The sequence below is a fragment of the Accumulibacter sp. genome (assembly GCF_036625195.1).
Taxonomy (GTDB): domain Bacteria; phylum Pseudomonadota; class Gammaproteobacteria; order Burkholderiales; family Rhodocyclaceae; genus Accumulibacter.
The window spans coordinates 1,721,380-1,779,050 of record NZ_JAZKUG010000001.1 but is presented as its reverse complement, the minus strand read 5'-3'; the positions used below and the strand labels follow the sequence as shown (position 1 = coordinate 1,779,050).

The 57,671-nt window shown below is 62.9% G+C and carries 46 protein-coding genes and 1 pseudogene (2 of these 47 only partly in view); 26 read left to right on the top strand and 21 right to left on the bottom strand.

The window, feature by feature from the left end; genetic code table 11:
• The 4 genes from V5B60_RS07625 to V5B60_RS07610 all read left to right on the top strand — a co-directional run.
• Window positions 1-1,339 carry the 3' portion of an ATP-binding protein gene (locus V5B60_RS07625; protein ID WP_332346463.1) on the top strand. It extends 71 nt beyond the left edge of the window, so only the last 1,339 of its 1,410 coding nucleotides appear in the window; its start codon lies off the left edge, out of view; the stop codon is at window positions 1,337-1,339.
• 19 nt (window positions 1,340-1,358) lie between these two features.
• Window positions 1,359-3,479, top strand: a complete 2,121-nt coding sequence (locus tag V5B60_RS07620; RefSeq protein WP_332346462.1) for a UvrD-helicase domain-containing protein — start codon at window positions 1,359-1,361, stop codon at window positions 3,477-3,479.
• Between the two features lie 87 nt (window positions 3,480-3,566).
• Window positions 3,567-7,094 (top strand): STY4851/ECs_5259 family protein, encoded by a 3,528-nt coding sequence (locus V5B60_RS07615; protein ID WP_332346461.1) that lies wholly within the window; start codon window positions 3,567-3,569, stop codon window positions 7,092-7,094.
• Entirely contained in the window at window positions 7,045-13,305 is a 6,261-nt protein-coding gene (locus V5B60_RS07610; protein ID WP_332346460.1) for a DEAD/DEAH box helicase, read from the top strand. Before V5B60_RS07615 ends, V5B60_RS07610 begins: the two co-directional genes overlap by 50 nt.
• A gap of 486 nt (window positions 13,306-13,791) precedes the next feature.
• Here the strand turns inward: V5B60_RS07610 and V5B60_RS07605 are convergent, their stop codons facing one another.
• Window positions 13,792-15,048, bottom strand: coding sequence for a tyrosine-type recombinase/integrase (locus tag V5B60_RS07605; RefSeq protein ID WP_332346459.1), 1,257 nt, complete (start codon window positions 15,046-15,048; stop codon window positions 13,792-13,794).
• Between the two features lie 317 nt (window positions 15,049-15,365).
• On the opposite strand from V5B60_RS07605, the gene V5B60_RS07600 reads away from it, so the two are divergent.
• Both V5B60_RS07600 and V5B60_RS07595 read left to right on the top strand, forming a co-directional pair.
• A protein-coding gene (locus V5B60_RS07600) for an IS3 family transposase (protein WP_332346458.1) occupies window positions 15,366-16,501 on the top strand; the annotation gives its coding sequence in 2 pieces (ribosomal slippage) (window positions 15,366-15,618 and window positions 15,618-16,501; 1,137 coding nt in all).
• A 313-nt stretch (window positions 16,502-16,814) separates the two neighbouring features.
• The gene (locus V5B60_RS07595; protein WP_332346457.1) at window positions 16,815-17,543 is read left to right on the top strand and encodes a UPF0149 family protein; all 729 of its coding nucleotides are present in this window, start codon (window positions 16,815-16,817) and stop codon (window positions 17,541-17,543) included.
• A 599-nt stretch (window positions 17,544-18,142) separates the two neighbouring features.
• Here the strand turns inward: V5B60_RS07595 and V5B60_RS07590 are convergent.
• Window positions 18,143-18,394, bottom strand: a complete 252-nt coding sequence (locus tag V5B60_RS07590) for a hypothetical protein (RefSeq protein WP_332346456.1) — start codon at window positions 18,392-18,394, stop codon at window positions 18,143-18,145.
• A 208-nt stretch (window positions 18,395-18,602) separates the two neighbouring features.
• Between V5B60_RS07590 and istA the strand changes: the two genes are divergently transcribed.
• From istA to V5B60_RS07565, 5 genes and pseudogenes are all read left to right on the top strand, one after another.
• Window positions 18,603-20,102 carry an IS21 family transposase gene (gene istA / locus V5B60_RS07585; protein WP_332346455.1) on the top strand — a complete coding sequence of 500 codons (1,500 nt, stop codon included), beginning with the start codon at window positions 18,603-18,605 and terminating at the stop codon, window positions 20,100-20,102.
• Window positions 20,089-20,556: an ATP-binding protein gene (locus V5B60_RS07580; protein WP_332346454.1), complete on the top strand. Its 468-nt coding sequence runs from the start codon at window positions 20,089-20,091 to the stop codon at window positions 20,554-20,556. Before istA ends, V5B60_RS07580 begins: the two co-directional genes overlap by 14 nt.
• A gap of 59 nt (window positions 20,557-20,615) precedes the next feature.
• Window positions 20,616-22,295, top strand: coding sequence for an IS1634 family transposase (locus V5B60_RS07575; protein ID WP_332346453.1), 1,680 nt, complete (start codon window positions 20,616-20,618; stop codon window positions 22,293-22,295).
• A gap of 58 nt (window positions 22,296-22,353) precedes the next feature.
• Window positions 22,354-22,755 (top strand): annotated as a pseudogene (locus tag V5B60_RS07570) (ATP-binding protein); the annotation flags it as partial.
• Complete coding sequence (locus tag V5B60_RS07565; RefSeq protein WP_332346452.1) at window positions 22,752-22,994, top strand: hypothetical protein; 243 nt, start codon at window positions 22,752-22,754, stop codon at window positions 22,992-22,994. The pseudogene V5B60_RS07570 and the gene V5B60_RS07565, both read left to right, overlap by 4 nt.
• Before the next feature lie 31 nt (window positions 22,995-23,025).
• Here V5B60_RS07565 and V5B60_RS07560 read toward each other — a convergent pair whose 3' ends face one another.
• The 3 genes from V5B60_RS07560 to V5B60_RS07550 form a co-directional block, all read right to left on the bottom strand.
• A complete protein-coding gene (locus V5B60_RS07560; protein ID WP_332346451.1) occupies window positions 23,026-24,636 on the bottom strand; it encodes a response regulator in 1,611 nt (536 codons plus the stop codon).
• Window positions 24,633-25,622: an IS630 family transposase gene (locus V5B60_RS07555; protein ID WP_332350382.1), complete on the bottom strand. Its 990-nt coding sequence runs from the start codon at window positions 25,620-25,622 to the stop codon at window positions 24,633-24,635. The genes V5B60_RS07560 and V5B60_RS07555 overlap by 4 nt, the downstream gene beginning before the upstream one ends.
• Window positions 25,623-25,727: 105 nt before the next feature.
• Window positions 25,728-27,149 (bottom strand): PAS domain S-box protein, encoded by a 1,422-nt coding sequence (locus tag V5B60_RS07550; RefSeq protein WP_332346450.1) that lies wholly within the window; start codon window positions 27,147-27,149, stop codon window positions 25,728-25,730.
• Window positions 27,150-27,535: 386 nt separating this feature from the next.
• On the opposite strand from V5B60_RS07550, the gene V5B60_RS07545 reads away from it, so the two are divergent.
• The 11 genes from V5B60_RS07545 (at window position 27,536) to hemF (ending at window position 37,564) form a co-directional block, all read left to right on the top strand.
• A complete protein-coding gene (locus V5B60_RS07545) occupies window positions 27,536-27,718 on the top strand; it encodes a hypothetical protein (protein ID WP_332346449.1) in 183 nt (60 codons plus the stop codon).
• A gap of 27 nt (window positions 27,719-27,745) precedes the next feature.
• Window positions 27,746-28,925 (top strand): IS3 family transposase gene (locus tag V5B60_RS07540; protein WP_332346448.1). Its coding sequence is split into 2 segments (ribosomal slippage): window positions 27,746-28,627 and window positions 28,629-28,925, totalling 1,179 coding nucleotides; the frame shifts between segments, so codons are not numbered across the junction.
• A 141-nt stretch (window positions 28,926-29,066) separates the two neighbouring features.
• Entirely contained in the window at window positions 29,067-29,375 is a 309-nt protein-coding gene (locus V5B60_RS07535) for a (2Fe-2S) ferredoxin domain-containing protein (protein ID WP_332346447.1), read from the top strand.
• Window positions 29,376-29,644: 269 nt separating this feature from the next.
• The gene (locus V5B60_RS07530) at window positions 29,645-30,712 is read left to right on the top strand and encodes an alpha/beta hydrolase family protein (protein WP_332346446.1); all 1,068 of its coding nucleotides are present in this window, start codon (window positions 29,645-29,647) and stop codon (window positions 30,710-30,712) included.
• A gap of 104 nt (window positions 30,713-30,816) precedes the next feature.
• A complete protein-coding gene (locus V5B60_RS07525) occupies window positions 30,817-31,455 on the top strand; it encodes an alpha/beta hydrolase (RefSeq protein WP_332346445.1) in 639 nt (212 codons plus the stop codon).
• Between the two features lie 10 nt (window positions 31,456-31,465).
• Window positions 31,466-31,849, top strand: a complete 384-nt coding sequence (locus V5B60_RS07520; protein ID WP_332346444.1) for a hypothetical protein — start codon at window positions 31,466-31,468, stop codon at window positions 31,847-31,849.
• A 464-nt stretch (window positions 31,850-32,313) separates the two neighbouring features.
• On the top strand, window positions 32,314-33,357 hold the full coding sequence (gene dusB, locus V5B60_RS07515) for a tRNA dihydrouridine synthase DusB (RefSeq protein WP_332346443.1): 1,044 nt from the start codon (window positions 32,314-32,316) through the stop codon (window positions 33,355-33,357).
• Window positions 33,354-33,605: a helix-turn-helix domain-containing protein gene (locus V5B60_RS07510; RefSeq protein ID WP_332346442.1), complete on the top strand. Its 252-nt coding sequence runs from the start codon at window positions 33,354-33,356 to the stop codon at window positions 33,603-33,605. Before dusB ends, V5B60_RS07510 begins: the two co-directional genes overlap by 4 nt.
• A 59-nt stretch (window positions 33,606-33,664) precedes the next feature.
• Window positions 33,665-35,230 carry a bifunctional phosphoribosylaminoimidazolecarboxamide formyltransferase/IMP cyclohydrolase gene (gene purH / locus V5B60_RS07505; protein ID WP_332346441.1) on the top strand — a complete coding sequence of 522 codons (1,566 nt, stop codon included), beginning with the start codon at window positions 33,665-33,667 and terminating at the stop codon, window positions 35,228-35,230.
• A gap of 83 nt (window positions 35,231-35,313) precedes the next feature.
• Window positions 35,314-36,594 (top strand): phosphoribosylamine--glycine ligase, encoded by a 1,281-nt coding sequence (purD, locus tag V5B60_RS07500; protein WP_332346440.1) that lies wholly within the window; start codon window positions 35,314-35,316, stop codon window positions 36,592-36,594.
• A gap of 52 nt (window positions 36,595-36,646) precedes the next feature.
• Window positions 36,647-37,564 carry an oxygen-dependent coproporphyrinogen oxidase gene (hemF, locus tag V5B60_RS07495; protein ID WP_332350465.1) on the top strand — a complete coding sequence of 306 codons (918 nt, stop codon included), beginning with the start codon at window positions 36,647-36,649 and terminating at the stop codon, window positions 37,562-37,564.
• An 81-nt stretch (window positions 37,565-37,645) separates the two neighbouring features.
• Here hemF and V5B60_RS07490 read toward each other — a convergent pair whose 3' ends face one another.
• A complete protein-coding gene (locus V5B60_RS07490) occupies window positions 37,646-38,422 on the bottom strand; it encodes a uroporphyrinogen-III synthase (RefSeq protein ID WP_332346439.1) in 777 nt (258 codons plus the stop codon).
• A complete protein-coding gene (gene hemC / locus V5B60_RS07485; protein ID WP_332346438.1) occupies window positions 38,422-39,363 on the bottom strand; it encodes a hydroxymethylbilane synthase in 942 nt (313 codons plus the stop codon). Before hemC ends, V5B60_RS07490 begins: the two co-directional genes overlap by 1 nt.
• Window positions 39,364-39,473: 110 nt before the next feature.
• Between hemC and V5B60_RS07480 the strand changes: the two genes are divergently transcribed.
• Window positions 39,474-40,112, top strand: coding sequence for a methyltransferase domain-containing protein (locus V5B60_RS07480; RefSeq protein WP_332346437.1), 639 nt, complete (start codon window positions 39,474-39,476; stop codon window positions 40,110-40,112).
• A gap of 3 nt (window positions 40,113-40,115) precedes the next feature.
• Here V5B60_RS07480 and V5B60_RS07475 read toward each other — a convergent pair whose 3' ends face one another.
• From V5B60_RS07475 to V5B60_RS07465, 3 genes are all read right to left on the bottom strand, one after another.
• On the bottom strand, window positions 40,116-40,790 hold the full coding sequence (locus V5B60_RS07475; RefSeq protein ID WP_332346436.1) for a c-type cytochrome: 675 nt from the start codon (window positions 40,788-40,790) through the stop codon (window positions 40,116-40,118).
• Window positions 40,791-40,882: 92 nt separating this feature from the next.
• Window positions 40,883-41,671 carry a LytR/AlgR family response regulator transcription factor gene (locus tag V5B60_RS07470; protein WP_332346435.1) on the bottom strand — a complete coding sequence of 263 codons (789 nt, stop codon included), beginning with the start codon at window positions 41,669-41,671 and terminating at the stop codon, window positions 40,883-40,885.
• Window positions 41,668-42,705, bottom strand: coding sequence for a sensor histidine kinase (locus V5B60_RS07465; protein WP_332346434.1), 1,038 nt, complete (start codon window positions 42,703-42,705; stop codon window positions 41,668-41,670). Before V5B60_RS07465 ends, V5B60_RS07470 begins: the two co-directional genes overlap by 4 nt.
• A 61-nt stretch (window positions 42,706-42,766) precedes the next feature.
• Here V5B60_RS07465 and argH point away from each other — a divergent pair, with 61 nt between their 5' ends.
• On the top strand, window positions 42,767-44,155 hold the full coding sequence (gene argH, locus V5B60_RS07460) for an argininosuccinate lyase (protein WP_332346433.1): 1,389 nt from the start codon (window positions 42,767-42,769) through the stop codon (window positions 44,153-44,155).
• Between the two features lie 15 nt (window positions 44,156-44,170).
• Window positions 44,171-45,457 (top strand): serine/threonine-protein kinase, encoded by a 1,287-nt coding sequence (locus V5B60_RS07455; RefSeq protein WP_332346432.1) that lies wholly within the window; start codon window positions 44,171-44,173, stop codon window positions 45,455-45,457.
• Window positions 45,458-45,516: 59 nt separating this feature from the next.
• Here V5B60_RS07455 and V5B60_RS07450 read toward each other — a convergent pair whose 3' ends face one another.
• From V5B60_RS07450 to V5B60_RS07425, 6 genes are all read right to left on the bottom strand, one after another.
• Window positions 45,517-46,050, bottom strand: a complete 534-nt coding sequence (locus tag V5B60_RS07450; RefSeq protein ID WP_332346431.1) for a hypothetical protein — start codon at window positions 46,048-46,050, stop codon at window positions 45,517-45,519.
• Between the two features lie 132 nt (window positions 46,051-46,182).
• On the bottom strand, window positions 46,183-46,506 hold the full coding sequence (gene grxD / locus V5B60_RS07445) for a Grx4 family monothiol glutaredoxin (RefSeq protein WP_332346430.1): 324 nt from the start codon (window positions 46,504-46,506) through the stop codon (window positions 46,183-46,185).
• A gap of 9 nt (window positions 46,507-46,515) precedes the next feature.
• Window positions 46,516-47,430 (bottom strand): peptide chain release factor N(5)-glutamine methyltransferase, encoded by a 915-nt coding sequence (gene prmC, locus V5B60_RS07440; protein ID WP_332346429.1) that lies wholly within the window; start codon window positions 47,428-47,430, stop codon window positions 46,516-46,518.
• Window positions 47,420-48,502, bottom strand: a complete 1,083-nt coding sequence (gene prfA, locus V5B60_RS07435) for a peptide chain release factor 1 (protein WP_332346428.1) — start codon at window positions 48,500-48,502, stop codon at window positions 47,420-47,422. Before prfA ends, prmC begins: the two co-directional genes overlap by 11 nt.
• 72 nt (window positions 48,503-48,574) lie before the next feature.
• Window positions 48,575-49,837, bottom strand: coding sequence for a glutamyl-tRNA reductase (hemA, locus tag V5B60_RS07430; RefSeq protein ID WP_332346427.1), 1,263 nt, complete (start codon window positions 49,835-49,837; stop codon window positions 48,575-48,577).
• 99 nt (window positions 49,838-49,936) lie between these two features.
• The gene (locus V5B60_RS07425) at window positions 49,937-51,181 is read right to left on the bottom strand and encodes a putative bifunctional diguanylate cyclase/phosphodiesterase (RefSeq protein ID WP_332346426.1); all 1,245 of its coding nucleotides are present in this window, start codon (window positions 51,179-51,181) and stop codon (window positions 49,937-49,939) included.
• A 160-nt stretch (window positions 51,182-51,341) separates the two neighbouring features.
• Here V5B60_RS07425 and V5B60_RS07420 point away from each other — a divergent pair, with 160 nt between their 5' ends.
• Complete coding sequence (locus V5B60_RS07420) at window positions 51,342-52,562, top strand: IS110 family transposase (protein ID WP_332346425.1); 1,221 nt, start codon at window positions 51,342-51,344, stop codon at window positions 52,560-52,562.
• Window positions 52,563-52,632: 70 nt separating this feature from the next.
• Here the strand turns inward: V5B60_RS07420 and V5B60_RS07415 are convergent, their stop codons facing one another.
• The 5 genes from V5B60_RS07415 to cysW all read right to left on the bottom strand — a co-directional run.
• Window positions 52,633-54,345, bottom strand: a complete 1,713-nt coding sequence (locus V5B60_RS07415) for a cache domain-containing protein (protein ID WP_332346424.1) — start codon at window positions 54,343-54,345, stop codon at window positions 52,633-52,635.
• Between the two features lie 9 nt (window positions 54,346-54,354).
• A complete protein-coding gene (locus V5B60_RS07410; protein ID WP_332346423.1) occupies window positions 54,355-55,524 on the bottom strand; it encodes a hypothetical protein in 1,170 nt (389 codons plus the stop codon).
• A 16-nt stretch (window positions 55,525-55,540) separates the two neighbouring features.
• Window positions 55,541-56,008, bottom strand: a complete 468-nt coding sequence (locus V5B60_RS07405; protein WP_332346422.1) for a hypothetical protein — start codon at window positions 56,006-56,008, stop codon at window positions 55,541-55,543.
• A gap of 101 nt (window positions 56,009-56,109) precedes the next feature.
• Window positions 56,110-57,180 carry a sulfate/molybdate ABC transporter ATP-binding protein gene (locus V5B60_RS07400; protein ID WP_332346421.1) on the bottom strand — a complete coding sequence of 357 codons (1,071 nt, stop codon included), beginning with the start codon at window positions 57,178-57,180 and terminating at the stop codon, window positions 56,110-56,112.
• 87 nt (window positions 57,181-57,267) lie between these two features.
• Window positions 57,268-57,671, bottom strand: the final stretch of a protein-coding gene (gene cysW, locus V5B60_RS07395) for a sulfate ABC transporter permease subunit CysW (protein ID WP_332346420.1). Its footprint extends 475 nt past the window's final position; 404 of the gene's 879 nt are visible here — the last part of the coding sequence; its start codon lies beyond the right edge, outside the window; its stop codon occupies window positions 57,268-57,270.

Below are 57,671 nucleotides of genomic sequence, written 5' to 3'. Positions count from 1 at the left end.
CGCGCTGATCCAGGAGGCGCTGCGCGACGCCGGCATCGACAAGACCCTCTACATCCAGATCCCGGATTCCGACCCCGCCGGCGTCGTGGCCGCCTGCAACGGCTATCTGGAAACCTTCGGCATCGATGCGCGGGTCTCCAGCCTGGGCGAGCTGGCACAACTGATCGGCCGGCTGGCAAGCGCCGGCTACGTCGTCGCCCTCGACGAGTTTCAGTATTTCCATCGCAAGCAACTGGCTGACTTCTGCTCGCTGCTGCAGGCCGAAGTCGATCGTCTCGCTGCGCGTGCAGCGGAGGTCGCCGGCGGCTTGATCGTCCTCGGCTCGCTGCATGCGGAAATGACGGCGGTGCTCGAGGACCGGGATGCCCCGTTGTTCAACCGCACCACAGACACGATCGAACTGGGACATCTCGATATCGCCTCGGTGCTGGAGATTCTGCGCGTCCATGCCGACGACGATCCGGCACGGTTGCTTTTTCTCTGGAATCTGTTCGAGGGGGTGCCGAAGTTTTACCGCGATGCCTACGAGCAGGGTGTGCTGAATGCGGAGCGCCGGCCTTTGCTGCGCAGCCTGTTCTTCTCCAGTTCGTCGCCCTTGCGTAACGAAGCCGACAACTGGTTTCTGCGCGAACTGCGCGGGCGTTACGACATGGTGCTGCAGTACCTGGCCCGACATCCGGGCTGCACCAACGCCGATATCGAAGCCACCATGGTCGAGCTTTCCGGTCCCGGCGAGGTACGCCAGGTGGGCGGCTATCTGAAAATCCTGTCCGAACGCTACCGCATGATCGAGCGGCGCTTGCCGATCTTCTCGCCCGCGCGGGCCCGCAGCGGCCGCTATTACATCCGTGACAATTTCCTGCGTGCCTGGCTGTCGGCGTTGCAGCGGCCTGTCTCAGCAGTCGCCTTCAGGCCGGTCGAGGTGCTGATCGACCAGGCCGATGGACGTTTGGCCGACGTCGAGGGATATGCCCTGGAAGATCTGGCGGGCCAACTCTACGCCGAGCGCAGCCGTCTGGAAATTGGCGACTTCGCGCTCAGCGAGCGGATTCGCGGCTACTGGGATCGCTCCGATGTCGAGATTGATCTGGTGGCAGTCAATGAAGACGAGAAGCGAATTCGCTTCGGCACCTGCAAGCGTAATCCTGACCGGCTGCCTGGCGCTGCCGATGCGCTGAAGCGTAGTGCCGGGCGGTTCCTCGATGCGCATGCGAAGTTCAAAGGGTGGACGAGCGAGTATGTGGCCATCGCACCCGCCATTGGCGAGAACGTCAGGACGGCACTGCACGAGCGTGACGTCTTGCCGCAGAGCCTTGTCGACCTGACGGCCGGGCTGTAATCCCTGCACGGGACAACCGATGGAATTCCGCATCGCCGACACCTTCACCGATAGCTTGGCGCATCTGACCGGCGACGAGCAGCGAGCGGCAAAGACCACCGCCTTCGACCTGCAGCTCAACCCGGCCAACCCCGGCATGAGCCTGCACAGGCTGGACAGGGCGAGGGACCGGAATTTCTGGTCGGTGCGGGTCAGCAGCGACATTCGCCTGATCGTGCACAAAAGCGATGCGAGCTTCCTTCTCTGCTACGTCGACCACCATGACCGGGCCTATGACTGGGCGGAACGGCGCAAGCTGGAGACGCACCCGACCACCGGCGCCGCGCAGTGGGTCGAAATCCGCGAGACCGTGCAGCAGGTGTTCGTTCCGGTGTATGTGCAGGCGGAACTGCCGCTCGCCCCGCCAGCCGCCCCGGTGCTGAAGCCGCTGTTCGCCGGGCGGAGTGACGACGAACTGCTGGCCTACGGCGTGCCCGTCGAGTGGCTGGACGACGTCAGGCAGGCGACCGAGGACACGCTGCTGGCCTTGTCCGACCATCTGCCTGCCGAGGCGGCCGAGGCCCTGCTGGAACTGGCGACGGGCGGCAAACCGCGGGTGCCGACACTGCAGCCGGCGACAACCAACCCCTTCGACCATCCGGACGCGCAACGCCGCTTCCGCGTCATGACCAACGTCGAGGAACTGCAGCGTGCACTCGATTACCCGTGGGAAAAGTGGACGATCTTTCTGCACCCCGAACAGCGGCAGTGGGTCGAGCGCGACTACGCCGGTCCGGCTCGGGTTTCCGGCTCGGCGGGCACGGGCAAGACGATCGTCGCGCTGCATCGGGCGGCATTTCTCGCGCGCACGCATGCCGATGCGCGGGTGCTGCTGACGACCTTCTCCGACGCGCTGGCCAGTGCCTTGCGCACTAAGCTGCGGCGACTGCTCGATCATGAGCCACGCCTTGCCGAACGTATCGACGTTCATTCGCTCAACACCATCGGCCTTCGTCTCTACAAGGCGCACATCGGGCCGGCGGCGATTGCCAGCCGCGAAATCGTCCGCGAAGCGTTGAAGGAGGCGGCGCGTGCCGTAGCCAACCACAAGTTCGGCCAGCACTTCCTGCTGACGGAATGGGAACAGGTGGTCGATGCGTGGCAGTTGTCGACCTGGGAGGACTACCGCGATGTGGCCCGGTTGGGCAGGAAGACCCGGCTGCCGGAGGCGCAACGCGCGCTGCTGTGGTCGATCTTCGAGCGCGTTCGTTCGGCCTTGCACGAACGCAGGCTGGTGACGCACGCCGAGCTGTTCACCGCGCTGGCCGCCGTGCTCTCGACGAGCCCGCATGCGGTATTCGACTTCGCGGTCGTCGATGAGGCGCAAGACATCGGTGTCGCACACCTGCGATTTCTGGCTGCACTCGGCGGTCACCGGGCCAACGCGCTGTTCTTCGCTGGCGACCTCGGGCAGCGCATCTTCCAGCAGCCCTTTTCCTGGAAGTCGCAGGGGGTGGACATCCGCGGCCGGTCGCGCACCCTGCGCGTCAACTACCGGACTTCGCACCAGATTCGCACGCAGGCCGACCGCCTGCTGGCATCGACCGTCGCCGACTGCGATGGCAACACCGAGGACCGCAGCGATACGGTTTCGGTATTCAACGGACCGCCACCAGCGATCCAGACTTTCCGGGATGAAGGCGAGGAAGCGCGCGCCGTCGGCGCCTGGATCGCCGAGCGTGCCAGGGCTGGCGTGCTGCCGCATGAGTTCGGCGTGTTTGTCCGCTCGGCAGCGCAGTTAGAGCGTGCCGAGGCAGCGGTCCAGCTATCAGGGCTGGTCTACAGGATTCTCGATGAACACGTCGAGATGGTCACCGGGCACGTGTCGATCAGCAGTATGCATCTCGCGAAGGGCCTGGAGTTCCGCGCCGTGGTGGTGATGGCCTGCGACGACGAGGTCATCCCGCTGCAGGAGCGCATCGAGACGGTCGGTGACGACGCCGACCTGCAGGAGATCTATGACACCGAACGCCACCTGCTGTACGTTGCCTGCACCCGCGCGCGGGATCATCTGCTGGTGACGAGTCTGGCCCCTGGGTCGGAGTTTCTTGAAGACATGCGGATGGATGGGGATTCGCGAGTCCGGAAGGTCGGAGGCTAGATTTCTGGCAAGTAATCGCGGGGCAACAAGCATCAGGAGACTGCATCAAGAGTTGCTTTGACGAATGACCGTTTGGGAGTGTGCGACGTGCATCCAATTCACCAGTGGCAGGGCAGTTTCCTGAATCGACGAGGATTTCATCACCCGACCGGCCGGCCGCTGTACACCTACCGGGTCGAAGATCAGGAGTTTTCGGATCTCGAGACGGTGATGCGAGAATGCGTCGGCGTTTGGCTGAGGAGCGTTACGCTCGGCGACGTGGCGCGCAAAGTCGCCTGCTTCCCACCCCTGTTCGTTCTTTATGCAGCGGAATGGTGGCGTCGCAACTATGACGGAACGGGATTCGCGTGGGAACCGATTGTCAGTGCTATCGGCGCTTCCGCTGACGCGTGGAATCCGACCGAGCGCAGTGAATGTGTTGAAAAAGGCCTACAAGGCTGGCGGCTGCGATTGTCGAACGCGCACGGTTTGCGCTACCTGGGAAGTATCGCTTTCCAGGGCGGCCTGCCGATGCGACTGCTGGCAAGCGCGCAGGGCCCTATCGGCGGCATACTGAAGCGGGCGCTCAAGCTTGCGGGCGGTGGCGGAACGGACGCTGCGGAGATCCTTGAATGGATCAAGAGCCTTGCCCATTTCTTGCCGAATTCCTATCGGCAGAACGAAGTCTTCGTGCTGCTCACCGAGGTTGTCCTCACGATTCTGCGTCTGAAGCAACAGGCCAATCTGACCATTGGCGCGGATGTGGTCGCCGAACTTGACCAGGCCGCCCAGGGATGGAGAGACGAGTTTCCGCTGAAGATCGATGGCCATCAGGCGATCGAGCTGTTCAAGCTGGCTATCGGTGTCCCGCCAGGCGAGCAAGACCATCGCAACCAGGCAATCCTCGTCGAGCGATGGCTGGACACCGCGGATCAAGACTGTTTTCAGCTCCGATCGGAAATCGTGCTGCCACAGTTCCTGGACTCGGCACCACTGGCGCGGCTTTTTGGAATCGAGCCTGAGAAGCTGAGCCGCACCCTGACCTTGCGGTTTCCGCGTGGCGAGCAAACGGTGGATGTCTCCCTGCGCAGGCTGGCCGGCCAGGATCGCTACCGTGTCGAACGGCGCACTCTGGAAAGGCGCGGAGATCTCGCAACCGCCGAACATACGATGTTGCTCCTGATCGCAACCGGGGAGGCGCCCCACAAGGAAATTGCCCGCGGCGAAGCGCTCGATCCCGAGTTGCCCTGGATGTTCGAGCAGGGCGATGATCCGGCGAACCCTTGTCGACTGATTCGCCAAGGTTCCGGGGCAATCGCCGGTTTTGAGGGAATCCTGTGCACTCCGCAGGATTGGGATCTGCGGCCCGACGACGGCGCATCCGTGGATTGCAAGGGCCAGCTATCGGGAGGCACCCGAAGGGTATGGACGATCCGCGGTGGCATTCGGATCGATGCTTGCGACGGGCTGCACTACCGGGTGAGGTGCGGGCAGGCTGCGGCGACCGAGGATCGGTTTGAACTTCGCGGGCAGCGGTACTGGGATCTGTTTGATCACCCCGCAGTTGCGTTTCGTGGCGTGCCAGAGCTGTACGAGGTGTCCGAGAACGGTCTGGAAAGATTGGCGCAAGGTACGCTCGCCTGGCGAGTGCCGGGGGGACGGCTGACTCAGCGCCCGGACGAAATCGCCGGTCCAGTGAGTGCAATCTGGCCGGCGCAAGGGGCAACCAAATGGCGGGCGCACGTCGTCCTCCTGCCTGCGCAGGCGAGCATGACGGTCGAGCCCGGTGCTGATCCGTTGAGCGGCGCACTGCGATTCGCCAACTGGGATCTGGTGACGGTGAATTGCGACACGCCGGGCGTCTCGTCGCACACGCGCATCGACGGCGCGAGCGTCGTGCTTGATCTGAGGTGCCAGGGCGAAGGCCATCCACCCGAGTGGTGCTCGGTCAACGCCGTGTGGCGTGGCAACCCGCATATCGTCCGACTGAGGGTGCCATTCCCGGCCAAGGGGGTGCGTACCATCGCCGCCAATGGCACGCAACTCGAGGATGGCGCCCTGCTCGCCGTCGGCCGGGTATGCGGCACCCGAATGACGGGTTTTCTCGGACCTGGAGCCCACCAGGCGACGCTGAGGCTTGGACTTCATCGCGGCAATCACGCTCATCCGGTCAGCATAGTGGAGCACACGATCAGGGCCAATGTCGGAGGGAGTCGCGTCGAGATTCGCCTGGTCGACTATGTGAACGATATCCAGAGAATGCTCGCCGACGCAGACACCCTCGATGCCCATGTGAGCGTCAGATTGGGCCTGCCCGGTGGCGAAGCGTCGACGCTGCGAGTGGCCCGTTACGAGTTCGAACTCGAACGACTGGCAATGGTGTCGCAGCTTGGTTTGCCGCAGGAACATCTACATCGCTTCTCGGCGGAGGATATCGCCGGATGGCCGGTGGTCGCACTTCGGATCGACGCCCCCGGGGATGAGCCCATTCGCTTGGCTCCTGTTCTTTCCGAGGGTGTGTCGACCGGAAACTGGATGTTCCCGTCTGCCGATCTTTCACCCGGAGCCTGGCTGATCCATCCGGGCAGCGGTTCCCAAGTGGCTTTCCGCCCGATGTTATGGCCGGTCCTGGCGCGTAATGAAGCCCTGCCAGCGCGGCAAGACGCAGAGGAAGCCCCTGGCCTTGAAATCACGCTGACTACGGCGCTTGGCATTCCGACAGAACGACAGCGTCTGGATGCCCTTGATGCTGTGATCGCCGCGTTGGCGCAGGACTTCATCAGCGACGATTGGCGCCTGGTTGAGCAGCTTGCGGTACAACTGGGCCACCTGCCCCTGTCGACTCTCGATCTGTGGCGTTGCTTCGCCCAGTCCAGGGCGGGCCAGGCTGCACTTGCGGTGCGTATGGGTGGCCTGCCCGCTGGGTTTGCCGAGCGATTCCCCATCGAGCTGCCTACGGTCTGGGAAATGATTCCCTTGACCGCATGGGTTCAGGCAATGCGCGCACTCATTACGCAGGGCACGTCCTGGTACGGACATGAGGCTGGCGCCCTCGTTGTTTCGGAATACCTTGATCGGCGAGTTCAGGCACTGGCATCCGCCTGCCCATCACTTCGCGTGTTGCTGGAAGTGGCGCGCGGGAAGGCGACCGGGAAAATCAACCAGGACCTGAGGGCAGCCCAAGACCCGCGAATGGACGGCGTCTTTGCCGGGCAGCTATTCAACGGTGAAAACTCAAGGGTTCAGCACCTGCTGCGCAACAACGCCGACCGGCAGTGGCCCAGTGGATTCGCTGCGGAAGTTGCCGTCGCCAGGCAGCACGGAGCTGGGCCGTATTTCTGTCCGGTCAACCACGGATTTCATGACTCGGTAATCAATCTGCCCATGCTGTTGGCACTCAATACGACGATGGACCTGCACGTTGATTGGAGCCAACACTCACACCTCATCAGGAAGGTACGAGAAGTTCAGTCCTTCGATCCGGAATGGTTCGCCGAGGCTTTTGATCTGACCGTAGCCCGTTGTCTCGCCACTGGCCGAGTTGACCTTCCTCCACCTGATGTTCCTCGATTGACACCACGATTGGATGATGATGGAAGAAGAGTATTTCGGAGAGCTCCTCGCGGCCCTCGCTAGTCGCGCGAGTCTTGGAACGGTTGGCTGGCTGGGATTCGCCAACGCGCCCTTGCGTCGGCACCTGATGGAGGTCTTTGCGCGTCCGTTCGGCGATACCGGAAGTTTTCTCGCGGATCCCAGCTTCGAAGCGGTATTTGGCTGGGCGCCGAGTGGCAGTCGGATGCGCGATCTGGCGGGCAACCTGCTCACACCATCGCTGGTAAACGCGATGGATTCGCCGCCACCCGAGTTGGCCGACGAATATCGCTTTGCCAAGGAGCGGGCACCCTACGCCCACCAGTTGCATGCGTGGCAGATTCTGGCGCAGCAACCCGCCAGGTCGCTCATCGTGACCAGCGGCACCGGATCAGGCAAGACCGAGTGCTTCATGGTACCGATTCTGGATCGACTGGCGCGCGAGCAGTTGGAGTTGGGTGGCCAGCTTGTCGGGGTTCGCGCGCTGTTTCTCTATCCGCTGAATGCGCTGATCAACAGCCAGCGCGATCGTCTTCGCGCTTGGACACATGGATTCGGCAACAAGATCCGCTTCTGCCTCTACAACGGGCTGACCCCGGAAACCTTGCCGGCGCACGCGATCGCACCGGCCGACAGCGAGGTGAAGGACCGTCGGAGCTTGCGTGCAGCACCGCCGCCGATCCTGGTGACCAACGCGACGATGCTGGAGTACATGCTGGTCAGAGCCCAGGATGCGCCGATTCTCGAAAAGTCCAGCGGCAAGCTGGAGTGGATCGTCCTCGACGAAGCGCATACCTATGTGGGCTCGCAGGCCGCTGAACTGGCACTGCTGATTCGACGCGTCGTTCACGCGTTTGCTGTCAAGCCGGAGAACCTTCGCTTCGTGGCAACGTCGGCAACGATGGGCGATCCGGACGGGCCCGCCGGGGAGCGCCTCAGGGAGTTTCTGGCGCAGGTCGCAGGTGTCGATATCGCGCGCGTTCATCTGGTATCGGGGGCTCGGCAAATACCCATGCTACCTTCGGCGAGCGATTCCTGCCGTTTGTCCGTTGCTGAATTGCGCGCGATCGATTCGGGGAAGGATGAAACGCCGAATCGCTATCGCGCTCTGTCAGGGCACCCCATCGCACGGAAGCTGCGCGAGCTTTTCGTCGACCGCAAGGCGGCACCGGTCGCGAAGCTATCGGAAGCATGCTCAGTGATCTTCGGTCCTGCGCCGGCCCATTCTCTTGCGCAGCAGGAGGAATCCTTGAGCTGGCTTGACCTGCTGACGAGTGCGGTGGATACCGGCGGAACACCCTTCCTGCCACTGCGGGCGCACGTGTTTCATCAGACTTTGACCGGCCTGTGGTGCTGCGCCGACTCGCGATGCCCTGACAAGCGCGGATCAAAACTCGACGACCCCGCCTGGACGTTCGGGAAAGTCTTCCTGGAACCGCGAAATCACTGTACCTGCGGCGCCCCCGCGTTCGAGTTCGCGTCCTGTGACGAATGCGGGGCAGCCTATCTCCTGTCCGAAGAGAGGAAAGGGGCGGTGGTACAGGCGTCAAGTGAATCCGCCGTCGATGAATTCGAGCTGGAAATCGACGACGACTCCGAAACGCTGGATACCGACGATGATCGACCCGTAGAAAGTGGCCATGCGATCCTGATCACCAACTGCAAGCTACCGCATGCGGGCGAAATGCACATCAACCGCCAGACCCAGCAGATTGTCGACTCGAGCGATCCCGACGCGATTGCCCTGATAGTCTGCGAGGACAGCGGGGATGGTCTGGGCTGCCCGGCGTGCGGCGCGACACCTGCTCGCACTGCTCACCTCTTCCGCAAGGCCCGAATCGGTGCCCCTTTCCTGCTGGGTGGCCTGTTGCCGACCTTACTGGAGTATGCGCCAGACGGCGCCAGGCCAGCCGACCAACCCTATCGAGGACGCCGCCTACTGACGTTCAGCGACAGCCGGCAGGGCACGGCGAGACTGGCCGCCAAGTTGCAGCAGGACGCGGAGCGAACAAAGGCGCGCGGGCTGATCTATCACCACGTGCTCAAGGCGATGACCGAGGCATCCACCCCTGAACTGGCAGAAGCTGAGAATCAGATTCGACTGTATGAAGAAATTCTTGCTACGCCGGGACTGCCCGAGATGGCGAGAGGATCGATTGTGCAGCGGTTGAACGAAGCCCGTATGAGGCTTCAGGACGCAACGCAGCCCGCGCCGATGTCATTTCAGCAATTGCAGGCAGCAATTGCCCAAGAAGGGCAGGAGTTTCGGTGGATTCTCCAGACGTACAAAGGGTACTCCCCGGGGGTTTTTGGCGGCCACGAGGGCGCGTCGAATCTCGCGGGGATGCTCTTGGTCCGGGAGCTGGGCCGAAGACCAAAACGGCAGAATAACCTCGAAACGATGGGGATGATCGCGGCACGCTATCCGCGGCTCGATCAGATCAACACGGCGCCCGTGGATTGGACCAGCCGGGGTTTCACCTTGCCGGAGTGGAAGGATTTCCTGAAGGTGGCCGTGGACCATTTCGTTCGCGGTGGTGGCAGTCTCGATATCCCTGATCTTTGGCGCAACTGGATCGGCATACGTTTTCCGCGCAACTGGATTGTTCCTCCCAATCAGGATGAGGTTGCTCGTGGCCAGCGCCGATGGCCATCTGCCAGACGCTCAAGAGACCGGAGCGCGCTGGTCCGTCTCCTCGCCTATCTGCTGAAGGTCGACGTAAACACCGACCCGGGGCAGGATGCCGTCGACAGCCTGCTGATCGCCGCATGGGAACAGGTCAGGACGATGCTGTCCTTGACTGCCAGTGGATACATCCTGCGATTGCAGGACCTGGCATTCTCGCCAGTAGCCCACGCCTGGGTTTGTCCGGTGACGCGGCGATTTCTTGATACCACCGTACGCGGCGTCACGCCGTACCTTCCGCGAATCATGCGTGAGGAGATCGCGGTCTGTGAGCGCAGGGAGATCCCGGTCTACGACCTACCCTTCGGTGGAGAAACCGATGTTGGGCTCCGTCTCCGGCGAGCGCGCGACTGGCTCGCACAGCAAGTGCTGCTCACCAGCCTCCGCGAAGACGGTCTTTGGGCAAACGTCAACGATCGAGTCATTGAATCTGCGCCCTATTTTGCAGCTGCCGAGCACTCCGCACAGCAGGCTTCTGAACTCCTGGACAAATACGAGAGACGCTTCAAGGAGGGATCGATCAATCTGCTCTCCTGTTCGACCACGATGGAAATGGGCATCGACATCGGTGGCGTCCAGCTGGTGGCCATGAACAATGTGCCACCTCACCCAGCCAACTACTTGCAGCGTGCAGGCAGGGCGGGTCGGCGCCGGGAGACAAGATCAACGGCCGTTACCTTGTGCAAATCCAATCCGCATGATCAGAATGTGTTCCTGAACACACGCTGGGCGTTCGATGCCAAGCTGCCGCCGCCGGTGGTATCACTGAACAGTGCAGTGATCGTGCAGCGCCACGTCAATGCGATGATCCTCGCTCGTTTTCTGGCCGACCTGCTGCAAGCCAATCCTCAGGACATGACACGTCTGAACTGCGGCTGGTTCTTCGATGATCGCGAAGATGCGCCATCGAAACGATTCGTGCGTTGGTGCGAGGCCTACCTGCCGACGGCCCAGGCGCACGTGGATGACGGTTTGCGGCGACTGGTCCGCCACACTCTTTTCGAGGGTCAGGAGACTGCGCGGCTCGTTCGACAGGCGGGTGTCGACATGGAAGCGGCCTTCGATGAATGGCAGGCTGAGTGGCAGGCGCTCATCGAGCAGGAATCCGGCTTGGGACCAGGGGCCACAACCGATCCGGCTGCGAAGGCCATCGGTTTCCAGAAGAAGCGGTTGGCCGACGAGTATCTGCTGCGCGAGCTGGCGACCCAGGGCTTCCTTCCAGGCTATGGATTCCCGACCTCCATCGCCAGCTTTGACAACACGACAGTCAGTGCTGCGAGGCGTTTACCACCTCCGGACCAGCCTGCCACACGCGGTCGCGACGACAATCGCTTTCAGAAACGGGATCTCGCCAGCCGAGACTTGGTGACCGCGCTGCGTGAATACGCCCCCGGTGCCGAGCTGGTGATGGACGGACTGGTGTATCGATCGGCGGGAATCACCCTGAACTGGCATATCCCGGCAGATCAGGAGGGCGCCAGGGAAACCCAGGCGATCAAGTTCGCTTGGCGTTGCCGAAGCTGCGGCGCGAGTGGCACGACGATGTCGCTGAAGCTCGCTTCGACCTGCGACGCTTGCGGTGCTGGCGTGGAAGCCAAAGACATCCAGCAGTTTCTCGAACCAGCCGGGTTTTCGGTCGACTTCTATGAAGAGCCGCACAACGACGTGACGAGACAGCAGTTTGTCCCGGTCGAGCGCCCATGGATCAGCGCGAGAGGAGATTGGTCCCCCCTGCCGAATCCGGCCTTGGGGCGGTTTCGCGTGACTACCGACGGACGTGTGTATCACCATTCGGCCGGTCTTCATGGCAAAGGCTACGCTCTGTGTCTGAGTTGCGGACGTGCCGAACCGATGCTTGCGAATGGGAATCCGCCAGACGTTCTTTCGCCCGGCTCAACGCACAAGAAGCTGCGCAGCCGAGCGGCCGACAGGGTGTGCAGCGGCAGCACCAATCGATACCAGATCAAGACTGGAATCGCGCTCGGCCATCAGGTGCGCACAGATGTTCTGGAGATTCAACTTCGCGATCTAAATGGCCAGTGGATCACCCATCGCGGCATCGCACTGACCATTGCCGTCGCGTTACGTGACGCGCTTGCTGCATTGCTTGGCGTTCAGGCGGGCGAGTTGGGATGCGATGTTCAGGAAACCCGCGCCGCGGACAACCAGCGCTGCCAGTCCGTTTTCGTCTTCGACCGGTATGCTGCAGGCTATGCGTCGAGCGCCGAACGTCTGGTCAACGACATGTTCAGGGAAGCAGCCAAGCGTCTGGATTGCCCGAAAGGGTGCGACAGCAGTTGCCCACATTGCATTCTCGATTTCGATCAGCGATTCGAGGCCGGGGTGCTCGACCGATTTGCAGCACTGACTGTCATTTCGAGCGACTGGCTGGACATGCTGAGGATTCCGGAATCGCTTCGCTACTTCGGAGACAGCTCAAGGGTCGAGATCTCGGGAATGGTGGCGGCGGTGTTGCGGGAAAGCAGCCATCCAGATGCGCTGCAAACACGCCTGTTTACGGGCGGCTCGTCGGACAGAATCGATCTTGCGGCTTCCTCACTCAGGCTGGTCGCCTACCGCCTCGCGGCACTTTCACGTCCGGTCGAAATCGTGATCGAGAAGTCCTTGCTTGAGAGGCTTTCCGAAGCCAACCGGTTTGCATTGTCGAGTCTGGCCGATCATCCGGGAATCACCATCGGCTTGGCGACCGCGCTGCCGCGCGCCTCTGGTGTCAGCGTCCTCGCCGAGGTCAGCCACGGCTTGTCTGGCGTTGCATGGGCCAGCACAGACGGCGAGTCGATCGTACCGAATGAGGAATGGGGAGCCTCGCGGGCACCGTTGGTCATTGGCACCCTCACGAGCGGAACCGGCACAGTGAGCAACAGGCTGGAATCAGCCGAGATCAGGCCGCAGGTACTTGCTGCTGGCGACCGCGAGATTGTCCTGCATCATCAGGTGGATGGTCCGCTCCAGGGATTCGGAAAAAGGCTGTGGCAGGTCATTGCCGACGAACACCATGGAACCTTGCAGCAAGTCCAGAACTCCGGCGCGGATGTGGTCGCGATAACGTACAGTGACCGCTATCTCTTTACGCCGCTGTCAATTGCGCTGCTGGTGGATCTCGTCAGCCGTCTCAAGGCGATCGTGGGACAGGCGCGCTGGGACAACCCGGAGCTTACGATAACGACAACCACCGTTCGCAGCGGTGGTGAGAGCCGCGTGTTCAACCGCGTCTTCGCCGATTGGCCTGACCTGAGTGTCCGCGACGCCGTGGCAAGAGGGGCGTTCGAGTACCTGGGGATCCGCACGACAGTCCTGGTGCCAAACAAGTTCTCGGTACAACATGGCCGCGTACTGGAAGTGAGGTTTTCAGATGGCAAGACGCTGACGGTGCGGCTGGACCAGGGAGTCAGCTACTGGCGTGTGCCTGCGTTGTCGGGTTCAAGGCAGTGCCCGGTGGCATTCGATTTCACCAGACCAGTAAACGAACAGATCAGAGAGGTAGTGGAGATGCGCGTTCCTGTTGAAGGAGGTGCGTTACCTACTGAATTCTTTGTGAAGCTTCGCTAGCTCCGCCGTGAACTGAGGTGCGAAGACATCGAGTTTCAGTGCTCAGCCTACCGTGGAACCAAGAGCTGGATACATTCTCTGCACTTGTCCAGTCGGCAGGCTTGGATGTTCATGCGCATCTAGCGCTGGTCAAGAATCGGCAGTACGGCGACAGCAGGGGGAGAACGCCAGCCAAAATGAACCACGGGTGTGAACGGTGCCGAATGCGAGGCGGGAAAAATGAACGCGTGCTCGTGCTTGGACTGGATGTCGAGGGGCCATGCGCATTTCAGAGCAGCATGACCCATTGGCCCAGTGACGAGGATGCGTTCAAACCGCCCCAGGAAGGATTCGCGATTGCAAATCATCGCAAGACGATTCCAAGGTAGTGTGCGGCGAACGGTCAGCGCGATACGCGTCGTCAGTCACGGGGGTACGACTACTCTCGTCGTGGCGAACTGCTTGTCGGCACCGTCGGGAGTATCACCGGCACCAACTCTCTGTCGATTACGCCGCGCCACGAATCGGCTTGATCACCGCGCCGGACATCACGGCCGTGCAGAACGCGGCCCAATCCGCCATCAGAGCAGCACGCTTGGTAAACTGCGAACCTCTTTGATACGCACGCTCGACGGCATCCGGCAGCTGGTGCGCCAGCGCGTGCTCGGCGACCTCGCGCGGGTAGTTGGTCGTCTCAGCCGCCCACATACGGAAGCTGCTGCGGAATCCGTGAACCGTGATTCCCTCGCCGTTGGCATCCGCCCAGACGGGCTTGTCGTCGCCGTTCATGCGGCGGATCACTGCGGTCAGGGACATATCCGACAATGGCTGGCCTTTCGTGCCGGCGAACACAATCTCACCGTCCTTCGGCATGGATTCCAGCAGGGCCAGTGCCGCATCGCTCAATGGAACCTCGTGCTCACGCGTGGCCTTCATCCGTTCGGCCGGGATTCTCCAGACCTTGCCAGCCATATCGAACTCAGCCCATCGGGCGCCGCGCACCTCGCCCGACCGGCACGCAGTCAGGATGGTGAACTCTACTGCCCGAGCCGATACACCCTCACGCATGTGCAGGGCAGCCATGAACGCGCCGATGCGCGGCCACGGTAGTGATGGATGGTGTTTCGTCCTGCTGGTCTTGCTGATCGTCGCCAGCAAGTTTTCAAGGTGGCCTTTCCAACGGGCAGGGTTCTCGCCGGTACGGTAGCCGCTGGTGGTGGCCCAGCCCAGCACGGATTCGATACGACCGCGCACGCGACTCGCGGTTTCGGTCTTGCTCTCCCATATCGGCGCAAGACATTTCACGACCAGGCCGGTGTCGATCTCTGCCACAGGTAAATGGCCGAACACCGGACTGGCGTAGGTACTGAGTGTGTTGGTCCACTGTTCGCCATGCTTGACGTTTTTCCAGCCCGCCTTGTGCGCCAGGATGTACGCCTCGGCACACTGATCGAAAGTCATCATCTTGGCAGCGGCCAGCGCGGCGGCGATTTGGTTCTGCTTCTTGGCCGCCAAAGGATTGATGCCGTCGACAAGCAGCTTCCGTGCGTCCAGCGCCTTCTGCCGCGCCTCAGCCAGACTCACGGTATGCGTCGGCCCCAACCCCATGCCGTACGGCTTACCGGCCACCATGTAACGAAACAGCCACGACTTCGCGCCCGTGGAGGTGATCTGGAGCGTCAAGCCGCCGCCGTCGCCATAGAGCCCAGGCTTGGTGAGCTTGCTGACTTGCAGTGCAGAAAGTCGTTGCTGTTGGCGTGCCATGCCATCCGTTCCACTATCAAAATGACTATCAAACTATAGCCGGATTTGACGGGATTGTATAGGACCATCTTAGATGCTAGTATTGTTCAAGGTGTTGATGGATAGGCGGTTTTAAGGACGCTTCGGGATTCTTCTGGAGTCTAATCAGGCGGACTTCGTCTCCGCCAAGACACCGGCCGCCAACACGACAACCCCGCTCAACGCCTGCTTTGCGGGGTTTTTCGTTTAGAGGTGGCCCCGGAATTTCGGACAGCAGGATAAGTGGTAGCCTTGCCCCATTGAACGGCTGCGGAAGCAGCCCCAACAGGAGCGAGAGCATGACGAGAAGGACGAGGCGGAACCACACGCCGGCATTCAAGGCGCAGGTGGCGCTGGCGGCGCTGAAGAGCGACAAGACGCTGACCGAACTGGCGCAGCAGTACGACATTCACCCGAACCAGATCACGGACTGGAAGCGGCAGCTGACGGAGCGTGCGGTCCAGGTTTTTGGGGATACCAGCGTTCCTGCGAGCAGCGATCCGGACTTGACGAAACTGCACGCCAAGATCGGACAGCTGACGCTGGAGAAGGATTTTTTAGAACATGCGCTCACCAAGGCGGGCTTGCTGAGCGCAAGAAGATGATTGACCGCAAGCACAAGCTCCCTGTCGCGCATCAGTGCTCCCTCCTCGGGGTGGCCCGTTCGAGCGCGTACGACACGCCGCGCGAGGTCTCGGCGGAGGATCTGGCGCTGATGCGCCGGATCGACGAGTTGCATCTGGAGCACCCCTTCGCCGGCGCCCGCATGTTGCGCGATCTGCTGCGCCCCGAGGGCTTCCAGGCCGGCCGCCGACACATCGGCACACTGATGGCGCGCATGGGCATCGAGGCCTTGTATCGGAAGCCCAACACCTCTCGTCGGCGGCGCGGCGACGAAATCCGTCCGTATCTCCTGCGCGATCTTGCCGTCGAGCGGCCCAACCAGGTGTGGGCGGCGGACATCACCTACATTCCGATGCGCCGGGGCTTCCTCTACCTGTTCGCCGTGATCGACTGGTACTCGCGGCGGGTGCTCGCCTGGCGACTGTCCAACACCCTGACGACCGACTTCTGTCTGGACGCCATCCGGGAAGCCATCCACCGGCACGGCTGCCCGGAGATCTTCAACACCGATCAGGGTTGCCAGTTCACCAGCGGCGAATTCACCGGGATGCTCAAGGCGCACGGCATCCGGATCAGCATGGACGGCAAGGGGTCCTGGCGGGACAACGTGTTTGTCGAGCGCCTGTGGAAGACGCTCAAGTACGAGGAAGTGTATCTCAAGGCCTATGACAGCGTCGCCGATGCGAAAGCCAACCTGGGCACCTATGTACGCTTCTACAACGAGCGACGGCCTCATCGCGCTCTGGGTGACAGGACGCCAGACGCCACCTACTTCGCGGCACTCGCGTCCGCCATCCGAGCCGCCGCATAAAGCATGAGGAACGGGCTCCGTGGATTTGTGGACGATGCGCTCACGCGCACCGGGCCGCTTGCCGTGGAAAAGTCTGGCGACTTTCCCACCGCGCGTCCCTTCGCCCACAAGCTCCACCGAGCTCTATTCGGTTCGGACAAAATTCCAGAAGGTCAAAACCAATCGTATCACCGGTCAACCAGACCACAGCCGGCAGGGCTCCACTGACCACTTATCCTCGAGCATTTCCTGTCCAAACAAGCGGGGCCACCTCTCTGTTCGAGAAGGCATACGGCTACATCCGCCAGTATTATTGAGGAAAATGGCAACAGTGATGGATCTGAATCAACCGCTTGATGATGAAGAACTCGACGAACTCGACAACTTTCTTTCCGATGAGTCTTTCGAAGAAAGGGCGATGGATGTTTCCACTCTGGAAGGCTTCATGACCGCCGTCGTCATCGGGCCGCGCCCTGTTCTTCTGTCGGAATGGCTGCCGTGGGTGTGGGATCTGGAGGAAGGCGAGACCAAGCCCAAGTTTGACAGTAAGGAGCATGCCAATCGAGTCATCTCGCTCGTCGTACGGAACTACAACAGCGTCGTCCACACATTCCTGGATCATCCGGCCTCGTGCGAACCTGTTTTCTGGCGTGGTGGCCAATGGGGTGCAGCAGAGTGGTGTGAGGGCTTCATCCTTGGCTTTCAGTTCGCCGACGAGGCCTGGAGCCTGTTGGGGGTTGCGCAACCAACCTGGTTTACCCCTTTCCTGCGTTTGGGCACCGACGATGGCATCGCGATGACCAGGGAACTCGGCGATGGCGAAAAATGGATGAACGAAATCGTGCCATCAATCGTGAGAATTCAAGCCTACTGGAAAGACAATCGTGGCAGCCAGCCTAAAGGAATCGTCCGGGGCGAGTTTCGCCTTGGCGAACAGAAGGATGTCTCACCGGTAGTTCGTGGTGGGCCGAAGATCGGCCGCAACGATCACTGCCCTTGCGGCAGTGGCAAGAAATTCAAGAAGTGCTGCGGAGCGGGCGATTCTCCGGCAGCGTTGCATTGAGGTGCATGAACGGAACACCCTGCACCCGTTGGCCACGACCCAGGGAGAGCTACCGCCCAGGGCGTGGTATCTCTTCGCGCCACCAGCAGAACCTCAGGCAGCGGACAACATGGGTCAGGTTTCCCATTATTCCTGACGTTCAGACTTACTACTGCCTTCGTTCCGAATCAATGCTCGAAGCAGTGCTGCAAACAAGGTATCAGGATTGTCAATGGTGGTCAAGAAGCGCCGATAACTGGCTGCGAGCGGTCGAGGATGTGACCGGGGAGGGATGGTCCATGGTCGAGACGGATTGGGGTTTCGGGGCGGCTGGGCGACCGATGGTGCGGCAGGAGGGCGCGTCGGAAGGAGCCCGAAGGGCGACTGGAGACGCGCCCTCCTGCCGCGCGGCGGCCATCGGGGAAACCTGCCGCGGATGCGGCCAAGGGTTGCAGGCGGGGATGATAAGCCCGCTCGCGATGCGGTAAAAAGGACCCGCCAAGGAGAACGGGCACGACACCGGCCAAACCCGCAAAGTCCACGCCGATGTCGTGCCCCACACCGTGCTGGGCACGGGTGCAGGGAGAGTATTTCACGAGCGGCGTCTTCCTGTCGATAGCTCATTGGCGTGACGGGAACCGCCAATGGAAGCCACCGGCCGACTCTTCCTGTGCCATTGCTGCCGCACCCAGGTCGTCGTCTGCAGCCGCTGCGACCGGGGCCAGATCTACTGTGCTGCTGGCTGCGCCGAGGCGGCCCGCCGCGCTTCCCTCCAGGCAGCCGGCCGCCGTTACCAGAAGAGCCGGAATGGCCGCCTCAAGCATGCCGAAAGCAACCGCCGTTACCGGCTGCGTCAGCAGAATGTGACGCATCAGGGTTCTATGCCACCGGCACCAGATGATTTACTGCCGGCGAACTCGGCAGTGGGCCCGGAACCGGCGGCAGTCGGTTCGACCGCCCCTTCCCGGACGGTGCGCTGCCATTTCTGCGGGATGCGCTGTTCGGGCTGGCTCAGGCAGGGCTTCCTGGGCAGCTGCCGGGTTCCATCCGCTATCTCACCTGATCGAAGAGGAACCCGAGTTGAGCATTTCCACTGATACGCAAGCGCAGATTCTGCGCTACTACCATGCCGAGCGCTGGCGCATCGGCACCATCGCCAGCCAGCTGGGCGTCCATCATGGCACCGTCCGGCGTGTCCTGACGCAGGCGGGTCTGCCACGCACCGGCATCGCGCCGCGGCCTTCCCGCATCGACCCCTACCTGCCCTTGATCCACGCGACCCTGGCGCAGTTTCCGACCCTGACGGCCAGGCGGCTGTACGTCATGGTCAAGGAACGCGGCTACTCCGGCGGTCCCGATCACTTTCGTCATCTGGTCGCCTTGCATCGTCCGCGACCGAAGGCGGAAGCCTACCTGCGGCTCTCGACGCTGCCCGGCGAACAGGCACAGGTCGATTGGGGGCACTTCGGCCACCTGGAAATCGGCCGCGCTCGCCGGGCACTGCTGGCTTTCGTGATGGTGCTGGCGTGGTCGCGCATGATCTATCTGCGCTTCTTTCTCGATGCGCGCATGGAGAACTTCCTGCGCGGCCATGTCGGAGCGTTTGACGCCTGGAGGGGTCTGCCGAGAGTGCTGCTGTACGACAACCTCAAGAGCGCCGTCCTCGAGCGACAAGGGCAGGCGATCCGTTTCAATCCCACCCTACTGCAGTTCGCCGGTCATTATCGCTACGAGCCTCGCCCGGTGGCGATCGCGCGGGGCAATGAGAAGGGGCGCGTGGAAAGGGCCATTCGCTATGTTCGCGAAGCCTTCTTCGCCGGTCGCAGCTTCCTGGATCTGGCGGACCTCAATGCACGGGCGGAAGCTTGGTGTTCGGGAGAGGCGGCGGACCGGCGTTGCCCCGAGGACCCTTCGCTGAGCGTGCGCGAAGCCTTCGCGCTGGAAGCCGCCCATCTGCTGGCGCTGCCGGAGCATGCGTATCCGACCGATGAGCAGGTGGCGGTGAAGGTCGGCAAGACGCCCTATGTGCGCTTCGACCTGAATGACTATTCGGTGCCGCCGGAGCAGGTGCAGCAGACGCTGACGGTGGTCGCCGACCCGCTGCGAGTGCGCATCGTCGATGGGCCGACGCTACTGGCGACGCACCGGCGCAGTTATGACCGGGGGCAGTGCATCGAGGATCCCGCCCATATCGCGACGCTGGTCGAACAGAAGCACCAAGCGAGTCTGCACCGGGGGACCGACCGGCTGACGCGGGCGGTACCGGAAAGCCGGGAGTTGCTCGTCCAGGCGGCCGGCCGGGGGGCGAATCTGGGAACGATCACGGCGGCGCTGTTGCGTCTGCTCGATCGCTACGGTGCAAGCGAGTTGCGGGCGGGCATCGAGGAGGCCTTGGCCCGTCAGGTGCCGCACCTGAATGCGGTGCGCCTGGCGCTGGAGCGCCGGCGCGAAGCGACCGACCGGCCGCCACCGGTCGAGATCCCCTTGCCCGAGCACCTGCAGCGCCGCGATACGCCGGTCCGGCCGCATCGGCTGGAACCCTACGACCGGCTGACGGGGGCGACCGATGATCCCGAGTGAGGCCTTGCGCAAACGGGCGGAAGCCTTGCATCTGCACGGCTTGCTGGCGCATTGGTCGGAGCTGGCCGAGTGCGCTTGGGTCGAGCCCTTGCTGACTTGGGAGGAGACCGAACGGGCCCGGCGCAGTCTGGAGCGCCGTCTCGCCGAGGCGCACATCGGTCGCTTCAAGCCGCTCGCGGATTTCGATTGGGACTGGCCGGAGCAGTGCGATCGGACAGCGATCAGCGAGTTGATGAGCCTGGAGTTCCTGAAGAGCGCGAGCAATGCCATTCTGGTCGGGGCGAGTGGGCTGGGCAAGTCGACGATCGCCCGTAACATCGCACACCGGGCCGTCCTGTCCGGGCATACGGTGCTGTTCACCCGAGTTCGACACTTTTCGCGTGCCATACGCATAGACGGGGCTTCGGCCCCAATAAAAACAAGGGGTTGGCGCGCAGCTGGAAATTTCGTGTAGTGACACGTCTGGCGTAAAAGACTATTGCGATCATGTCTGTATGAGGATACAGTAGCGACATGTTCGTGAAGATCACCACGTCCGGCCCGCGCCAGTACGTCAAGCTCCTCGAGGCCTACCGAGACCCCTCCGGGGTACCTCGCCAGCGGGTCATCGCCACCTTGGGGCGCATCGAAGCGGTGCGATCCGGCGAGACCGACTCGTTGCTCAACGGTCTGCTGCGGGCGGCGGGCAAGCCCTCCCTCGAGGAAGGGACCGGCGAGGTCGCCTTTGCACCGGCGCTGTCGGTCGGCGACACCTGGCTGCTGACCGCCCTGTGGAAAGAGTTGGGCTTCGCCGACGCCTTTCGCCGGCTGCTGCGCAATCGCCACCAGTTCGACGCCGAAGGTCTGCTGCGGGTGATGGTGTTCAACCGGCTGTGTGATCCGGAGTCCAAGCTGGGGATCCTGCGCTGGCTGGAGGGCACCCGTGTTCCCGAGGTCAGCGCCGATTCGGTCACCCACCAGCACCTGCTGCGCACGATGGATACTCTGGCGGAGGGTGCCGACCGGGTTGACGACGCTCTGGCAGCTCTCCTGCGGCCGTTGATCGATCAGGAGTTGGCGATCGTCTTCTACGACCTGACGACGATCCGTGCCGAAGGATGCACCGATGAGTCCGAGGACCTGCGGCACTTTGGCCATGCCAAGGAGGGTGGGACGGTACGCCAGGTGATGCTCGGGGTGGTGCAGACGGCGGACGGCTTGCCGATCCATCATGAGGTCTTTGCCGGCAATACCGGCGAGACGACGACGCTGGTGCCGACGATCGAGAAAGTGTTGGCACGCTATCCGATCAAACGCGTGGTACTGGTCGCCGATCGGGGTCTGCTGAGTCTCGACAATCTCGAAGCCATCCGGGCGCTGCGCGTCGGCGATCAGCCGTTGGAGTTCATTCTGGCCGTCCCGGCGCGGCGCTACGGGGATTTTGACCGCCTGCTCACCCCGTTCCACGAGAAGAGTTGCCGGCCGGCGACGGCAGAGGTCTTTGGTGAGCTGAAGTGGGAGGGGTTTCGTCTGATCGTTGCCCATCGCCCCGATAGGGCCAGCGAGCAGGGTCGCGTACGCGATGAGCGCATTGCGGCGCTGGAGAGGGATGCCGCGCAGTGGGCGGAGAAACTCGATGGCCAGGAGGCCGGCCAGAAACACCCGGGCAAGAAGCTGTCAGACGCCGGCACGATCGCCCGTTTCTACAAGGCGGTCGCTGACGCGCATCTGGCGCACATCATCAAGGTCAATCTCGCCTCCGAGGTGTTCACCTACGAGATCGACGAACGGGCGCTGAGGCGCGCGCGGCTCATGGATGGCAAGCTGATCCTCGTTTCCAACGTTCCGGATTCTCCCCCGGCCGAGATCGTGGCGCGCTACAAGGCGCTGGCGGACATCGAACGAGGATTCCGTGTTCTGAAGTCCGAGATCGAAATCGCGCCGGTCTTCCACCGCCTGCCGGATCGCATCCGGGCGCACGCCTTGATCTGCTTCCTGGCATTGCTGCTCTATCGGGTGCTGCGCCTGCGCCTCAAGGCGAAGGCCAGCCCCCTCTCCCCGGAGCGCGCTCTGGAGATCGCCCGCCACATCCAGTACCACCAGGTCACGCTGCATCAACGCCAGTCAGCCTCCGGCCTGTCCGCCATCACCCCCCAACAGAAGGAGCTGTTCGACACCGTCGCCCTGCCCGAGCCCTCCGCTAGACGTCTGTAGTGCCAATTCCGAACCGGTGAATTGCGCACAAACAATCACTTAGCCGTATTTTTGTCGAACTCGGGTGTTCACCACCGCCGGTCAGCTCCTCGGCGACCTGGCAGCGATCGACAGCGATTCGGCTCTGCGCCGGCGACTGCGTCATTATGCGGCGCCGGCGCTGCTGGTGATCGACGAGGTCGGCTATCTGTCGTATTCGAACCGCCACGCCGATCTGCTCTTCGAGCTGGTCAACCGGCGCCACGAGTGCCGCAGCACGCTGATCACGACCAACCGTTCGTTCTCCGAGTGGTCGGAGGTCTTCCCCAATGCGGCCTGTACCGTCGCCCTGATCGATCGTCTCGTTCATCACGCCGAGATCGTCGCCATCAAGGGGGAATCCTATCGGCGCAAGGAGGCGCAGGAACGGACGGAGCAGCGCACCCAGAAACGTCGATCCACCGTCGGGGCTGCCGCATGAAGCCTTATCACCTGCCTTCCGGACTGGGCGCTGGGCTCGATTTCCTGATCTGTGCCGACTGGACCCCGGAGCAGGCGCTGGCCGTCGTCGAACTGCTCGAAGATCTGCGTGACCGCATCTGGGCCCACTACGACCTCGCGCTCCTCGATCTGCTGCGAGATGAACGCACCGGTCCGGGCGAAACACTTCCCGGTAACCACAGCACAGCCGACGACTGGCCTGACGAACCCCCATTCTGAACATCGCCGGTCGCTCAGACTTCAAGGGGCCTCAGCGGCCCCTTTTTATGTCGACCTCAACAGTCAACCATTCTTCGCCATCTTTGCGCGCCAGATATCCGCGGTTCTTCGCAGCCACTAACACAGGATCGAAGGGCTTGGCCAGGAAGTCGCTCATTCCCGCCCTGAAGCAGCTTTCCTTGTCTTCGGCGAAGGCGTTCGCGGTCATGGCGATAATGGGAGTATCCCGATGGCCGGAAAGCCGGCGTATCTCCCGGGTCGCTTCAAGTCCGTTGACCTCGGGCATCTGCATGTCCATGAAAATCGCCGCATAGTCCTTGCGCCGGGCCATCGCGATCGCCTTGGCGCCGTCTTCAGCAACCTCGACTTCCAGTCCGACCGCTTCAAACTGTAATTGGGCGACTTCCCGATTGACCGGCTCGTCATCGACTACCAGAATGCGCTGACCGGAGCAGTGATGCTTGAGCAGGCTTTCGGCATCTGCATTGTTTTCGAGGTGCTTTGCTTGCCGTTGCTCCGTTCCCTTTTTCAGCTTCGCGGTAAACCAGAAGGTGCTGCCCACTCCCGGCGTGCTTTCGGCCCCAGCTTCACCGCCCATGAGTGCGGCGAGGCGCCGGTTGATGGCCAGCCCAAGACCGGTCCCGCCGTACTTGCGGTTCATCGAGTTGTCGGCCTGCTCGAAGGCGCTGAACAGCCGAGGAATGGCTTCGGGTGCAATGCCGATACCCGTATCCCGAACTTCGAAACGCAGCACCACTGCTTCGTCCGTCTGCTCCTTTAGGACGACGCGCAGGGTTACGCTGCCGGCTTCGGTGAACTTGATGGCGTTGCCGGCGTAGTTGAGCAGCGCTTGCTGTAGACGGGTTGGATCGCCCACCAAGACCAGATCCGGCGGCACCGATTCGGTCTGGGCCACTAGGCGGATGTTCTTGGTCAGGGCACGTTCGGACAGGATGGAGCTAACCCGGCCCAACAGGCTGTCGATGACTATGGGCGCTTCTTCCAGAACGAACTTGCCGGCCTCGATCTTGGAGAGGTCGAGAATGTTGTCGATGACGCTCAGCAGGTGCTGGGCCGCGTTGTCGATCTTGTTGAGGCGATCCGCCTGCTTCGAGGTGACGCCTTCGCGGCGCAGCAGATGCGCCATACCAACAATACCGTTCATCGGCGTGCGGATCTCATGGCTCATGTTGGCAAGGAAAGCACTCTTGGCAATGTTGGCCGCGTCAGCGGCTTCCTTGGCAAGGGCCAAGTCTCTTGTTCTTTCCTCGACAAGTTTCTCCAGATGGCTTCTGTGCTGATTCAACTCCGCTTTTGTCAGTTCTTGCTCGGTAATGTCAGCATTGATGCCAAGCATACGCTCCGCTTTGTCATTGGCGCCATGAATTACAACGGCATTGGCTTTGATGTACTTGACTGTGCCATCCCGGTGTAAAACGCGGAAAATCGTGTCAAACTCCTTTTCGCCATTTAGGGCTGCCTGACAATCCGCAACCGCTTGCTCTTTGTCATCAGGATGCAATCCGTTCAGCCAGGCATCGATAGTGCTGGGGGTTGCCTCCTTGCTTACCCCATATAGCTCATACATCCGTTCATCCCACAGCATCGTATTATTACTAAGCAATAAACGTCTGCTGTTCATATTGTACGAGCGCAATCCGGATGCCGAAAAAACCCTCGCACGATCTCTGGAAGATTTTGAAGGTGCTCCAGCGCCCCCTCAATGAGACGCCGCAGGCTGATTTTGTCGAGCGGCTTCTGTTTCGCCACGCGTTCCTTGACGCTCTTCCACACTTGCTCGTCCGGATTGAGTTGCGGCGAGTAAGGCGGCAGGAAGTGCAGTTCCAGCATGCCGTTGGTGGACGCGACGTATTCGCTCACCAGCTTCGCTTTGTGAATCGAATGACCATCGACAACCAGGAAAATGGGCTGCGTCGCGCCGAGCATGAGTTGTTCGAGGAAGGTACGGAACACCGCGGCGTTGACCAGACCCTCGTGAAGCATGAACTGAAGTTGCCCGCCCGTGCCAACTGCCGACAGCATCTGGACGGAGACGCGCTGGCCTGTGGTGCGTACCACCGGCGTCCGGCCGCGAGGCGCCCAAGTCGTGCCCGCGTGGTAGTCCGAGCGCATCCCAGCCTCGTCAGCGAACATGATCAACGCCCCACGAGCCCTCGCACGTGCCTGGAGAGCGGGGTACTCCTCCGTGTGCCAGCGCTGCACCAGCGCCGCATCCTGCTGATAGGCACGGTACAGCGGGCGCTGGGCAGTGAATCCGAGTTGCCGCATGACCTTGCCCAAGGTCGGCAGGCTCAGCGTCATCTGAAACTGCCGTTCGATCAGGCTGCCGATCAGGCGCAAGGTCCACAACCCGAAGTCAAACTTCAACTGGTCGGGCGTGCGGTCGCGAACCGTATCGGCAATCCAGCGCAACTGATCCGGGCTGACCTTCGGCGGCCGACCCGCGCCTTCTCGGGCAAGCAACGCGTTCTGACCACCGTCGTAAAATGCCGCCACCCATTTGAAAACCGCGCGCACCGAGACATCAAAATGGCGCGCCACGTCACTCGCCGGCATACCAGACCGAACCATTTTGACGCTTTGCATGCGTATCCATTGCTGTTCCATGCGGCGAGAAGTGAAAACCGGCCTTGGGGGAATCGAATGAAAGTTCATGGCGAGCATTATACATGAAACTCGTCCGCGCGCCAGAACTCAATGCACGCAATTTATTTATTGCTTAGTACTGACGTTCCAGTCCCACACGCCAAGCTTGGCGGATGCGGTAGCCAGCAGAAGTCGCTGCGTCAGATTCTTCAGATCTTCTTCTGCCCGGTTCCGCTCGGTGATGTCCAATCCCAGTGCGAGAAGGCCAGTCACGTTTCCGCCGCCATCCTTGAGAACCCTGTCATACCACTCAATCGCGATCTCTCGTCCATCCTTGGTCAGAATAGGCGTTACGTTGCCTTTCGAGGCAACTCCCCCAATTGATTTGCCAAACAGATTTCGGGTTTTCGATATTTCCCTAGTGGGGAGAAAGCTGCTGAACCATTCTTTACCAGCGACTTCATCCTGCGTATATTGCGTCAACTCCTCCATGTACTGGTTAATCCGAAGGATGCGACCTTTGGCATCCAGAACCAGGACGATGGCTTGAGCGGTCTGGATCAACGTCTCGGCAAAATCCCGTTCCTGGCGCAGGCCTGCCGAAGCGGCAACAACGTCCTGACGGGCAAGCTCCAAACGCTGGTGACGCTGCTCGCCTTCAGTGAATAGAATCGCAACCAGGTACCCGTCGGATGCGAGGCTAATCATGTAAAAGTAAAAATTCGACAGTCCCGTCTTGGCAATGTCGTCCGCAAAAAACCCCAAGCCGAGTATTGCGCCTATGAGCGCCTGGATCGCGGTGAGCAGCAGCACGATGGTCGTGCCTGCTGTTCCCAGACGCAACCCGGCAAGCGTGACGAATAAGAACATCCAGTAACCACGGGCGATCTGACCGAGAGAATCGTGGAATCCATTCAAGAACAGTACGTGCCCACAAAGGGCGGCCAGACAAATGATCAGGGTGCCATCCAAGATCCTGTTGGCAAGTTCCTCTTTGCGGTCACGCCAATTCACAGCAACCAGCAAAAGCGTCATGGTTATGACAAAGCCGAACGCAAATCCCGCAATTCGATGCAGAAAAGAATTGACTTCGAGAACAGGCAGATTGGCTTTTGATTGGAGAGTGGCTATGGTCGCGGCCAGGATAGCCATACCCAAAGCGGCGCCGAAGAGCCTGAAAAAGTCTCTGATCTCTACAAACAACAACCGTCGATCGGTGGTGTTCCTGTATATCCAGCCACCGAATCCCAGAACGATTACGCTGCCAAGTGAGTTCCAGACAACGGTTTCAATAAGGGTTCCGAAAATCAGATTGCCGACGATTGTTGCGATAAGTGCGACGCCGAGAATGCGGTAACCATGCACAGCCACAAGGTAGACGGTCGGCCCCGATGCGAGCCATGAAAAACCAAAGACGTCGTTTGTGCCGAATATCTCTTTAACCCCGAGCGCGGATAGGATGTAAAGCGCAAAAAGGGCTAACGCATCTCTCAAGAGTACAAACGAAACAGGACGATTCATTTCGTTGGGCTGTATTCTGTCAGACATGGAAGTGTGCGGTTACTCTCGATCGTGGGTCTCGGTTCTTGTGCAATATTAACCTACGCCATCAAGAATTCTTTGCACGTGCCTGCCTTTGAAGAATACCCAGCGTTTCGTTCCTCATAGCAGAATGCGAAGATATCTGCTATCAGAGGGATTCGGTCGCCCGAATGACTGCTCAAGCGCGGCACCGTACGTCCGGTTGTGGCCGAACCGAGACGGTCGGAGAAGCCCATTCCAATGCTTCGTTGCCACACGGCATAGCGCCAATTTAACCACGAATACCCGAAACCCGCAGCAACATTAGCCATCGCCCCACCGCGCCGCCTCCCGGCGGCGTTCTTGTGCCCATCGAACCTGCCTCGCGTGGGTTCTTGCTTTTGGAGAAACACATGAGCAGGCGACTGCGCGAGCTTCAGGCGCACAAGACCACCCTGGTCAGGGAAGCCCGCGCGCTGACCGACCGCGCCGTTTCCGCGAACCGCGACCTCTCCGACGAGGAAGTCGCTACGTTCGACGCCCTGCGCGCGCGGATTGAGGTTCCCGCGGAATTTCGTCCTCCAAGGGTGACATAAGATGACGTTACTTTGGAAGGCGGAAGAATGGAGATACCGAAGCAGGGATATACACTGGAATTCAAGGAACTGGCGATCAAGCGGGTGAAGAACGGGCAGGCGCTGGCGGGAGTGGCGAAGGAACTGGGGTTGGTTGAGCAGACCTTGCGCAACTGGGTCAAGGCGGCGGCAACGGGCAAGCTCAGTGGCGCCGGCGGCAAAGCGGTGACGCCGGAAGAGATGGAACTCTCGCGGCTACGGGCCGACAACATCGCGGCCCAAGCGCGAGCTGGAAATCATAAAAAAGGCGGCGGCGTACCTCGCGAAGAATGCGCTGTGAAGTACGCCGGGATCGATGCGCAAGGCAAGGCATTCGCGCTGTCCGGTATGTGCGAGGCCCTGGAGGTCAGGCTGAGCGGCTATCGGGCCTGGAAATGCGGCGGCACCGAGGACCGTCGGCGGCTGAGCGACAGCCAGATGCTGGCGCTGATCGGTGCCATCCATGCGGAACTCAAAGGCGCCCACGGCAGTCCGCGGATGGTGCGGCAATGGCGGGCTCGCGGCTTCCCGGCCAACAAGAAACGGGTGGAGCGCCTGATGCGAGACCATGGCATTCGTGCCCGCCAAAAGTGGCCCTACAAGGTGACAACGGACTCGAAACACGGCCTGCCAGTGGCGGAAATCCTGCTGGATCGCAACTTCACGCCGAGTGCGCCGAATCAAGCGTGGGCGTCGGACATCACGCATTTGTGGACGAACGAAGGCTGGCTCTACCTGGCCATCGTTCTCGACTTGTTCAACCGCGAGGTCGTAGGCTGGTCCTTGAAGCCGCGCATGACGGCGGACATCGCCCCGGATGCGCTGACCATGGCCTGGTTCAGGAAGCGGCCGGCACCGGGGCTGCTGCATCATTCCGACCGGGGCAGCCAAGTATGCCAGCCACGCCTTCCAGGACAAGCTCCAGGAATACGGCATGACCTGCCCGATGGGCCGGAAGGGCAACTGCTGGGACAACGGCCCGATGGAAAACTGGTTCAACAGCTTCAAGAACGAGCGGGTGCATGGCGCCCAGTACGCCACCCATGCCGACATCAAGGCCGCCCGTTTCGAGTACATCGAGGTGTTCTACAACCGGAAGCGGCAGCCTTCGACCCTCGTTTACCTGTCGGCGATCCAGTTCCTGGAACACTGGGTCAGCCAGCAGCATCAGGAAGAACTGATAGCATGAAACCCACTCTTGGGAAGACGAAAAACAGAGGGAAGCTCAAAATCAAGAAGTGCTGGGTCGCGGATGACGCCCCGGGTGGCCAGCGCTGATCTGCGTTAAGATCCGGGCGTCATCAGCAACCCAACCCGAGGGGCCCTTTTCATGAGCTATTTCCGGCATCATGTATTTTTCTGCTGCAATCAGCGCGGCGAGGGAGAAACCTGCTGCAACGACTCCGGCGCGACAGCGGCGCAGACCTACGCCAAGGACCGAATCGGCGAACTGCACCTCAAGGGCGCAGGCAAGGTGCGCATCAACAAGGCGGGCTGCCTCGATCGCTGCGACAACGGCCCGGTCCTGGTCGTCTACCCGGAAGGCGTCTGGTACAGCTACGTCGACACGGAGGATATCGAGGAGATCATCCAGGAGCACTTGGTACACGGACGGGTGGTCGAGCGCCTGCGCATCTGAATGCCCAAGCCAGTCCGCTCAACCCGCAGTGGCACCGGCTGCGACACCCGCCAGCGTGGCCGGCGAGCCTGCCCATGACCCGGACCACCGCCCGTGCGGGCCATTCGGGTCGCCACGGTGAGCAACTCGGCCCTCTTCCGGGAGAAATGATGCGACGTTGGCTGGTTCACCTGTTCCTGGCAGCGCTGACGTATCTGTTGGGCATTGCCATGGCGACGGCCGCGGACGGGATGCCGCGGTTGCCTGCAACGCTGAACGAAGAGGTGCGAATGCTGCCTGTGGCCGTGGGCTCGTCGAGCGTCGAACTCGAGACGACCTTCTTCGTACCGCCGGGTACCGGTCCTTTCCCGCTGGTCGTCATCAACCACGGCAGAACGGCCGGTGAACCTCGCTTCGACCCGCGTGCCCGCCATCTCGTCGCCAGTCGCGAATTCCTGCAGCGCGGCTATCTGGTGGCGATCCCGATGCGCCCGGGTTTTTCCAAGTCCGGCGGCAGCCATGCTGCTCCCCACTGCAAAATCGAAGAGCACGCACGGCTGGAGGCCGAAACGATCGTCGCCTTCCTGCGCGAGGTGCGCCTGCGACCGGACGTCGATCCCGACCGGATACTGCTCGTTGGCGAGGCGGAAGGCGGCATCGCGGCGATGGCCGTGGCTGCGACGGGCTTCCCCGGCCTGCGTGGGATCCTGAATCTTGCCGGTGGCCTGCGCTCGAGCGCAGCCGGATGCCTCTGGCAAGAGGCTCTGGTCGCGGCTTTTGCTGCCTTCGGCCGCAGCAGTACGGTGCCATCGCTCTGGTTCTACGGGAACGACGACACTTCCTCGGACAGTCAGCTGCCCGGCGACATGTGGCGCGCCTATCGTGATGCCGGTGGGCGCGCCGAACTGATCCGCCATGCGACCTCCGCTGCTGGCGATACGCGAACGATGTTTGGCAGCCCACAAGGGGTAGCGGTCTGGTGGCCGGATAGCGAACGCTTTCTGCGCGAGATCGGACTGCCGACCGAACATCGCTTCAGCCCCGGATCGACGCCGAAGCCGAAGCGAACGGGCTACGCCGACCTGAGCGACAGTGACGCATTGCCTTATCTCGACGACCGTCGGCGTGAGCTTTACCGAAGATTCCTCACCCTGCCGTTGCCACGCGCCTTCGCCATCGCAACCACCGGCAATGTCGGCTGGGCGCAGGGCGGTACCGACCCGCTGGCAGCAGCGCTCGACAACTGCGAGCGCGCAGCTCGCCACTCTTGCGCCCTGTACGCGGTCGATGAAGAGGTGGTCTGGCAGCTGGCAGACACCTCGCGACCAGTAGCAGCCGATCCATTGCGCGAGCCATGAACCCGGTCCGGATGCGACCCGATGCAGGAGGCGAGAAGGCACACCGGAGGCACCAGCGATACAGCGAGCCGAACGCGACGCGGACAGAGAAAGGACGTTGAGAAATGAAGGTCCCTACCGAACACCTGCTCGTCGACGGACCCGTCGGCAAGATCGAGATCACGGTCGAAAACCCTGGGGCACCACGCGGCATTGCGCTCGTTGCCCACCCGCACCCGTTGTTCGGAGGCGGCAACACGAACAAGGTGGTGCAGACACTGGCGCGCACCTTCAACCATCTCGACTACGTCGCTTTGCGGCCGAACTTCCGCGGCGTCGGCCTCAGTGAGGGCCAGCATGACGATGGTCGCGGCGAGACGGAAGATCTGCTCGCCGTCCTGGCGGAAGCCAAGGTCCGCTACGGCAACCTGCCGGTGGCGCTGGCAGGATTCTCCTTCGGTGCCTACGTCCAGACACGGGTTGCCGAGGTCTTGCTCGAGTTGGGGCGTCCGGCGCAACGACTGGTGCTGGTGGGTACCGCCTCCGGTTTCGTCGAAGGGGCCCGTCGCTACCAAACCAAGGCCGTGCCGGCAGACACCATCGTCATCCACGGCTCCGAGGACGCCACCGTCCCCCTGAGCAACGTCATCGAATGGGCAAAACCCCTTGAGCTGCCGGTGGTCGTCATTCCTGGCGCAGACCACTTCTTCCACCGCCGCCTGCACGTCATCCGTGAGATAGTCAGTCGCGCCTGGCGCCACTGAGGGCGCGGGCGTGCCGCGGTTTCGTGACAGCGAACTCCCCGGCATCGTCGGTATCGCCAAACGCGAGGGGAGTTACGACGAGGAGATGGTGGCACGCCTGCAGATCATTCTGCACACCTGTGACCGTGTCACGCAGGTGATTCGGGAGGCCCAGCAGCGCCGCCTTGTCGCCGAGGCGCTGCGTGAGAGCGAGCCACTACTGGGGACCGCCAGCGAAAGCATCCCCTTCGATCTCTCCCCCCACCAACGCCACTCGCCGCGACCTGCTGCAGAACTCCGCCTCGAGCCGGCTCTCGGGAAAAGTGGTTGGCGAGCGCCCGGAGGACATGGCCACCAAGGCATCGCACCTGGCCGGGAGTGCCGGACCGTGAAGAGCGCTGAAGACTCTGCATGATGCATCACTTTCCTGGCCTCGCCTACACCAAGGAAGCGGACGGCCGCACGCTGTTCGCCAATCAGGGATGGCGGAGCCACCTCCGGTCTGTCGCCGGATGCCCTGATCAGCAAGACCGACGATGAGTTGTTTCCGGCCCAGCTGGCACAGCGGATCAGTGTCGACGACCAGCGAATACCGGCCTCCGAAGAGTACAAAGAACGCCAGGATGCCTACGCTGGTTGTCGCTGGGCCACCCTCAGGTTTCGCTTGAAACGGGCTCGGCCTGGCCCCGATCCGTAGAAGTGCGGATAGCTGAAGCCGGGACGTGCACGATCGGCGGCCAGGAAACCCTGTCGACGCCAGCATGCCACGCGCCGGCAGGTTGCCACCGCAGGGGGCGAAGTGCCGACGAACAGCCCGTTCGAGGGGCAGAATCGGGTTAGAATCCTGCTCTCCCGACGCACGCCCCCGACCCGCTCACCATGCAGTTCCTCGGCTTTTCGCTACGCAACCAGCTCTTCGTCGCGCCAATGGCTGGGGTGACGGACCGCCCTTTCCGCCAACTGTGCAAGCGCATGGGTGCCGGTCTGGCGGTGTCCGAGATGGTGACGTCGAATTCGCTGCTCTACGGTAGTGCGAAGACCCGCCGCCGCGCCGACCACGACGGCGAAGTGGCACCGGTCTCGGTCCAGATCGCCGGCGCCAATCCGCTGATGATGGCCGATGCGGCGCGCTACAACGTCGACCGCGGGGCGCAGATCATCGACATCAACATGGGCTGCCCGGCGAAGAAGATCTGCAACGTGATGGCGGGTTCAGCGCTGCTGCGGGACGAACCGCTGGTAGCGCGGATTCTCGAGGCAGTGGTGAGAGCAGTCTCGGGGACACCGGTGACGCTGAAGATCCGTACCGGCTGGGACCGCGAGAACCGCAACGCGCTGCGCATCCTGAAGATCGCCGAGGAGTCGGGTGTGCGGGCGCTGGCCATGCACGGCCGGACGCGCGCCTGCGGCTACAGTGGTGAGGCGGAGTACGAAACGATCAGGCAGGTCAAGGCGGCGGCGCGCATCCCGGTGATCGCCAACGGAGACGTCGACTCGCCGGAAAAGGCTCGCGCTGTGCTCGCCAGCACCGGCGCCGACGCGGTGATGATCGGTCGTGCAGCGCAAGGACGGCCCTGGCTGTTTCGTGAGATCGAGCACTTCCTGCATACGGGCAGCCACATGTTGCCCCCGCGGGTCAGCGAGATTCGCGAGGTCCTGCTCGGACACCTGGACGATGTCTACGTCTTCTATGGCCACCACGCCGGCGTCGGTATCGCCCGCAAGCATATTTCCTGGTACACCCGCGGGCTGCCCGGCTCCGCCTTCTTTCGTCACCACATGAACCAGTTGCCGAGCATCGAGCAGCAGCGACAGGCGGTGAACGAATTCTTCCTGGCGCTCGCCGACACCAACGAACGCCTGCCTGCCACTCCGCCGGCGGTGGCAACCGGCGACATCCCTTGCGAGGAACTTGCCGCATGAAGCATGTACATCATGACGACGACGCCATCGCGACCTGCGTCCGCAAGGCGCTGGAAAACTACTTTCATACGCTCGGCGGCGAGCAACCGGCGCCGGTTTACGACATGGTAATCCGCAGCGTCGAGCGCCCGATGCTCGAGGTCGTTCTGCTGCAAGCCGGAGGCAACCAGACGCTGGCGGCCGAGATCCTCGGCATCAATCGCAACACCTTGCGCAAAAAGCTGCTCCACCACCGACTGATCACCTGAGTCGCTGCGCGACGCCAGGCGTCCTCAAGAATTCCTTTCACCCTGTTGACCCTACTGCCATGAAGATCCGTCAAGCCCTCCTCAGTCTTTCGAACAAGAACGGCGCCCTTGAGTTCGCCCGAGGACTCGTCGCCCAGGGCGTCAGGCTGCTGTCGACGGGTGGCACCGCCAGCATGCTGCGCGACGCTGGCCTGCCGGTCAGCGAAGTGGGTGACTACACCGGTTTCCCGGAAATGCTGGACGGCCGGGTCAAGACGCTGCACCCGAAGGTACACGCCGGCATCCTCGCTCGCCGCGACCTTCCCGAGCACATGGCGACACTCGAACGGTACGGCATGCCGACGATCGACCTGGTCTGTGTCAATCTCTACCCGTTCCGCGAAACCATCGCCAAGGCCGGGGTGACCCTTGACGAGGCCATCGAGAACATCGATATCGGCGGCCCGGCGATGCTCCGCTCCGCGGCCAAGAACTATGGTGGCGTGGCGGTGGTCACCGACCCCGAAGACTATCCGAAACTGCTCGGCGAGATGGCGGCCAACGACGGTGCACTCAGCCTCGAAACCCGCTTCGCTCTCGCCAGCAAGGCTTTCGTACACACGGCACGCTACGATTCGGCGATCGCCAACTGGCTGACTTCGCTCGACACAGCCGGGCAGCCGCAGGCTTTCCCGAGCCACCTGCAAGTCGCCTTCGACCGGGTCGAGGCGCTTCGCTACGGCGAGAACCCGCATCAACAGGCAGCGTTCTACCGCGACCCCGCCCCCGTCGCCGGGGCGATCGCCGGCTATCGCCAGTTGCAGGGCAAGGAACTGTCCTACAACAACATTGCCGACGCCGACGCCGCATGGGAGTGTGTCAAGACATTCGATACGCCGGCGTGCGTCATCATCAAGCACGCCAATCCATGCGGCGTTGCCATTGATGCATCGCTCGTCACGGCATACGAAAAGGCTTTCCAGACGGATTCGACGTCCGCTTTCGGTGGCATCATCGCCTTCAACGGCCCAGTGGACGCCAACGTGGTGGAAGCGATGAACGCCCGCAAGCATTTCGTCGAGGTCCTCCTCGCGCCGGCATTCACCGCCGCCGCACGGGCCCTGCTGGCGAGCAAGCAGAACCTGCGCGTGCTTGAACTGCCCCTGGCACGTGTCCATCATACTTGGGAGATGAAGCGTGTCGGCGGCGGGCTGTTGCTGCAGACACCCGACCGCTTCAACGTTCAGGAAGCGGACCTCAAGGTGGTCAGCAGGGTGGCCCCAACTGCGGCGCAGGTCGATGATCTCCTCTTCGCCTATCGTGTCGCCAAGTTCGTCAAGTCCAATGCGATCGTCTTCTGCGGCCACGGCATGACCCTCGGCGTCGGTGCCGGCCAGATGAGCCGCGTCGACTCGACGCGCATCGCGGCCAGCAAGGCGCAGAATGCCGGCCTCGACCTGGCCGGCTCATGCGTCGCTTCCGACGCCTTCTTCCCCTTCCGCGACGGGGTCGACGTGCTCGCTGCCGCCGGCGCCAAAGCGGTCATCCAGCCCGGCGGCTCGCTGCGCGACGAGGAGGTGATTGCGGCGGCCGACGAACATGGTCTGGCAATGGTCTTCACCGGCGCACGGCATTTCCGGCACTAGGAGGCCCGCTGACAAGCAGGAGGCAAGGTGCGCGGGAACAGAGGGTACCCAGACGCAACCGTCGACAGGGAAGAGAGGCTCAGATGAAACTGCTTGTGATCGGCTCCGGCGGCCGCGAACACGCCCTGGCTTGGCGACTCGCGAAAACGCCCGGACTGCAGAAAGTTTTCGTTGCCCCGGGCAACGCCGGTACGGCGCGCGAGCATGAACTGGAAAACGTGCCGCTGAGCGGCGCTGAAGAGCTGGCGGACTTCGCTCAACGGGAGAACGTCCGGCTGACCGTCGTCGGCCCGGAAGCACCTCTGGCCGCCGGTATCGTCAATCTCTTTCGCGCCCGCGGCCTGAGGATCTTTGGCCCGACGCGAGAGGCCGCTCAGCTCGAGAGTTCGAAGGATTTTGCCAAGCGCTTCATGCTCAGGCACCACATTCCAACCGCCCGCTTCGTCAGCTTCACCGAACGCGCCCCAGCGCACGCCTACGTCGAGCAACAGGGCGCGCCGATCGTCATCAAAGCGGACGGCCTCGCCGCCGGCAAAGGGGTGGTCGTCGCCGGTAGCCTCGCCGTGGCACACGCCGCGATCGACCGGATGCTGCCCGCGAGCGAAAGCGGTACGACTTCGGGTGACCCTGGAGCAAGGGTCGTCATCGAAGAGTTCCTCGACGGCGAGGAAGCCAGTTTCATCGTCATGGTCGACGGCAGGAACGTGCTGCCACTGGCGTCGAGCCAGGACCACAAGCGGATCGGTGACGGCGATACGGGCCCCAACACAGGTGGCATGGGCGCCTACTCGCCGGCACCGGTCGTGACGCCCGAGGTGCACGCACGGGCGATGCGCGAGATCATCCTGCCGACGGTCCGCGGCATGGCAGCCGAAGGCATGCCCTACACCGGTTTTCTCTACGCCGGACTGATGATCGGCCGCGATGGCTCGGTGAAGACGGTGGAGTTCAACTGCCGCCTCGGTGATCCGGAGACGCAGCCGATCATGATGCGTCTGCGTAGTGACCTTCACAACCTGCTCGAGCATGCCGTCTCCGGCCGCCTCAACCTCGTCGAGGCGAGTTGGGACCGGCGGGTCGCCCTCGGCGTCGTCCTCGCCGCAGCCAACTATCCCGCCGCCCCACGCACGGGCGACCCGGTCAGCGGCCTGCCGGCCAGCACCAACGACAGCCACGTCTTCCATGCGGGCACGAGCGAGATCGACGGCCGGATCGTCACCGCCGGTGGCCGTGTGCTCTGCGTGACGACACTGGCGGACAACGTCCGGCAGGCACAGAAACGTGCCTATGACCTGATCACCGGCATCCACTTCGATGGCATGCAGTACCGCCACGACATCGGCCACCGGGCAGCCGGCCGATGACCGGCAGACTCCCGTCAGGAAAGCGGCCGACATTCCGGACGACCGTGCGGCGATGATCGACGCCGAACGTCTCAGAGACTATTTCACCAGCCTGCAGACTCGCCTCGTCACGGCTGCCGAAGCGATCGAGGGCCGTCACGGCGAGCGCTTTCGCGCCGATCGATGGCAGAGGGAGGCTGGCGGACCGCTGACCGGCAACGGCTGCACCAGCATCATCGAAGGAGGGCGCATCTTCGAACGTGGCGGGATTGCCTTCTCGGAGGTCAGCGGCGCCACGCTGCCGGCTTCGGCAACCGCCAGGAGACCCGAGCTCGCCGGGCGGGCGTTCGCGGCGATGGGCGTTTCGCTGGTGCTGCACCCGGCGAATCCCTTCTGCCCGACCGCACACATGAACGTGCGGGTGCTGCTCGCGACGGACGGTGACGCCGAGCCGGTCTGGTGGTTCGGCGGCGGCATGGACCTGACGCCCTACTACCCGTTCGCCGAAGACGTGCGCCATTTCCACCGCGCCTGCCGCGACGCCCTGCAGCCCTTCGGCGACGATTGCCACGCGCGCTACAAGAAGTGGTGTGACGAGTACTTCTTTCTCAAGCATCGCAACGAGCCGCGCGGCGTCGGCGGCGTTTTCTTCGACGACCTCTGCGAAGGTGGCTTCGAGCGCTGCTTCGCGCTGACCCGAGCGGTCGGGGATGCGTTTCCGATCGCCTACCTGCCGCTCGTCGACAAACGCCAGGCGACCCCCTACGGCGAGCGGGAACGGGACTTCCAAGCCTACCGGCGCGGACGCTACGTCGAGTTCAACCTGGTCTGGGACCGTGGCACCCTTTTCGGCCTGCAATCGGGCGGCCGCACCGAGTCGATCCTGATGTCGCTGCCACCGACGGTCAAGTGGCGTTACGACTGGCGGCCCGAGCCGGGAAGCGCGGAGGCCGTCCTCTACGACATGCTGCCGCCGCGCGATTGGCTGTAGACCCCGGCCAACGGAAGATCACCGCTCGTCGGCGGCGGGGCGAGGCCAACGGCCGTGATACCGCGGACTGGAGCGTGTCGTTCACGCCCGCGGCCAATCGTGAGCGCTGACTGCCGCCATGATCCCGGCATCAGTGGGCGCACTCTGGAACACCCGCTGCAGCCCCAACGCGCGCGCGCACTCGGCGATTCGCTGATGAGGCACGAACACGGCCGTGCTGCGCAGACAGGCAAGAGCCTCCTCGTCGAGCAGTCCGACGAGGTTGCGCAAACCTTCGCTCGAGGAAATGATGATCGCGTCGAGCCGGCCATCGTGCCACAGCGCCCGCAGAGATGACGCGTCCGCTGGTGCGCGACGCTCGTAGCAGGCGACCGCATCCACTTGGGCACCACGTTCGCGCAGGGTATCGGCCAGCAATTCGCGCCCACCGTTGCCGCGCAGGATCAGCACCCGCCGCTGGCTGACGGCGGCGGCCTGCAAGTCGGGAACGCTGAGCAGCGCCTCGGAATCGAAACGATCAGGGGGCAGCAACACGTCGCCGACGCCGTATGCAGCCAGCGCGTTCACGGTGCCCGGGCCGATCGCCACCGGCCGCAGCGCCGTCGGCCATGGGCGCCGGGCGAGGATGGCCGGCAGGCTGTGGTCGACGGCATTCGGGCTGATGAAGATTGCCAGCGCGTAGCTGTCGAGACGATCGATCGCCTCCTGCAGGGGCGCCGGGTTGGCAACGGCAGAGATCTCGAGAAGCGGAAAGACCAGCGCCTCGCCGCCCTGCTCGCCGATCCACGCAGCGAGCTGCGACGCCTGCGCTCGCGGGCGCGTAACGACGATCGTCCGACCGCGCAACAGCTGCGGCATCAGCCGGCGGCGAGCTGCTGCAGGATTGGCTCAGCCCCCTGCTGACGCAGCATCTGCGCCAGCGAGCGACCGATCGACTCGGCATCGCTCAGATGGCCGCGCAGTTCGCCACGGACCATCTGTCCGCCGTCGGGCGTCGCGACCCACCCCCGCAACCAGAGGTCATCACCCTCGGGCAAGGCATGGGCCGCCAGAGGTACCTGACAACTGCCGCCCAGCGCGCGCGAAAAGGCGCGTTCGGCACGCACGCAATCCGCAGTCACGGGATCGTCGAGCGGCGCGACCAGCGCCGCGATATCGGTGCGCGAGCTGCACACCTCGATGCCCAGGACTCCCTGTCCAGGAGCGGGAAGCGATTGCTCGGGCGTCAGCAGCGACCGGATCCGCTGCGGCAGACCAAGGCGGATCAGGCCAGCAGCCGCCAGGATGATCGCATCGTACTCGCCAGAATCGAGCTTGCGCAGGCGCGTATCGAGGTTGCCGCGTAGACTCCGAATCACCAGTCGCGGATGGCAGGCGCGCAGGATGGCCGCCCGACGCAGGCTCGAAGTCCCGACCACGGCTCCCGCCGGCAGCTCATCGATGACGGAAAATAGATTGGAGACAAAGGCGTCGCAGGGGTTCTCTCGCGCGGAAATCGCCGCCAGCACGAAGCCGTCAGGCATCTCCATCGGCACGTCCTTCAGCGAGTGAACCGCGAGATCCGCGCTGCCATCCTGCATGGCGACCTCGAGTTCCTTGATGAACAGGCCCTTGCCGCCGATCGCAGCCAGCGGTCGATCGAGGATCTGGTCACCACGAGTGCTCATGCCGAGGATGTCGACCGTCGTCTCTGGATATAATCCGCCGAGGCGGGCACGAATGTGTTCCGCCTGCCACATCGCGAGGCGCGATTCACGTGAGGCGATGACGATACGCGGCGGGACTGAGGGACCACTCATCACGGCAAGATTCCGGCAGGGAGCATTGGCCGGACGTCCGGCAGGCGAGGTCGGCATCGATGCCCCGATGTCATGCCGACGGCAGTGATTCTAGCAAGGAGCGCACAGACTTGTCCGAAAAGCCAGCCTGCCAGCGGCCGGAACTCGCCGACTTCTGGGACCATCGTTTCCGCAGCGGCGTCACGCCATGGGAAACCGGTACCGCGCCACTCGAGTTGCGGCGCTTTGTCGGCGCCGGCACACCTGCGATCGACCCTGCCGCAGCGACGGCGGGGAGACAGACGCCAAGGGTTCTCGTTCCTGGCTGCGGCAGCGGCCTGGATGCGGCCTATCTCGACCAGCAGGGCTGGCAGGTGACGGCGCTGGACTTTTCGACCGCCGCCATCGAACTGGCTCGCGAGACCGTCGGCAAGTCCTGGCGCGGTGTGCTGCTTGCAGCCGACTTCTTTTCCTTCGTCCCGGCAGAGCCTTTCGACCTCATCTACGAACGCGCCTTCCTTTGTGCACTGCCGCGTCACCTGTGGCCGCAGTACGGACGCCGGGTGGCCGAGTTGCTGCCCGCCGGCGGACTGCTGGCCGGCTACTTCTTCTTGGCGGCGGAACTGCGGGGCCCGCCATTCGGCATTCTGCCGGAGCAACTGGCCGCGCTGCTGTCGCCGGCATTCGCCCGCCGTGAAGACCGCGCGGTCAGCGACTCGCTACCGGTCTTCGCCGGCCGCGAACGCTGGCAGGTCTGGCAGCGGCTTTGAGCCTCAGGGTTGCACCTCCTGGATCGCGGTCAGGTGAGCCAGGACATCCTGAATGTCCTGCGCCGGCAAGCGGTACAGCACGCCCTCGCTGGCGCTGTCTTCATCGTGCGGACGATCGGCCTTCAGGTAGGCGTCGATCTGCTTCTTCAAATAGCTGGTGTACTGCCCGACCAGCATCGGGAACATGCCGCGGCCCTTGCCACTCTTGCCGTGACAGACGGCGCACTGCTGGTCATAGACGAGCTTGCCCCGGTCGATGTTGCCTTCCGTGCGCGGAACGATCATCACTTTTTCCATCGCCAGCAGGCGCGTCAGCGCACCATCGCTGTCCTTGAACACGGGCGGCCTCGTCGGCAGTTCGATCTGGGCCAAGTAGGCCGAGACAAGCTTCATGTCCTCGTCCGGCAGCTCCCGTTCCTTGGTGTAGGGATACATCGGCAGGTTGACTCGCCGCTGGCTCTGGAACGCCTTCAATTGCTGCTCGAGGTATTTCGGTAGTTGCCCGGCGATGCGCGGATACTCGCCCTTCTTGCCGCCGGCGCCGAACTCGCCATGACAGGCCGCGCACGGCCCGTAGATCTCCTTGGCCCGCTCGAGGTCCAGCGCGGCAGCCGGCAGGGCGGCACATCCCGCCAGCACACAGCCGAGAAGTCTTGGCCAAAGTTCGAAGCAGATCATCGAATTCTCGTCGGAAGGAAAGCGGGATTATAGGAAGCCCCCGCGCCGTTGCCTTGATGATCGTCAAGAACCACAGGCCCCGACCTGCCCCATCAGACGCCGCTGCGGCGGACCAGAGACTTGACCAACGGCCACTGTCGGCGACTGACCGGCAGTCGCTCCGCAACGTCGCGCAGCATCGCCTGCCATTGCGTGTCGGCATCATCGGCGCCGCTGCGTGCGAAACCGATGATCGCGTCGCGGGCGACCAACACGCTGCGGTGCAGCCGGACGAACAGATCGCGGTATTCCTCCTCGAGATGGGTCAGCGACTCGTCCACCAGAAACTCACGCTCACGGGTACGGACCGTCACGTACTTGAGGTCGGCCTTCAGGTAGATGATCGCCGCCACTGGGATCAGCAACAGGCGACCACGTTCATGACAGGAAAGATGGCTGCGCGCCGCCTGGGGCAGCCGCGCCAGCTGCGCCTTGCTCAGCGAAGGCTGCTGCGGCAGTTTGCGCAATGCGGCGAGCAGGCGTGTGAACCGCACTGGCTTGAGGAGATAGTCAAGGGCACTGAGCTCGAAGGCCTGCACCGCGTAGGCATCGTAGGCGGTGACGAAGATCACCGCTGGCGGCTTCTCCAACTGCGACAGATGGCGTGCGAATTCAATCCCGTCCATAGTCGGCATGCGGATATCGACCAGCGCGACATCCACCTTGTGGGCAGCGATCATGCCAAGTGCGACGAGGCCGTTCTCGGCCTCGGCGACCACTTCGTTCGGCAGTTCGGTCGCGATATCGGCAAGTACGTCGCGCAAGCGCGCCCGGGCCGGCGCTTCGTCGTCGACGATCAGCACCGCGATCGGGGACGCGGGTGGGGAGACGACCGCGTTCACCGCCAGCGGCCGCCGCAGGGCAGGACGATGTGTACGCGATACTCGTGGCTCCCGTCAGCAAGCCGCACCTCGCCTGTGTCGAGCCGGGCCTCGAGATCGTAGTACAGTGCCAGCCGCTCTTCGATGTTGTCGAGAGCCATGTGGTTGCCACGTGCATGCTCGGCATGCGACACGATCGTCGGATTGGCCAGGTCGATGCGCAGTTCGTCGGCACGCCGCAGCAGGGCAACGCGGATCGTGCCACCGTTGGCAACTGGCTCGATCCCGTGATAGACGGCGTTCTCGAGCAACGGTTGCAGCAGCAGCGGCGGCACCAGGAGATCGGCAGGCAGATCATCGATGCTCCACTCGACCCGCAGGCGCTCGCCCAGGCGCAGCTTCTCCAGATCCAGATACTGCCGGCACAAGGCCAGTTCATCACCGATCGGCACCAGTTGGCGCGGGTCGCGCAGAAGCGCACGGAACAGGTCGGCAAGTTCTTCGAGCGCGCTTTCGGCACGGCGCGGGTCGAGGCGGATCAATGAGATCACCGCAGTGAGACTGTTGAACAGGAAATGCGGCCGGATGCGAGCAGTCAGCGATTGCAGGCGGGCCTCGATCAGGGCTGGCGACAAGGCGCTGGCGCGCAATGCCAAGTAGGAGAGCATGCACGCCGCCGCCGTTCCCGCAAGCAGAGCGGCCCGTACCAGCCCCTGCCAACCCCATTCATCGAAGGTGAGGAGAGACCACAGCAGCGAGAGCATGGCCGCCGACGTCGCAGCCAGGACGACGACCAACACGCGGGCGCTCCATGGCGGGAGACCGTGCAGCCGGCTACCGAGCAGTGCCAGGGCGGCGAGGTTGAAAAGCAGCAGGGGCTGCAGCCAAGCGGCCATCGTGAAGTAGTCCTGCAGGCAGGCAAGCAGCCCGTCGCTGCGCACCAAGGCGGCGAGCAAGGCCAGCAGATTGACCCCAAGCAGGATGCGCAAAATGACTCCAGCATTGCGGAAATCGGGCAGCAGCCGGCTCTGGGCGTTTTGCTTTATACTTGCCATCAGTTGCAGTGGCGCCTGTTCAAGGTTCTACGAATGATTTTAGCCCAGGAACCTGTTGCCCATGAGCCCATCGGACCCTTCCCAGTACACTTGGGCCGGCCGCTTCTCCGAACCTACTTCCGAACTCGTCAAACGCTACACCGCCTCGGTCCGCTTCGACCAGCGGATGTGGCGGCAAGACATCCGGGCCTCGCTGGCGCACGCAACGATGCTGGCGCGGCAAGGAATCATCAGTGCAGCCGACCTTGCCGACATCGAGCGGGGCATGACGCAGGTGGCAGACGAGATTGCCAGCGGTGTCTTCCTCTGGTCGGTCGACCTGGAAGACGTGCACCTGAACATAGAGAAACGGTTGACGACGCTGATCGGCGACGCCGGCAAACGGCTGCACACCGGTCGCTCGCGCAACGACCAAGTGGCGACCGACATTCGTCTCTTCCTGCGCGACGCGATCGACGGTATCGACGCCCTGCTTGGCGAGTTCCAGAGCCGCCTCCTGGACTTGGCGGAGCGGGAAGCGGCAACCCCACTGCCTGGCTTCACCCACCTGCAGGTCGCGCAGCCGGTGACCCTCGGACACCACCTGCTCGCCTATGTCGAGATGGCGCGCCGGGACGCCGAACGCTTCGCCGATTGTCGGCGTCGCACCAACCGTTTGCCGCTCGGGGCGGCCGCGCTCGCTGGCACCACCTATCCGATCGACCGGCAGTACGTCGCCGAGTTGCTCGGCTTCGACGCAGTCTGCGGGAATTCACTGGATGCCGTCTCGGACCGCGATTTCGCGATTGAATTCTGTGCCGCCAGCGCCCTGCTGATGATGCATCTGTCGCGGCTATCGGAAGAACTCGTGCTGTGGATGAACCCGCGTTTCGGCTTCATCACCCTGGCTGACCGCTTCTGCACCGGCAGCTCGATCATGCCGCAGAAGCGGAACCCGGACGTGCCCGAGCTGGCACGCGGCAAGACCGGCCGCGTCTTCGGCCACCTTGTCGGCCTGCTGACCCTGATGAAGGGCCAGCCACTGGCCTACAACAAGGACAACCAGGAAGACAAGGAGCCACTTTTCGACGCCATCGACACCGTTACCGATACGTTGCGCATCTTCATCGAGATGATCCCCGGGATCACCGCCAATGCAGAGAACATGCGCAGCGCACTGCGCCAGGGTTTTGCGACAGCCACCGACCTCGCCGACTACCTGACCCGCAAGGGCCTGCCGTTTCGTGATGCCCATGAAGCAGTGGGGCAGGCCGTTCGCCGCGCCGAGGAGCGGGGTACGGACCTGGCGCAATTGTCGCTCGCCGAACTGCGCCAGTTCTCGCCGCTGATCGACGATGACGTCTTCGCCGTGCTGACGGTCGAGGGCTCACTGGCAGCGCGCGATCACCACGGCGCCACGGCGCCACGGCAAGTCAGGGCAGCGATCGCCCGCGCCCGTTCGCCAACCTAGGCGCCTGTCGTCGGGATGGACAAGGTCGGAAAGTATGAACTGGTGCGCGAGATCGGCCGCGGGGCGACGTCCACCGTCTATCTGGGAAGCGACCCGTTCTCACGACGCGAGGTGGCGATCAAGATTGCTTTCCCCGGCATCCTCAAGGATCCCAGGAGAGGCAAGCTATACACTCACCTCTTCCTCAACGAGGCCGCGCTGATCGGCAAGATGTCCCACCCGCACATCGTGCAGACCTACGATGCTGTGGTCGATGACCAGCTCTGCTACATCGTCATGGAGTATGTTCCGGGCGGCACACTCGAAAGCGTCTGCTCCCGGGGCCAGTTGCTGCCCATCGAGCGTGTCGTCGAAATCATCTTCAAGTGCACTCGGGCGCTCGACTTCGCCTTTCGGATGGGCATCACCCATCGCGACATCAAACCGGCGAACATCCTCTTTGCCAGTACCGACCGCAATCAGGGTGACATCAAGGTCTCCGATTTTGGCGCCGCGATCATCGGTTCGCCAGAGCGGACGCTGGTACTCGGCATCGGCTCGCCCGCCTACATGTCGCCCGAGCAGGTGAAGGACCGAGCGCTGGATCACCAGACCGACATCTACTCGCTCGGCGTCGTCATGTACCAGTTGCTGACCGGGCAGTTGCCGTTTCAGGCACGCAACAGCTACGATCTGATATACCAGATCATCAACGCCGAGCCGCGCCGCCCGTCGTCGCTGCGCAATGAGATCCCCGCAGCGCTCGATGCGATCGTCGCGCGTGCGATGAACAAGCAGCTGGATGCGCGGTACAGCAGTTGGACCGAGTTCGGACACGACCTGACTCTCGCCTTCCGCGGCAGGAGGCCAAGCGTGCCAGCGGAGCGCATGGCCGATTTCGAGAAGTTCGAAAAGCTTCGGTCATTCGGCTTCTTTGCCGAGTTCTCCGAAGCCGAGATCTGGGAAGTAGTCCGCTTCTCGAGATGGAGCCGGGTTGCCCCCGACACCGTCATCATTGCCGACGGCGAGGTAGGGGATTGCTTTTACTTCCTCGCCGAAGGCGAACTGAAAGTGCTCAAGAACGGTATGCTTCTCGATCTGCTGACCAGTGGCGAGTGTTTCGGTGAAATGGCGGTGATCGGCAAGGCGACTGCGCTGCGCGGCGCCGACGTCGTCGCGCTGACCGACGCCAAGCTGGTGATGATCGCCGCGGCTGCCCTGCAGGAATCGTCGGCAACCTGCCGCATGCACTTTTACCAGGCCTTCCTCGCCGTCCTCAGCGATCGGCTGACCTCGGCCAATGTCCGCCTCGTCTCGTTCTGACGCCGGCTGCCGATGGCCCCAGTAAGCCGCGGCGCGGGCGGTGGCGCCGAGTGTGCTGCTCAGTGGCCGCAGAAGGGTGCTACGCCATTCCAGCCCATCAGTGCCTGGCGTTGGTAACTCGTGCGGACGATCCCGGTACTTGCGTCGAAGAGGACGTCAAAGCGCGCGAGTTGGTTCCACGAATCGCAGAACTGCCACTCCCAGACGAGTTCGTTGCGCGCGCTGAAATACTCGGTCCATTGCGGCACCGGCGGACCGAGGAGACGCAGGACGGACTCCCGGTCGCTCTTGCCCGGCTCGATACGCGCAAAGTGCTCCATGTCCAGCACCTGCTCGATCCGCCGCAGTCTGCCGTCCGGGGCGATGAAGACCATGAACGTCTGCGGACCGGATGGGCCACGAGGATAGGCCAGCTGCTCGCTGCCATCGGCGTCCAGCCAACGCATCGCCGGCGTGCCCATCGTCGCCATGACGTCGGACACGGTCGCCACGCCGGGCTTCAGGCCGTAGCCGCTGTAACCGGCACACGCCGAAAGCACGATCGCAAGAAACAGGGTCGGCGCGAACCGTCCGATTGAGGGTCGCATAGTCATGTGGCCTCCCTTTGAATGGTCTGCCAGCGGCTGATGGTCGCGCCAAGCGACTGCGGAGAGAAGAGCCCGAACCCAGGCGAGTGTCGGCGAGGCCATGCCCGTCGACATGGCCACTGCCAGCGGAACGAGTCTTCAGCTGACGCCAGCCTGATCCTGCAGGAGCTTCTGCAACTCGCCCTCCTCGTACATCTCGCGCATGATATCGCAACCGCCGATGAACTCGCCACCGACATACAGCTGCGGAATCGTCGGCCAATTGGCAAACTCCTTGATACCGCTGCGAATCTCCGGGGCTTCGAGGACATTGACACTGAAGAAACTCGAAAGACCACAAGCCCTGAGAATCTGGACCGACACCGCCGAGAAGCCGCACTGCGGAAACTGTGGCGTCCCTTTCATGTAAAGGACCACTGGGTTGCTCGTCACCTGCTCCTTGATCAGCTGCTGCACATCCATCTTGAAACCTCATAGCTCATCTGGTTGAAGAAAGAAACCGTCCTGCTGCGACTCTTTGTCCCGGCTGCCCGGCACGCGCCCAGCGCTGACCCGCTCGATCCCTGCCAGGTCGGACCAGGTCGCCACGCCGGCCAGACCGGCCTCTTGCAGCAACTGGCGAACTGCCTCGCCCTGATCATGCCCATGCTCGATCAGCAGGCAGCCTCCCGGCAGCAGGTGCATCGCCGCACCGCCAACGATCACCCGCGTGCAGTCCAGTCCGTCGCCCCCCGCGACACCATCGGTCAAAGCCATCCGCGGTTCGAACGGCAGGCCACCGCTCTCCAGATGCGGGTCAGACATGGCCACGTAGGGCGGGTTGGCGACAATCAGATCGAAGCGCTCACCAGCGAGTGGTCCATACCAATCGCCTTCGAGAAAGCGTATGCTCACCCGGTGCAGAGCCGCGTTCATTCGCGCCACGGCCAGCGCCGCTGGTGACAGATCGACTGCCACCACCCTGGCTTGCGGGCAAAGGCACTTCAAGCTGATCGCCAACACGCCGGAACCCGTTCCGAGATCCGCGACAGCGGGTTCGTGCAACGCTCGCAGTCTTTCGAGTGCCAGTTCCACCAGCAGTTCCGTTTCGGGACGCGGCACCAGCACGTCGGCGTTGACCCTGAACTCGCGACCGTAGAAGCCCACTGACCCGACCAAGTGAGCGAGAGGCTCACCGCTCGTACGTCGCTGCACGAGCGCTTCGAGTTGCCACACCTGCCGCGCTGACAGCGGCCGGCTCGGATGAGCGAGAAGGTCGGCGTGGCTGCAACTGGCCACGTGCTCAGTCAGCAGGCGGGCATCGAGGCGATCGATCCGCTGTCTTGCAAGCCGCCAAGCTTCGCCGATGGTCGTCACCAAGCCGCTGCCAGACGCGTCACCCGGCATCGGCGAGCATGGCCAGCTGATCAGCCTGATGCTCGGCAGTGAGTGCCGTGATGAGTTCGTCAAGCTCACCATCCATGATAGCGTCGATCTTGTACAGCGTCAGGTTGATCCGGTGGTCCGTCACGCGCCCCTGTGGGAAGTTGTAGGTGCGAATCCGCTCCGAACGATCACCGCTGCCGATGAGGTTCCTGCGCGTGGAAGCGATGTTGGCGTGCTGCTCGCGTTCCTGCAGATCCTTGATTCGAGCGACCAGGACGGACATCGCCTGCGCCTTGTTCTTGTGTTGCGAGCGGTCATCCTGGCACTCGACGACGATCCCGGTGGGCAGGTGGGTGATGCGCACTGCCGAGTCGGTCTTGTTGATGTGCTGACCTCCCGCGCCGGATGCACGATAGGTATCGACACGGATGTCCGTTGGGCTGATCAGAACCTCTTCCAGCGCTTCCGCCTCCGGCATGATCGCCACGGTACAAGCCGAGGTATGGATGCGGCCCTGTGCTTCGGTCTCTGGAACACGCTGCACTCGGTGACCTCCCGACTCGAACTTCAGGCGGGAGTAAACGCCACCGCCAACGATGCGGGCAATGACTTCGCGATAGCCACCGAGGTCGGAAACACTCGCCGAGATCACCTCGACCTGCCAGCGCCGACGCTCTGCGTAGCGCGCATACATGCGAAACAGGTTGCCGGCAAAAAGTGCGGACTCATCGCCACCCGTGCCGGCGCGTATCTCGAGAAAGACGTTGCGCTCGTCATTGGCGTCGCGCGGCAGCAGCAGCTTCTGCAGCTCATCTTCAATTGCCGGCAGGCGTCCGCGAATGGCGGAAACCTCGGCCTCGGCCAGCTCCCGCAGCTCGGGATCCGCCAGCATCTCGATGCCGCTTGCCAAATCCGCCTGGGCTCGCCGCCAGTCATGGTACAGCAGAACCAGCGGGCCAAGTTCAGCGTGCTCGCGCGACAATTTGCGATACTCATCGATGTCCCGGGTCGCTTCACCCTGCGCCAGCATGCGGTCCAGCTCGTCGAGTCGCCCGGCAAGGTGCTCCAGTTTTTCACGAATGCTTTCGTTCATCAGATGGTCGGTTCCGGCAGGTGAGGAATGCGGGATCGGGTTCCAGCGGGAGTGTGGTTTCGGCGCGGCCGGTCAATCGCCTGGGCGGTGATCCACGTGCGGGTGGAAGAGCAACCCGACGAGCGAATGCAGGTCGTGGTTGTCGCCACCGGCCTGCGTCAACGCCTGTGTCGGAGCATGCAGAAATTTGTTGGTCAGCCTGTGCGACAAGTGTTCGAGGACCTGTGCCGGATCCTCGCCCCTGGACAGCAGTTTCAGCGCGTGCTCGACCTCGTGCCTGCGAGCGCGTTCGGCCGCATCCCGTAGCGAACGGATGACCGGAACGGTCGCCCGCGTCGCGAGCCAACGCAGAAACACTTCGACACGCTCGCTGATGATCGCCTCTGCGTCCGCCACGGCGGCCTGCCGCGATTCCATGCCGGACTCCACCACCTGCGCCAAATCATCGACCGTGTACAGGAAGACATCGTCCATGTCGCCGACCTCGGGTTCGATGTCGCGTGGGACCGCGAGATCAACCATGAACATCGGGCGATGGCGACGCACCCTGATCGCCCGTTCGACCATGCCGAGGCCGATGATCGGCAGCGGGCTGGCAGTGCACGAAATTACGATGTCGAACTGGGGGAGGCGCTCGCCGAGTTCTTCGAGGCGGATGGCCGAACCACCAAAGCGATCGGCAAGAGCAAGCCCACGCTCGACCGTGCGGTTGGCAATCACCACCTGCCTCGGCTGCTGCACGGCAAAATGACGGGCACACAGCTCGACCATCTCGCCGGCGCCGATGAAGAGGATGCGCTGCTCGGCGATCCGCTCGAAGATCCTGCACGCCAGTCGAACTGCCGCCGCCGCCATGGATACGATGTTGGAACCGATGGCAGTCGTCGAGCGAACCTCCTTGGCTACCGCGAAGGACTGCTGAAACAGCTTGTGCAGGGTCGTTCCCAACGTCCCTGCCTCATCGGCAGCACGCACGGCCTCCTTCATCTGCCCCAGGATCTGTGGCTCGCCAAGGACCATCGAATCAAGTCCGCTGGCCACCCGGAAAACATGCCGCACGGCCGCGCGCTCCGGGTAGGTATACAGGTACGGCTCGATCTGTCGCCGCTCCAACCGGTGATACTCGGCCAGCCATTGGCAAGCCACGTCGGGCGCATCGGTCGCCACGTAGACCTCCGTACGGTTGCAGGTCGACAGAATTGCCGCTTCATGAACCGAGTTGCGACGCGTCAGGTCGGCAAGCGCCAGCTGTACACTTTCGGGGTGGAAAGCCACCTGCTCACGAATCGAAAGTGGCGCCGAATGGTGGTTGATGCCCAGGGTATACAACGGCATGCTGGAGGAGAGTGGTCGCAAGTCGGATGGGCCGTGGATGGCCGCGCATTATATCACCGGCACCCCGGCCACCCCGGGTCCCAGGAAGCCCGCGACCGCTCAAGGGATCTCCTCCGCCGGCTTGCCGATGAAGTAGCCCTGAGCGTAGTCGACGCCAAAGCTGGCCAGCATGTTCAGGGCGCGTTCATCCTCGACGAACTCGGCGACGGTTTTCTTGCCGAATCCATGCGCCACTTTCGACAGTGCCTCGACGAAGACTTGGTCGTCCTGACTGTCGACGAGGGAGCGGACGAAAGAACCGTCGATCTTGACGTAGTCGACCGGCAACTGTTTGACGTAATTGAACGACGAGAAGCCGACGCCGAAATCATCGAGCGAGAACGTGCAACCGAGTTCCCGGACGGCTCCCATGAACCTGCGGGCGGCAGCGAAATCAGCCACCGCCGCCGTTTCGGTAATCTCGAACACGACGTCACCGGCTAGATCGCGCCTCTGCGCCAGCTTCTCGCGCAGGAAGGACAGCAGGCTGGCGTCATTGATGCTGACACCCGACAGGTTGATCGAGAACCTGTACCTCCGCCCTGCCCGACGAGAAAGCTCCATCCGTGCCAGGACCATGCCCGTCACATGACGATCGATCTCGCGTATCAGACCGCTGCTCTCGGCCACCTCCATGAACATGCCCGGCGGCACCACACCGCCGTCGCCGGCGCGCATGCGCACCAGCGCCTCGAAATGGCTCACCTTGCGCGAAGCAATGTCGAGGATCGGCTGATAGTGAACGATGAACCCATCATTGGCCAGAGCGCGGTTGATCATCTCCTCCCAGTGCAGGCGATTCTGCATCCTTTCCTGCACCCCCTCTCCCTCCGAGTAGACGTGCCACCCCCCTCCCCCCTTCGACTTGGCCTGGTACATGGCGATGTCGGCGTTGGTCAGCAGCAGTTCTGCATTCATCTTGGCCGCCGAGAAGACGACGATGCCGATGCTCGCAGATACGCGGTGATTGGCTCCGAGACCGGGAAACTTGATCTCGGCCAGGCGTCGGTTGATCTTCTCCGCCACCTGCACCGCGCCAGCACTGTCGCACTCGTGCAGCAGGACGCCGAGTTCGTCGCCGCCCAGGCGCCCGATCCGGTCACTCGTGCGGGCGACGTGCGCGACCTCTTCGGCGACGATCTTGAGCAGCGCGTCACCTGCCTGGTGGCCGCTGACGTCGTTGACGTACTTGAAGGCATCGAGGTCAAGATAACGGTCATTGCAGTTGCGGCCGCCCCGGATGATGAAAGAAGATGCGGGTTGGGAGGCGCCGTGTAGAGGTCGCGCAATATTTTGGCGGTCCAACCCCGCAAGCTAACGTGACCCGCTGAACCGACTCGTACCCCGGATTGCTGCCATCGAGCGCACACATTAAAAGGGCCGCTGGCGACCTGTCGCCTTCAGGCAACTTCGGTTCTGGCACCCGCCGCCTCCCACGTTCGAGTTTATGAGGAAAGGAGACAGAATGGAACTGGTTCCGATCCACAAACGAGTGATTGGCCTGGACGTTCACCAGGCACAGATCACGGCCTGTGCGATCATCGAAGAAGCGAGCGGCGAGACACGAATCGAGCAGCGGCAGTTTGGCGCGTTCAAACGGGACCGGCGGGAGCTGGGGTTCTGGGCGGCGGCGCTTGATCCGGACGAAGTCGTCATGGAAAGCACGGGTATCTACTGGAAGAGTCCGTATGCGGCGCTCGAGGCGGTCGGTATCCGGGCGACGGTGGTCAATGCCCGGCACGTCAAGCAGGTGCCGGGCCGCAAGACGGATATCGGCGATGCGCAATGGCTGGCCACGCTGGCGCGAGCCGGTCTTCTGCGCGGGTCTTTCGTGCCGCCGGCCAAGCTGCGCGAACTGCGTTTGATCGCCCGGCAACGGCAGAAGCTGGTCGGGCTGCTGTCGTCGGAGAAGAACCGCCTGCACAAAGTGCTGACCGATGCCGGCATCCGGCTGGGTGTGGTGGTCAGTGACATGCATGGTCAGTCGGCACGGGCGATGATCAAGGGGATTCTCAAGGGGCAGGCGCCGAACGAGGTCCTGGCACTCGCCAGCCGGCGCCTCAAGGCCAGCCGTGAGGAGTTGCACGATGCCCTGCAGGGCGAATTGACCGCGAGTCACGTGTTCGTTCTGGACGAGCTGTTGCGGCATATCGAGGAACTCGAAGCGCGCATCGCCCGATTTGACGCCCGTCTACTCGACGAGTTGGCGAGCGAGCACAACGCGCTGGCCCTGTTGCAAACCCTGCCGGGTGTCGACACCGTCGGTGCCGCCATGCTGCTCGTCGAGATCGGCAGCGACATGAGCGTCTTCGGCAGTCCCGACCGTCTGGCTTCCTGGGTGGGCATCTGTCCGGGCAACAACGAGTCCGCCGGAAAGCGCAAGTCCGGACGCGTTCGCAAGGGCAATCCCTACGTCCGACGACTCCTGTGTGAGTTCGCTCACGCCGCCAGCCGCACCAAGTCAGCGTTCCACGCCAAGTTCCAATCGCTGATCGTTCGTCGTGGCCACAAGCGCGCCATCGTCGCGCTCGCCCACAAGATGTTGCGCACCATCTTCTTCATGCTCAAGCGCGGCGACTATTACCGGGATTCCGCCACCAACTATGAGCAGCTCTGTGTGCAGCGCAACGCCTCTCGCTGGATCAAGGCTCTGACTCGCTTCGGCTTCATCCCCGCAGCCGCCTGATTCACGACAACCGATCACCATGACCCAGCGCGGTCTGTATGCGCACGCTTGGAGACTGGCTTCTTTCACATTAAAGCAGCGCACCATCACGCCGCGAGCGGCGGGCATCGACCAGGGCCCTGCGCAGGATGTCTTGGAAGTGGCGCCGATTGACCAGCCCCGTGAGCGGATCACGTTCCGCCAGATACTTCCGTTCGGTGTGGTCGACACCGACTGACAGCACCATCACGGCATCACCCGGCTGCCCGGCCAACCGCGAATGATTCCAGGTGATCTCGTAGGACTCGCCGCCCTTGCCCTGGAGGATCGACTCAAGCTGCACATGCTGACGATCGCCCGAAGCGATCTCATGCACGGCCTGCCGTGCCGCAGCCACCTGCAGCGAGTCGCCACCAATGAGTTCAAAAAAGGAGCTGGCCGCCAGCTGTTCCTCCCCGAGACCGGCAAGCTGGCGCCCGTAGCGATTGAGCGTGAGGATGCGACCGGCAGCGGACTGCGTGAGGACGATGACCTGCGCCGTATCGAGTAGACTGCGGCTGAAGTCCCGTTCGACCGAGATCCGCTGCAGCATTCCCTCGGTTACCGCCGCGTGAGCCGCGACGTCGCGCTCGAGCGTCTCGAGGCGGTACGACAGATCGATCGCCGCCTCATCCAGCCTGTCGATTTCGTCCTCGACCAGGCGACGGGGCCGGGGAGCGATCCGTCGCCGTGCCTCGGCAAAGGCGCTGCGCCCGAGCAGGGGAATCGCATTGGCGGTCCGCGCCATACGCTGCAGCGGGGCGTTCACCAGCAGCGACAGAAGCAGCAGTGACACCAGTGAAACCAGCAGCTCGCCCTGCAGGCGGCTCACCACGGACTGGTGGATATCGACCAGCGCCAGCGTCAGATCGTCGATGACCACCATCGTCGCCGGCCTGGAAGCTGCCGCGGGGAAATCCAGGACAAGAAACGACAGCTCGAACTGCCTGCCGTCGTAAGGTAGCGAAAGGTAGGCATGCGCGGGACCAGGGGGAGTCTGTGGCAGTGACTGCAGCTGGCGCAGGAGAGGCCGATGACTGCCCATGCTGCTCAGGGGGATGGCTCGCAGACCGAGCCGCGGCAGAAAGGCTTCGTCGCCCGAAGCCTCCGAAAGAGGCCCGACGTGCGGGACGAGGACACCCAGATCGGCGCCGGTGACGCGTTGGAACGAATTGACGACCTCAGCCAGAGAACTGCCGACGACGACAGCGCCGGCCACCTTTCCCGCCGAAAGGATGGGTGCGGCCGCATATTCGGTGCACACTTCGCTGCAGTTTGTCCAGCTCGTCGCCCTTTCGCTGTTGATGACCTCGGTCACCTGCACGGTCGGCTGGACCTCAGGCCCGCCAGAACTGGTCCACGCAGCCAACTGCTCGCCGCCCGTCAGGTAGACCTGCAGCGAGTCGATTCCGTAGCCGTACTGCAGAGCAGGCCAGTAGCTGTCGAAGTGCTGCCGCAGCAGGGCATTGCCAGCCGAAGTCGGGAACAGGGTGACACCAACCGAATCGAGGGCAGCCAGGACGCCAGCTAGTGCCTGCAGCCGCAAGCCAACCTCGTTGCGCAGGGCAAATGCCTGTGCCGCCAGGCGTGCACGGGTCTCGGCGCGCTGCTCGTCGAAGCGGGTCATCAGATCCTGATAATGCAACCAGGACAGCACTCCGTTGACCGACAGCATGACCGCACCCAGGGTCAGCAGCACCTTCCACTTGAGGCTGAGGAAGCGCGATCCGCCACGGTCTCCCGTCGGGGGTTTTCTTTCCGGCATTCGTCGCGACTAGAAACGGAAGGAGGCTTGCAGCATGAAGTTGTCCCAGTAGCGGCGCAGGGCCTGCGGATTCGGGTTGTCCTGCGCCGCCAGGAAGCCTGTGCCGTCGACGAAATGCGCCTCGGCGCGCAGCATGAACTGGGGTGTGACGTCGAAACGCAAGCCGACGGTCCAGTCCTTGGCAAAGCGGGTGAAGCCGGGAAGGCGGGTGGCGGCAGCGAAGTCCGTGCCATCGCGATCGTTCTGATCGGCGTAGAAGGCATCGTAGCGCAGCAGGGCTTCCCACTGCGGCGTCAGCCGATAGGTCCCCTGCACATAATAGCTCTGTCCGTTGAAGGTGCCGTTGTAGAAGTACGGACCAAAATCGGTGACGGAAGTCCGGCGCAAGGCGTATTCGCTGGTCAGGCTCCAGTTCTCGGCGTTGTACTGGGCGGAAAAGATCAGTGGCGTCAGCCTGAACCTGCCCGCTTGCAGGATGTCCCGGTAACCCGGCTGGTACTTGAGGTCGAGACGCAGCGCCGTGAACGCCAGCCGATACCTGTTGCCGGCCCCCTCATAGAGGATCTGCAGATCGGGCGCCAACTTTGAATCGAGCTTGCCGGGACGGTCGAGACCGACCAGAGGCACTTTTGCCGCCTCGGTATCGGTTTGTGGCTGCCCATAGGCGAAGCTCGCCGAGAGCGTCCCGCCTTCGCCGAAGCGCTCGACGTACACCTCGGCACCGTCCGCGGACACGGTCAGGTTGCGCGTCCGCTCGAAGTAGATCGACTGCGGCAGGATGATGCTGGGCCGGGTGAAGGGGACGTCGCGTGTCGTGTTGTACAGACCATAAGCAGTCTTGATCCGCCCCATGCGAATCCCGGCCCGGCCTTCTTCACTCGACATCGGCGCCCAGTCGAGCAAGCCGTAGTCGAGCCGCACGCCGCCGTCGTCAGTGCCGCCCGCCCGTCGCGACAGCAGTCCGCCCGAAAGCTGCAGCGCCGGCGTCAGACGCCACGAGGCATTGACACCGACTTCGGAGAAATCCTTGCTGATCTGGTTGTCGCTCTGGCCGAAGAAGTTGTTGTCGGTCGTGGTCACCAGCGTCAGCGAAGCAAAGCCGTGCAACTGGAAGTCGCCATCAAGCAGGTCGAGCGCATGGGACGCCGTGTGCCAGGACAGCAAGCAGCCGGCCAGCACGATGCTCGCTGCGGTCCTAGCGAATCTTGAGCACACGCACATTCGGAGTCACCTCGCTCGCCTTGACGTAACCAATGGCACCGGGTGTGGATGCCACCCTGGCCAACATCTCCTGTGGTGAAGCAACCATCTCCGGGTACTGGCCCTGGCCCGAAAAGACCTGCCGGTCCCAGGCCATGCGCAACTGTTGCGGAAAGACCTGCAGGACGGACTTGCTGAAGGTGGCGTGCTCCGGCGTCTCGTCGGCAAGCACGAAGACCTTTACCGGTGTTTCGCCGGGCCATCGCTGCAGGCGCATTCCAAGGATGGCACGCAACGTGGCGCGCGGTATGGAGTCTTCGGCGATCGTCGGATGCGCGATCACGAGCATCGCCGGCTCCGACTGGGCGCGAGCGAAGCCAGCGAAAAGGCCGCTTGCCAGAATCCACAACAGCGTCAGCTGAAAGAGGGAAGTAGCGAATTTAATGGCAGGAGTTTTCTCCATCACGGCGCATCGTACCAGACAATGTGCCGGCTTATCAGCCGCCGTCGCTGGTTTTGGCGACCATTCATCCGGCTTCCTGCCGGTGCGCCCGCGATCACTCTCTAGATTCCCGACCCCGCGTCTTCGAGCACCGCTGGCGCTGCCGCAAAAACCCTGAGTTCGCGTGGCTTCAACCAGACCTGCTGGCCCTTGGCCAGGGCCAGGGCATTGGCGCGCTCGCGCGTCAGTTCGACCTCGATCAGTTCGGAAGCATGTGCCAGTTCGACGCGTACGACAGGCCCGATGGCGTGCACTTCCTGCACCACCGCCTCCAGGCTGCCGACAACGGGGTGGTGCTCGATTTCGATATCGTGTGGTCGCACGTAGGCGGTCGCCCCTGCCCTCGTAGCGGCTCCGGTTTGCTCCCGGCCGACCTCCGCCCAGGCACCGTGCATCCGGCTGTGGAACACGTTGACGTTGCCCAGGAACTGATAGACGAAGGGTGACGCTGGATTCGTGTAGACCTCGTCGGGAGAGCCGATCTGCTCGATTCGACCCTGATTCATGACCACCACGCGATCGGCCACCTCCAGGGCTTCCTCCTGATCGTGCGTCACGAAGACACTCGAGATGTGCATTTCGTCGTGCAGGCGACGCAACCAGCGACGCAGTTCCTTGCGTACCTTGGTATCGAGGGCACCGAAGGGTTCGTCGAGTAGCAGCACCCGTGGTTCGACTGCCAGCGCGCGCGCCAGAGCGATGCGCTGGCGCTGTCCGCCCGACAGCTGTGAAGGGTAACGGTCGGCCAGCCAGTCAAGCTGCACGAGCTTCAGCAGCTCACCGACCCGGCGGCGGATTTCCGCCTCGTCAGGACGCAGCCGGCGGGGCTTGACACGCAGACCGAAGGCAACGTTCTCGAAGACGGACATGTGACGGAACAGGGCATAATGCTGGAAGACGAAGCCGACGTTTCGGTCGCGCGCATGGACATGGGTGGCCTCCTCACCGGCAAAGAGAACCCGCCCGCTATCGGCCGTTTCCATGCCGGCAATGATCCGCAGCAGGGTCGTCTTGCCACAGCCGGAGGGTCCCAGCAGGGCGACCAGCTCACCCGTCGGAATGTGCAGGCTGACGTCCTGCAGCGCGACGAAGGCGCCAAAACGCTTGCCGATTGAACGGATTTCGATACTCATCGGTGTTCGTCCATCAAGGTCATCGTACCCCTGTCGTTAGCCGGTCGCAGGGCCGGGGCAAGACGGCTCCGCCCGTTTCCTCGCTGCTCATGGTGCGCTGTTTTCCGCCGCCGGTTCGCTCGACAGCATGCGCATTTCACGACGCATCCGCCACTCGACGACCGTCTTCGCGACCAGTGTCACGAGGGCAAGGAGCGCCAGAACCGACGCCGATGCGAAGGCACCGACTGCGTTGTACTCGTTGTAGAGGATCTCGACGTGCAGTGGCAGCGTGTTGGTTTCGCCGCGAATGTGCCCGGAGACCACCGATACGGCACCGAACTCGCCCATCGCACGGGCGTTGGCGAGAATCACGCCGTAAAGGAGACCCCACCGGATGTTGGGCAGCGTCACGCGACGGAACATCTGCCAGCCGGTTGCTCCGAGCGATATCGCGGCCTCCTCCTCCTCCCTGCCCTGCGCCTGCATCAGGGGAATCAGCTCGCGCGCGA

Coding starts and splice junctions, on each gene's coding strand:
- V5B60_RS07620 (WP_332346462.1), top strand. CDS start 1,359: ATGGAATTCCGCATCGCCGACACCTTCACCGATAGCTTGGCGCATCTG.
- V5B60_RS07610 (WP_332346460.1), top strand. CDS start 7,045: ATGATGATGGAAGAAGAGTATTTCGGAGAGCTCCTCGCGGCCCTCGCT.
- V5B60_RS07605 (WP_332346459.1), bottom strand. CDS start 15,048: ATGGCACGCCAACAGCAACGACTTTCTGCACTGCAAGTCAGCAAGCTC.
- V5B60_RS07595 (WP_332346457.1), top strand. CDS start 16,815: ATGGATCTGAATCAACCGCTTGATGATGAAGAACTCGACGAACTCGAC.
- V5B60_RS07590 (WP_332346456.1), bottom strand. CDS start 18,394: ATGCGTCACATTCTGCTGACGCAGCCGGTAACGGCGGTTGCTTTCGGC.
- V5B60_RS07580 (WP_332346454.1), top strand. CDS start 20,089: ATGATCCCGAGTGAGGCCTTGCGCAAACGGGCGGAAGCCTTGCATCTG.
- V5B60_RS07575 (WP_332346453.1), top strand. CDS start 20,616: ATGTTCGTGAAGATCACCACGTCCGGCCCGCGCCAGTACGTCAAGCTC.
- V5B60_RS07565 (WP_332346452.1), top strand. CDS start 22,752: ATGAAGCCTTATCACCTGCCTTCCGGACTGGGCGCTGGGCTCGATTTC.
- V5B60_RS07560 (WP_332346451.1), bottom strand. CDS start 24,636: ATGAACAGCAGACGTTTATTGCTTAGTAATAATACGATGCTGTGGGAT.
- V5B60_RS07555 (WP_332350382.1), bottom strand. CDS start 25,622: ATGGAACAGCAATGGATACGCATGCAAAGCGTCAAAATGGTTCGGTCT.
- V5B60_RS07550 (WP_332346450.1), bottom strand. CDS start 27,149: ATGTCTGACAGAATACAGCCCAACGAAATGAATCGTCCTGTTTCGTTT.
- V5B60_RS07545 (WP_332346449.1), top strand. CDS start 27,536: ATGAGCAGGCGACTGCGCGAGCTTCAGGCGCACAAGACCACCCTGGTC.
- V5B60_RS07535 (WP_332346447.1), top strand. CDS start 29,067: ATGAGCTATTTCCGGCATCATGTATTTTTCTGCTGCAATCAGCGCGGC.
- V5B60_RS07530 (WP_332346446.1), top strand. CDS start 29,645: ATGCTGCCTGTGGCCGTGGGCTCGTCGAGCGTCGAACTCGAGACGACC.
- V5B60_RS07525 (WP_332346445.1), top strand. CDS start 30,817: ATGAAGGTCCCTACCGAACACCTGCTCGTCGACGGACCCGTCGGCAAG.
- dusB (WP_332346443.1), top strand. CDS start 32,314: ATGCAGTTCCTCGGCTTTTCGCTACGCAACCAGCTCTTCGTCGCGCCA.
- V5B60_RS07510 (WP_332346442.1), top strand. CDS start 33,354: ATGAAGCATGTACATCATGACGACGACGCCATCGCGACCTGCGTCCGC.
- purH (WP_332346441.1), top strand. CDS start 33,665: ATGAAGATCCGTCAAGCCCTCCTCAGTCTTTCGAACAAGAACGGCGCC.
- purD (WP_332346440.1), top strand. CDS start 35,314: ATGAAACTGCTTGTGATCGGCTCCGGCGGCCGCGAACACGCCCTGGCT.
- hemF (WP_332350465.1), top strand. CDS start 36,647: ATGATCGACGCCGAACGTCTCAGAGACTATTTCACCAGCCTGCAGACT.
- V5B60_RS07490 (WP_332346439.1), bottom strand. CDS start 38,422: ATGCCGCAGCTGTTGCGCGGTCGGACGATCGTCGTTACGCGCCCGCGA.
- hemC (WP_332346438.1), bottom strand. CDS start 39,363: ATGAGTGGTCCCTCAGTCCCGCCGCGTATCGTCATCGCCTCACGTGAA.
- V5B60_RS07475 (WP_332346436.1), bottom strand. CDS start 40,790: ATGATCTGCTTCGAACTTTGGCCAAGACTTCTCGGCTGTGTGCTGGCG.
- V5B60_RS07465 (WP_332346434.1), bottom strand. CDS start 42,705: ATGGCAAGTATAAAGCAAAACGCCCAGAGCCGGCTGCTGCCCGATTTC.
- argH (WP_332346433.1), top strand. CDS start 42,767: ATGAGCCCATCGGACCCTTCCCAGTACACTTGGGCCGGCCGCTTCTCC.
- V5B60_RS07455 (WP_332346432.1), top strand. CDS start 44,171: ATGGACAAGGTCGGAAAGTATGAACTGGTGCGCGAGATCGGCCGCGGG.
- V5B60_RS07450 (WP_332346431.1), bottom strand. CDS start 46,050: ATGACTATGCGACCCTCAATCGGACGGTTCGCGCCGACCCTGTTTCTT.
- grxD (WP_332346430.1), bottom strand. CDS start 46,506: ATGGATGTGCAGCAGCTGATCAAGGAGCAGGTGACGAGCAACCCAGTG.
- prmC (WP_332346429.1), bottom strand. CDS start 47,430: ATGCCGGGTGACGCGTCTGGCAGCGGCTTGGTGACGACCATCGGCGAA.
- prfA (WP_332346428.1), bottom strand. CDS start 48,502: ATGAACGAAAGCATTCGTGAAAAACTGGAGCACCTTGCCGGGCGACTC.
- hemA (WP_332346427.1), bottom strand. CDS start 49,837: ATGCCGTTGTATACCCTGGGCATCAACCACCATTCGGCGCCACTTTCG.
- V5B60_RS07420 (WP_332346425.1), top strand. CDS start 51,342: ATGGAACTGGTTCCGATCCACAAACGAGTGATTGGCCTGGACGTTCAC.
- V5B60_RS07415 (WP_332346424.1), bottom strand. CDS start 54,345: ATGCCGGAAAGAAAACCCCCGACGGGAGACCGTGGCGGATCGCGCTTC.
- V5B60_RS07405 (WP_332346422.1), bottom strand. CDS start 56,008: ATGGAGAAAACTCCTGCCATTAAATTCGCTACTTCCCTCTTTCAGCTG.
- V5B60_RS07400 (WP_332346421.1), bottom strand. CDS start 57,180: ATGAGTATCGAAATCCGTTCAATCGGCAAGCGTTTTGGCGCCTTCGTC.